The organism is Nocardia arthritidis NBRC 100137 (assembly GCF_001612765.1).
GTDB classification, from domain to species: domain Bacteria; phylum Actinomycetota; class Actinomycetes; order Mycobacteriales; family Mycobacteriaceae; genus Nocardia; species Nocardia arthritidis.
This window is the reverse complement of sequence record NZ_BDBB01000007.1, coordinates 112,468-168,185: the sequence shown is the minus strand read 5'-3', so window position 1 is coordinate 168,185 and position 55,718 is coordinate 112,468. Positions and strand designations below refer to the sequence as shown.

Genomic DNA, 55,718 nt, shown 5'->3' with positions numbered 1-55,718 from the left:
TCCGATGCAGACCTTGGTCGACGTGCGCCGGGTGACCGAGCTGGCGCACGCGGCGGGCGCGAAAGTGGTGCTGGACAACGTGTTCGCCACTCCGCTGCTGCAACGTGGCTTCGAACTCGGCGCCGACGTGGTGGTCTACTCGGGCACCAAGCACATCGATGGGCAGGGCCGGGTGCTCGGCGGCGCGATCCTCGGCGCCCAGGACTACATCGACGGCCCGGTGAAAACGCTGATGCGCCATACCGGTCCGGCGCTGAGCCCGTTCAACGCCTGGACGCTGCTCAAGGGCCTGGAGACGATGCCGCTTCGGGTACGTCACTCGGCGGAGTCCGCCCTGCGCATCGCCCGTTTCCTGGAGAGCAACCCGGCGGTGAGCTGGGTGCGCTACCCGTTCCTGGAATCTCATCCGCAGTACGCGCTGGCCACCAGTCAGATGAGCGCGGGCGGCACCGTGATCACCTTCGAGCTGAGCGCACCCGAGAACGAGGCGAAGAAGCGCGCTTTCGAAGTCCTCAACCGGTTGCGCATCGTCGACATCTCCAACAACCTCGGTGACGCGAAGACCCTGATCACGCACCCGGCCACCACGACCCACCGCGCCATGGGTCCCGAAGGCCGGGCCACCATCGGCCTGACCGACGGCGTCGTGCGTATCTCGGTGGGGCTGGAAGACGTCGAAGACCTCCTCGCCGACTTGGACACCGCCCTCTCCTGAGCCGCGAACCGTCGCGCGATCGGTCAGCCGATCGGCACGGTGACGCCGGGTGAGGACGGTGCGCCGTGCAGGACCAGATGACTCGGTGCCTCGTCCTTCTTGTCGTTCTTCTTGCCGTTCTTGTTCTTGCCGGGCAGGTCGAAGGCCAGCCGGACGGTGCTGACGCGGCCACCGGCGATCCGCGTGAAGTCCTCGCCGGGCGAATTGAGTTCCGCGGTGACCGCCGCGTCGGGTGCGACGGAGCGGCCGCCAGTGGTGACCAGCCGTTGATCGGCGACGGCGAGAACTTGTTCGTCGCCGGACACATTGGTGACCGTCAGCGTCACGACCGTGTGGGAATCGCCGGTGTTCGCCGGGTCGGTGGCGCGCACATCGATCACGGCGAAAGCGAGGTTACCGTCGCGCACCGCAGGCCCCGGCCCGGGTAGCCCGTCGCTCGGCGGCAGCGAAGTATCGGCCGGCGTGGCGGCCTCGGTGGTTGTCGGGCCCGCGACGGGTGCGGACCCGATGTCGATGCTGCGGCCGACAAGCCACAGCGCTGCCACCGCGACGAGCACCACCCCGGCGGCGACGGGCAGCCACCGGCGCTCGCGTCGGCGAGCGAGTTGCCCGGCCGGAGTGGGTGAACCGGCCTCGGGCGTCGGCCGCGCCGGGATGGCGGAAGTCATGATCCGGGTGGACGTGCGGCCTGCCGGTGCCGCAGCAGGTGCGACCGGCGGGGTCGGTCGCGCGGACGCGGACCGGATAAGGGCCGCCGACGCCGCCGCGGCGAATTGTCCAGCGCTGCGGTAGCGCGCGTCCGGCTCTTTGGCCATTCCCCGGGCGATGACGGCGTCGAGTGCGGGCGGGACGTCACGGGCGGCCAGCGAGGCGCGCGGCGGTTCGGTCATGAGGTGGGCCCGCATCTGCTGTGCCGGATCGCCCGCACCATAGGGCGGCTTTCCGGTCAGGGACTCGTAGAGCACGCAGGCCAGCGAATAGACATCGGACCGGGCATCGACGGCGGCGCCGGTGAATCGCTCCGGCGCCATGTAGCCGAGCGTGCCGACCACCAGCCCGGTGGCGGTGAGCGCGGTGCCGTCGACGGCGCGGGCGATACCGAAGTCGATCAGATACACGAAACCGCTGGTGTGCAGGAGGATATTGCCCGGCTTCACATCGCGGTGCACGAGTCCGGCCGCGTGGGCGGCATCGAGCGCCTCGGCGGCCTGGGCGATGACGTCCACGGCCCGATCCGGCCGCAGCGCGCCCGATCTCAGCCGCGTGCCGAGGTCGACGCCCTCGATGTAGGCCATCTCCAGGAACAGATGACCGTCGACCTCGCCGAACGCGTGGATGGGCACGATGTGCGGGTTGCGGGCACGGGTTCCCAGCCGCGCCTCCCGCTCGAAGCGCTGCCGATAGAGTGAATCGGCGGTATATGCCGCGGACAGCACTTTCAATGCGAGGGCATGCCCGGCGCTGTCGTGCGCCAGCCACACCTCACCCATGCCGCCACGACCCAGCAAGCGTTCGAGGGAATAGTTCCCGAACGTGCCACCGGCGCTCTGCACGGACATGCCTCGACCGTATCGCCGGGTTTCCTCGCCGTCGCGGGCGGGAGGCTGCGCACTCGCTCTCGACGCCGTGCGCCACGCGGAGCGCACGGAGGCTTCCTCAGGCGTCGGCGGCGCGTTCGATGTCGGCGAGATGGGTGATGTTCGCCTGGTCGTCCGGGGACGAACTCGGTTCGGTGGTGAACCAGGCGTCGAGGATCTCCCGGAGTTCGGCGCTGGAGGTCGAACGCAGGCTCAGGGCGAGGACGTTGGCGTCGTTCCAGGTGCGGGCGCCCGCCGCGGTCGAAGCGTCGGCGCAGAGCGCGGCGCGCACGCCGGGGACCTTATTGGCCGCGATCGAGGCGCCGGTGCCGGTCCAGCAGCAGACGATCGCCTGGTCCGCCTCGCCGGACGCGACGTCCCGGGCCGCCGCTTCGCTGGCCCATGCCCAGTCGTCGCGTTCGGTGTCGCACAGCGCGCCGTGCGGCACGATCTCGTGACCGCGCTTGCCCAGCTCGTCGATCAGTTCCTGGGCCACTCCGACCCGCTCGTCCGCCGCCACCGAGATCCGCATGCTCCCAGCGTAGTTGCCGATCCATCGAGAGAGTTCGCTCTCTATATTGACAGTATGCTGTCAAAAATGACAGCATACTGTCATGCTTATGAAGACAGTGCACATGGCCGTTTACGACACGCTCGCCGATTGGGAGGTGGGCGCGGCCACCGCGCACATCAACAAGCCGAGCTGGCACCGGGAGCCCGGAACGTGGCAGGTGAAAACGGTCGGCCCGAGCGCGGAGCCGATCACCACCATGGGCGGCATGCGCATCGTGCCGGACGTCGTGCTCGCCGATCTCACGCCCGCCGACAGCGCGATGCTGATCCTGCCGGGGGCGGAGACCTGGGAAGGGCCGGAGCTGGACCCGTTCACGCACAAGGCGCGCGAATTCCTCGACGGGGGCGTGCCGGTCGCCGCGATCTGCGGCGCGACGTTCGGCCTGGCCAAGGCCGGCCTGCTCGACAACCGCGAGCACACCAGCAATGTCGCGGAATTCCTGCGCTACAGCGGGTATTCGGGCGCGGACCACTATGTCGAGGCCCCGGCCGTCACCGACGGTGACGTGATCACCGCCAGTGCGAGCGCGCCGTTCGAATTCGCGCGCGAGGTGCTCGGCAGGCTCGGCGTGTACGAGCCGCATGTGCTGGACGGCTGGTACCGGTTGTTCGCACACGCCGATCCCGGCGGCTGGGCCGTGCTCGCGGAGTACGACGCGCAGCACGCGTAAGCGAGAATTGCCGGTGATCCGGCCGGATCGCCGACATCGGGAGGTGCCGTATGACCCCTGAACAGGAGTTGTTCGCCACGGCGGCGATCACGTCGTTCCGCCTGAACGGTCAGTTCCTCGCGGTGGCCGAGCAACTGGCCCGACCGGCGGGTCTGACCGCCGCTTGGTGGCAGGTGCTCGGTGCGGTGACGCGCGCGCCGCTGCCTGTCGCGGGCATCGCCCGCGAAATGGGCATCACCCGGCAGAGCGTCCAGCGCATCGCGGATCTGTTGGTGGACAAGGGACTGGCCGAATACCGTCCCAATCCCGCGCACCGTCGCGCGAAACTCGTCGCCATCACCGACGCGGGTCTGGCCGCGGTACGCCGCATCAACCCGCAGCACAAGATGATGGCCGAACGGCTCGTGGACGAGCTCGGCCACGAGCAGCTCGCCCGCACGGTCGAGGTGCTCACCGCGTTGTCCGCCGCCGTGGACGCGATCACCACGGATGGCGACCAGGACGCACCGCTCAATCCGTGAACGGGGACCCGGTCTTCCCGATCAGGTCGGCGACGGAGTCCACCACCATCGTGGGGCGGTAGGGGAAGGCCTCGAAGGACGCGCGGGTGGAGATGCCGGAAGTGACCAGGATGGTGCGCATGCCCGCCTCCAAGCCGGAGATGACGTCGGTGTCCATCCGGTCGCCGATCATCACCGTCGACTGGGAATGGGCGCCGATGCGACGCAGCGCGGAGCGCATCATCAGCGGGTTCGGCTTGCCGACGTAATACGGGTCGCGGCCGGTGGCGCGGGTGATCAGCGCGGCCACCGAGCCGGTCGCGGGCAGCGAGCCGTCCCTGGACGGGCCGGTCGGGTCCGGATTGGTCGCGATGAAGCGGGCGCCTCGCTCGACCAGCCGGATCGCGGTGGTGATCGCCTCGAAGGAGTACGTGCGGGTCTCACCGAGCACGACATAGTCCGGATCGCTGTCGGTCAGCACGTAGCCGATCTCGTGCAAGGCGGTGGTGAGCCCGGATTCGCCCACCACGTACGCGGTGCCGTTGGGCCGCTGTTCGTTGAGGAAGGTGGCGGTGGCCAGCGCGGAGGTCCAGATCGCTTCTTCCGGGATGTCGAGCCCGGTGTGCCGAAGCCGCGCCTGCAGATCGCGCGGCGTGCGGATCGAGTTGTTGGTCAGCACCAGGAACGGTGTGTCGTTGGCGCGCAGTTCGGCGAGGAACTTGTCGGCGCCGGGGATGAGATGGTCCTCGTGCACCAGCACGCCGTCCATATCGGTCAAGTAGGACAGGATCGGCTCGTCTGTGGTCACGCGGGCCATTATCCGCTATCGCCCCGCGACCGGAACGGCTATGAGCGGCAGGCTGTGCAGATCATCCGCGCCAGGCCGTCGGCGCGGAGGCGGCAGCGTTGACTACTGTCGAGAACGGATCGCGATGGCGGCGAAACGAAACGCGAGGAGCGTGGCAGATGAGCGGACTCAAGCTCGGATACAAGGCATCGGCGGAGCAGTTCGGCCCCCGTGAACTCGTCGAGATCGCGGTACTGGCCGAGCAACACGGCTTGGACAGCGCCACGGTGAGCGACCATTTCCAGCCCTGGCGGCACAAAGGCGGGCACGCGCCCTTCTCGCTGGCCTGGTTGGCCGCGGTCGGGGAGCGCACCCAGCGCATCCAGCTCGGCACCTCGGTGCTCACCCCTACCTTCCGCTACAACCCCGCGGTGATCGCGCAGTCCTTCGCCACTCTGGGCTGTCTGTACCCGGATCGCGTCATGCTCGGGGTCGGCACCGGCGAGGCGCTCAACGAGATCGCCACCGGATACACCGGCGAATGGCCCGAGTTCAAGGAGCGTTTCGCGCGGCTGCGCGAGGCCGTCGACCTGATGCGCGCACTGTGGACCGGCGACCGCGTCGATTACGACGGCGAGTACTACAAGACCGTCGGCGCCTCCATCTACGATGTGCCCAAGGGCGGCATCCCGATCTACATCGCCGCCGGCGGCCCGTTGGTCGCGCGGTACGCCGGACGCGCGGGCGACGGCTTCATCTGCACGTCGGGCAAGGGCATGGATCTCTACACCGAGAAGTTGATGCCCGCCGTCGCCGAGGGCGCCGCGAAGGCCGGGCGCAGCGTGGAGGTCATCGACCGGATGATCGAGATCAAGCTGTCCTACGACACCGATCCCGAACTGGCCAGGGAGAACACCCGGTTCTGGGCCCCGCTCTCGCTCACCGCGGAGCAGAAGCACAGCATCACCGACCCGATCGAGATGGAGGCCGCCGCCGACGCGCTGCCCATCGAACAGATCGCCAAGCGCTGGATCGTCGCGAGCGACCCCGACGAGGCGGTCGCCCAGATCAAGCCCTACCTCGACGCCGGCCTCAACCACTTGGTCTTCCACGCCCCCGGCCACGACCAGCGTCGTTTCCTGGACCTCTTCCAGCGCGACCTCGCCCCCCGCCTGCGCGCCCTCGCCTGACGTTCACGCGTGGCACACCACGCCGGAGGCCCCTCGGCCGATGCCGCAGTGGTGTGCCACTCGCGGCGTTATGCCCGGCGGAGGGCGAAGATGCGGAGGTCGCGGGTGGTGCGGGAGCGATAGGCGGCGTAGGCGCCGGTGATGTCGACGAAGCGTTGGAAGATGCGGGTTTTGTCGGGGTCTTCGAGGGGGGTGGCGGTCACGGGGATGCGTTCGCCGGCTATCGCTACCGTGGCGGCGGGGTTCGCCAGGAGGTTGGCGGTCCAGGCGGGGTGGTGTGCCTGGCCGAAGTTGCTGCCGATCACGTAGAGTGTGTCGCCGTCGTGCACGTAGAGCAGCGGCTGGGTGCGCGGCTGCCCGGATTTGCGTCCGATGGTGGTGAGCAGGATGACCGGCGCGCCGATCGGGCCCAGCACGGTGTACTTGGCGCCGGTGCGCTCCAGGACCGCCCGGTCCAGCGGGGTGAGAGCGCGGACCAGCCGCGAGCCGGGCTTGGTGGCCGCGAATCTGCCTGCCGCGCGGGCGAACAGGTTGGTGCGCGAACCCCACTGCCGATCCGGAAATTGCTCAGCCATGCCCGGACTATAGCGGGGCCGAAACCGGCCACGGCGGCTTGTGCCCCGACGCGTCGAACCTGGCCCGAGCAGGGCGACGCCACCGCTGCGGGACGCCGACACGGCGGGCCGCGCTCGCTTGCCCGGCGAGTGATCACCGTCGCGCGGCGCGGTCCGGTTGCCCTCGGTTCACTAAGCTCTCGGGCATGGCCGACAACGCTCTATCCGCCGTATACATCGCCTCTCCCGAGGGCGACACCGGCAAGTCGACGGTGGCCCTCGGGATGCTGCAGATGCTGTGTGCGACGACCGCGCGGGTCGGCGTGTTCCGGCCGATCACGCGCTCGACCGCCGAGCCCGACTACATCGTCGAACTGCTGCTCGAGCACAGCACGGCGGACATCGACTACGCGCAGGCGATCGGCACCACCTACGAGCAGGTGCACGCCGACCCGGACGCGGCGATCAGCGAGATCGTGCTGCGCTTCCACGAGGTCGCCAAGATGTGCGACGCGGTGGTCGTGGTCGGCAGCGACTACACCGACGTGGCCAGCCCGAGCGAACTGCGCTTCAACGCCAGGATCGCGGTCAATCTGGGCGCACCGGTGCTACTGGTGGTGCGCGGCGCCGGACGCACCCCGGATGAGGTGAAGCAGTTGGCCGACCTGTGCGCGGCCGAGCTGGCCCACGAGCACGCGCAGCTGGTCGCCGTCATCGCCAATCGCTGCGACCCGCAGCGGCTGGACGAGGTGGCCGCGGCGCTGCGCGGCTTCGGCGTCCCCTCCTGGACGCTGCCGGAGGTCCCGCTGTTGATCGCGCCCACCATGGCCGAGCTGTGCGCCGCCATCGGCGGCGAGATGTACAGCGGTGATCCGGAATTGCTGCACCGCGAGGCGCTGAAGATCATGGTCGGCGGCATGACGGCGGAGCACATCCTGGAACGGCTGGTCGAGGGCGTGGTGGTGATCGCGCCGGGCGATCGGTCGGACGTGCTGCTCAGCGTCGTGAACGCGCACGAGGCGGAGGGCTTTCCGTCGCTGTCGGGCATCATCATGAACGGTGGCCTGCTGCCGCATCCCGCGGTGGCGCGGTTGATGACCGGGCTCAAGCCCAAACTGCCGATACTCACCACCGAACTCGGCACCTACGACACGGCAGGGGCCGCCTACCGCACCCGCGGCCGGATGTCCGCGGGCAACCCGCGCAAGGTGGACACCGCGCTGGCGCTGATGGAGGAACGCGTGGACGCCGGGGAACTGTTGCGGCGCATCGATGTGCCGCCCAGTCCGGTGGTCACGCCGCAGATGTTCGAATACCAGCTCATCGAGCGCGCACGAGCCGATCGCAAGCGCATCGTGCTGCCCGAAGGCGACGACGACCGCATCCTGCGCGCGGCGGGGCGGGTGTTGCAGCGCAAGATCGCCGACCTGGTCATTCTGGGCGACGAGACGACGGTGCGCGCGCGTGCCGCCGAGCTCGGGGTGGACATCTCCGCCGCGCAGGTGCTCGACCCGCGCACCTCCGGTTACCTGGACGAGTTCGCCGCCGAGTACGCCGAACTGCGCAAGCACAAGGGGATGACGGTGGAGCGGGCCCGCGAGACCGTCGCCGACATCTCGTATTTCGGCACCATGATGGTGTACAAGGGGATCGCCGACGGCATGGTCTCCGGCGCGGCGCACACCACGGCGCACACCATCCGGCCCTCGCTGGAGATCATCAAGACGGTGGAAGGGGTCTCCACCGTCTCCAGCGTGTTCCTCATGTGCCTGGCCGACCGGGTGCTCGCCTACGGCGACTGCGCGGTCGTGCCGGACCCGACGGCACAACAGCTGGCCGATATCGCGATCTCCTCAGCGGCGACCGCCGAACGTTTCGGCATCGCACCCCGGGTCGCGATGCTGTCGTATTCGACCGGCGAATCCGGCAGCGGCGCGGACGTGGACAAGGTGCGCGTGGCGACCAAGCTGGCGCGTGAACGCGCGCCGGAGTTGCCGGTGGAGGGCCCGATCCAATACGACGCGGCGATCGAACCGACCGTCGCCGACGCGAAGCTGCCCGATTCCGAAGTGGCGGGCCGCGCGACGGTGTTCGTGTTTCCCGACCTCAATACCGGCAACAACACCTACAAGGCGGTGCAGCGCAGCGCGGGAGCGATCGCCATCGGACCGGTGCTGCAAGGTCTGCGCAAACCGGTCAACGACCTGTCGCGCGGCGCACTGGTGGCCGACATCGTCAACACCGTGGCGATCACCGCCATTCAGGCGCAGGAGAGTTGATGCGTGCGCGCACCGTCGCGCCGCGCGACGAGCGCGTCGTGATGGTGGTCGCCGAGTGTGCGCGGCGGGCGCGCGGGATGCGGGAGGTTCGATGAGCAAGACGCCCGAGGGCATGGTGCTGGTGATCAACTCCGGTTCCTCGTCCATCAAATATCAACTGCTGGATCCGGATTCGGGCGTGGTCGCGGCCTCCGGCATGGTCGAGCGGATCGGCGAGGACGAGGGCGGGCTCGAGCATCGCGCCGACGGCGCGATTACCGAGCGCCGCGAGCCCATCGCCGACCACGCCGCCGGGTTGCGGCTGGTCTTCGACACCTTCGCCGCGACGGGCCGTGACCTGGTACGCGAGGGCGTGCGAGCGGTCGGACACCGGGTAGTACACGGCGGCGAGGTGTTCTACCGGCCCACCCTGATCGACGACGACGTGGTGGCCTCGATCTCCGAACTCGCCGCCCTCGCGCCGCTGCACAATCCGGCCAACGTCGCCGGGATCGAGAGCGCGCGGGCGCTGTTGCCGGGAGTGCCGCAGGTCGCCGTGTTCGACACGGCGTTCTTCCACGGCTTGCCCGCCGCCGCCAGGACCTACGCCATCGACGCCAAGGTGGCCGCCGCGCACGGCATCCGGAAGTACGGCTTCCACGGTACCTCGCACGAGTACGTGTCCGGCCGCGCGGCCGAGCTGCTCGGCCGCGACCCCGCCGAGCTGAACCAGATCGTCTTCCATCTCGGCAACGGCGCGTCGGCCTCCGCCATCCGGGGCGGTCGGCCGGTCGACACCAGCATGGGCCTCACCCCGCTGGAAGGGCTGGTGATGGGCACCAGGTCCGGCGATCTCGATCCCGGTATCGTCGGGCATCTGGCGCGGTCGGCACACCTGGACATCGACCAGATCGACGCCCTGCTCAACCGGGATTCCGGGATCAAGGGTCTGTCCGGCGTGAACGATTTCCGCGAACTGCGGCGCCTCATCGCGAGCGGGGACGAGGCCGCGCGGCTGGCCTACGACGTGTACATCCATCGGCTGCGGCGCTACCTCGGGGCGTATCTGATCGAACTCGGCGGGGCCGATGCGATCACCTTCACCGCCGGAGTCGGGGAGAACAGTCCGCAGGTGCGTGCCGACGCCCTGGCCGGGCTCAGCCGGTTCGGCATCGAAGTCGATCCGGTGGCCAACACCGCGGAAAGCCGTGCCGCGAGACTTATCTCACCGTCCGGCGCGCCGATCGCGGTGCTCGTGGTGCCGACCAACGAGGAACTGGCCATCGCCCGTGCCGCACGGCAAGTGGTCGAGCGGCTCGGCTAGATCCAGGTCTTCGCGCGAATAGCGTTCGCCAGGTCGACGAGCGCGTAACGATGCTTGCGATCGGGCGCTCCGCGGGCCAGCGAGCGCAGCCCCGCCTCGGTGCCGGTCCGCAGCTCCCGTTCGGTGAACGGCGCGCCGAACAGCATGGCATCGGGACGTTTCGGCGTGTTGCCCGCTTGCAGCCAGGCCAAGGCCGCGCCGAGCACCAGCACCCGCATCTGCACCGCCCGACTCTCGCCCGTGGGCAGGCTCAGCACCCGGGTCGCCGAGATGTGCAGGGTCGCCTCGTCGAGATCGGCTACCGGCGCGGCCGTGAGCAGGAACAGTACGGCGGTCATCCGCGCGGTGGTGAAATGCCGCGACGCGGCGGGCACGGCGTCCAGCGCCCGCACGGCCTCGTCCACCCGGCCGGCCGCGGCCAGCTGCCTGGCCAGCCCGAAGGCAGCGCTCACCACGGTGCGGTCGGTGCGCCACACGGTCTCGTATGCCTTTTCGGCGTACGCGCGCCATTGCTCGGGATCCGGCGAATCCCAGTGCTGGAGAATGAGTTCGGCCGTGGCGGCGAGGGCGAGCTGAGGGGCCAGCTCGCCGGGGAGCACGCGGAGGACCTCGTCGAAATCCGAGAAGGCGCGCTCGTACTCCCGATCGAGCAACTCGGCCATACCGCGATACCAGCTCACCCGCCACTCCCGCTCGGGCAACCGCGCGAGCAGGTCCAGGACGGCGGCCGACTCCCGCAGATCGAGCCGCACGCGCGCCTCGGCGAGGGTGAGTTCCAGATCGAGCGTCTCCGGGGCGTTGCCGGGATCGGCCTCGGCTCGTTCGCGGACGGTGCGCAGCGCCTCCAGCGCGTGGTCCGGCTCGGGATGCACCGCGGCCGAGAGCAGGGATGCGGATGGATCGGCCGGATCGAGCAGTGGGATCGGCAACCCGGCCACTACGTCGCGGGAATCGAGCATGCTGCTGCGCGGTCGGCCGTCGGCGTAGGCGTCGGTCTGGCTGATCAGCTCCTCGGTGCCGAAACTGGTCCGCGGCGGTGCGAAGACGGTGGACAACTGCGGGTGCTCGGTATCGGTCTCCAGCGCGAGGATCTCCCGCAGCACGCCCGACAGCTGCGCGGACATCGCACGGGCGGAAGGGAAGCGCCGCCGCGGGTCCGGGTCGGTGGCGCACAGCAGCAGGCGATGGAAGAACTCGTAGCGCGCCAGCACCGGCTCGTTGGCGGGATCGGGGAGCCCGTCGAGGTAGCGTCCGTGCTCCGAAGGCATGCGCAGGGTCAGCACGGCCAGCGTGCGTCCCACGGTGTAGATGTCGGAGGCGACGGTGGGGCCGGTACGCGCGATCTCCGGCGCCTGGAAACCCCTGGTGCCATAGAGGTTTCCGTACGCCTCGACGGTGGCGACAGCGCCGAGGTCGATCAGCTTGACCTGGTCCTCGGTGACCATGACGTTGTCGGGCTTGAGATCGTTGTAGGTCAGGCCGGTCGAGTGCAGATACTCCAGCGCGGGCAGGATCTCCAGCAGATAGGCGATCGCTTCGGCGACCGGCATCCGCTTCGGGCGTTCGTAGGAGTCGAGGATGTCGCGCAGCGACCGGCCGCCCACGTACTCCATGACGATGTAGCCGACCGGTGTTCCGTCGGTGCCGGTGTGCTCGACGAAGTTGTAGATCTTGACGATGCTCGGGTGCGCCACCTCGGCCAGGAATTGGCGTTCGGCCATGGCCACCGCCTGCGCTTCGCCGTCACCGCTGTGCAGCAGGCCCTTCAGCACGACCCAGCGATCGCTGACATTGCGGTCGATCGCCAGGTAGATCCAGCCGAGTCCGCCATGGGCGATGCAGCCCTGCACCTCGTACTGCCCCGCCACCATGTCGCCCGCGTGCAGCGTGGGGCGGAAGTCGAAAGGCGCCTCGCAGGTCGTGCACGTGCCCGCCGTGGTCGCGGGCCGGGTCGCCGTCGCCCGGCCGACCGGTTTGCCGCAGCGCCAGCAGAATCGCCTGCCCTCGGAGACCACCGCGTCGGTGAGGACGGCGTCACGGGGATCGGCGGGCGTCACCGTCGGGATCGGCACCAGCCCCGCGCCGAGCCGCCGCACTGCCGGACGGGTGCGCGCGCTGCGCACGCTGCGTCCGGAGGTGCGCAGCGGCGACGACGTGGGTTCGGATGCGGTGCGGCGCGTTTCGTCGTGTCCCGCCGCCGCGGTCACCGGCTGGTCGCCCGCTTTTTCCGTGCCGGGGATCTCGTCCGCCGCGAACGCCGGTGGCTTCTCCGGTCCGGAGTCGCGCATCCACGCGATAGTTCCCGACGGCGTGTCCGGACGGTCGACCTGTATGCGGGTCGCGTCCGAGTCTTGCTCCGCCGCTGGCTGTGCCGATTTCGCGGACGATGCCTCTTGTGCGGCGCCCGCGGTCGGTATCGGTGTGGCGTGCTGGACTTCACCCGTGTCGGCCGGTGCTGCGCCGGAGGTGGCTCGCGCGGTGTCCGGTGCGACCGAAGGATCCTGCGCCGCACCCGCCGCGTCCGTTTCCTCGGCACGGTTCCAGGCGACCGTGCCCGGCGAGACGGCCGTACCGTCGACCGGCGTGTGGGCCGCGTGCTGAAGCGCTTCGGCCACAAGAGATTCCGGATCGTTCGAGCCCATCCGCCCGCCGGCTGCCTGCGAGTGAGCGTCCAGGTGTCGGGTGCCCGTGTGGTCTACTCGCGACGGTTTCGCCGCCGCGCCCGGATGACGCCCGGCCGCTCCGGTGCACCCGTCCTCGAACACCTCGGCCGGGCCCGGCCGCCCCGGGGCGGTTTCGTCCGGGTCGGGCTCGGGGTCGGGCCGTGTGCTCATCGGCCGGTCAGTCCTGATAGGTAGGGGCGGGCGGGGCGGGTACGGGACCGAGGACGGTGAGATATTTCTGGTATAGCCCGACCCACGTGCCGTCGTTACGGATGCGTTCCAGCGTGCCGTTGACGAATCGCACGAGATCGTCGTTGCCTTTGGTGATGCCGATGCCGTACGGCTCTTCGCTGATGCTGCCGCCGACCAGCTCGGTGTACGGGTCCTGCGCGGCCAGGCCTGCGAGGACGGCGTCGTCGGTGCTCACCGCGTCCACCTGGCGCTGTTGCAGGACGACCAGGCAATCGGCCCAGCTCGGTACGGTGAGGATGGTCGCGGCGGGCTGGTCGCGGCGCATGTGCTCCAGCGACGTGGTGCCGGAGACGATGCACACCCGTCGGCCCGCCAGATCGGCCAGACTCCGGATGCCGGAGTTCTTCACCGCGAGCACCCGCTGGTTGGCATGCAGGTAGACGGTGGAGAACGCGACCTTCTCGCGCCGCTCACAGTTGATCGTCATGGTTTTGGCGACCAGGTCCACGGTGCGGTTCTGCAAGGCGGTCTCGCGCTCGGCGGAGCCGAGGCTGCGGAATTCGATCAGATCCGGGCTGCCGAGCAGGTCGCGGGCCACCTCCCTGGCGATGTCGGCGTCGAAACCGACGATGGCGCCGGAGATCGGGTCACGGTAGCTGAACAGATTGCTGCCGGTGTCCAGGCCGACGAGCAGTCTGCCGCGCGCCCGGATCGCATCGATCGTCGGTCCGCGCGCGCCCGACCCCGCGCCGCTCGGGCGCAGGCTGGCGGTCGGGTCTCCGCATCGCGGTGTGCCCGGCGGCGGCGGGACCGGCGAATCGGTCAGCACCGGAACGGCTTTGGCGGGAAAAGGGGAATCGGTGTACTTCGGCGTCTTGGTCGACACCGGCGCGCCGGAATCGCTCGCACAGCCGCCCGTCAGCGCGACCACGAGGACGGCGGCCACCAGAATGCCGCGGGCGGATCTCATCGGTACTCCCGAAGCCGGGGCCATATGCCCAGTCCGACATAGCCTGCCGCCAGGACGCCGAGCACCATCGCTCCCGCGCCCAGAAAGTCCAGGACGCGTGCGGCCTGGGAGATCTCGTCGCGCAGCGTGTTCCTGGTCGCGGCGATACCTTGCTCGAGCGAACGGTCCAGCGCCTCCACCTGCACGGTGGCGTCGGCCGAGCCGGGACCGGTCGCCACCGCGGCCGCGCTGTTGAAATCGCCCTTGGCCAGCGCGTCGTTCATTCGCTGATGCGCCACCCGCCAGCGCGCCAGCGCCGGAACGGCGTTGCGCACCTCGCCCGCCGCGGGCGCGGAGCCGGGGTAGTTGCCGATCAGGTCGGCCAGCCGTTCGATGTTCGCGTCGTAGGTGCGGTCGTAGTCGCCGGTCGCGTCCCGGCGCACCAGCTTCAACGTCTCCGCGGCGCGCGCCTGCTGCGCCAGGATCCGGCTCTCGGTCAGACGCGAGGAAGGCACCGCGCCGTCGTCGCGGGCGCTGATCATCGACGCCGCCGACACCGAGCCCGCGATCACCGTCCACGCCAGCAGGATAAGCATGGCCACCGACGCGAGCAGCAGGCCGGGATTGAGCACCCGCCGCCAGCGTCGCGCCAGATCCCGCTGCACCCAGACCAGCACACCGAGGGTGAGGATCAGCAGTCCGATGGCGGCCCACGGCGGGCGCACGTGGTTGCGCTGCGCGTCGGTCACCGCCGCCGAGCGATGGTTGTGCAACTCCTCGGCCATCGGTAGCAGCGTCGTCTGCATCTGGTTGGACGCCTCGCTCAAATACGCGGCGCCGACCGGATATCCGCTGCGATTGTTCGTCCGTGCGGTTTCCACCAGACCTGAGTACACCGGCAGGCCGGTGACTATGCCGGTCCGCAGCCGGGCATCCGGATCGATCGCCGCGCCCGGCCCGGCACGATCGGATTGGGTCACCAATTCCGCTGCCGCTTCGCCCAGTGCCTGCGTGTAGCGATCCCGCACCGCCTGCGGCTCCAGCCCGCCCGCGATGAAGGCGGTGCTGGCCGCGGCGTCGGCGATCGACAGCGAGGTGTAGAGCCGATGCGCGGAATCGGCGTCCGGTTCGGTGTCGTAGAGCAGCACGTCCAGGCTCTGCTGCCGGTCACCGACCGTCGCGGCGGTCATCGAGCCGGCGGCCAGGCACAATCCGATCAGCAGCAGCCCGAGCGCGATCAGCCGTCCGGGTGAGGAATTGGCGAACGAGCGCAGGTTGGCCAGGTCGAGACGCTCGCGCACCACCGCGACGCTCAGCCCGCCCGGATCGTCCCGACCGGCGGGCTCGGGCACGGACGATGGCCGGAGTTCGGCCGTCGTCGGCTCGGAGCTAGCCATGTCCACCTCCCCAGTTTGGGCCGCGTACGCGGATTTCTCGACGGTTGGACCGAAGATCCGATCGACCCGTGCGTGTTGGTGCGGAGTTTATTGTGGTCGTACGGGAGCCGCGGCGTGTGAAACACCCTCGGTTGGGAGGAAACGACGGTGGGCGCTGCCGCAGCTGGACGAGGATGGGTACGAGATGCGTGGTGACGGTGACGGTTGGTCGCTGGGTCCGGACGGGCTGCGGCACTGGGGTCGCTTCGGCGCCGCCGGACTCCTCCTGCGCGCTCCGCTGACCGAGGGCGGTTCCGCGGTGCTGCTGCAGCACCGCGCTCCGTGGAGTCATCAAGGCGGCACATGGGCGTTGCCCGGCGGGGCGCGCGACAGCCACGAGACGCCCGTGCACGCGGCGGTTCGCGAGGCTTGGGAGGAGACCGGCATCGATCCCTCCGACGTCCGGGTGCGCGGCGAGCGGGTGACGGCGTCGGCCCTGAGCGGCTGGACCTACACGACGGTCGTCGCCGACGCGGTGATGACGCTCCCGACCACCGGGAATCGCGAAAGCACCGAGTTGGCCTGGGTCCCCGAGGACGAGGTCGACGCTCGCCCGCTGCATCCGGGCTTCGCGGCGTCCTGGCCCACCCTGCGCGCCGCGCCCGCGCGGGTGCTGCTCGACGAGATCGCGGGTGACCGAGCCGTCGCCGCCGCGCTGCCGCGCACGCTCGACCTCGCCGACCTCGGTTTCATCTGGCTGCATTCGGATCCGGCCGGGCCGGGCGATTACGCCAGGATCGTCGACGAGCCGGGCGCGCAGCCCGCGCTGAGCGGCAACACGGCGGTGGACACCGCCCTGTCGTTCACCCGCGGGCAGTTGCTGTCCTGACCCCGGCGCTCACGCGTTCGCCAGCAGCGCCGTTTTCAGCTCGCGCGCCGCGCCTTCCGGATCGCGCGCCTCGGTGATCGCGCGCACCACCACCACCCGCTTCGCCCCGGCTTCCAGCACCTGCGTGAGGTTCTCGGCGTTGATCCCGCCGATCGCGAACCAAGGCCGGGTGGGATGGGCTTCCGCGGTGGAGCGGATCAGTTCCGGGCCCGCCGCCTGCCTGCCCGGTTTGGTCGGGGTCGCCCAGATCGGTCCGGTGCAGAAGTAGTCGATGTGCTCGTCGATCGCGGCGAGCCCGGCTTGCGCGCGATTGTGCGTGGATCGTCCGATCACCACGTCGGGCCCGAGAATCCGGCGCGCGTACCAGGGCGGCAGGTCGCCCTGCCCGAGGTGCAGCACGTCGGCGCTGGAGGCGAGGGCGATGTCGGCGCGATCGTTCACCGCGACCAGCCCGCCGTGCCTGCGCGCGGCGGCCTTCAATTCGGCCAGCGCGCCGAGTTCGGCCCTGGCCTCGAGCGGACCGAACTTCGCTTCGCCCGGTGATCCCTTGTCTCTGAGCTGGATGATGTCGACTCCGCCTGCGAAAGCGGCCTCGGCGAACTTCGCCAGATCGCCCTTCTCCCGGCGTGCGTCGGTGCAGAGATACAGCCGCGCGTTCGCCAGACGCTCCCGCGGCGAGGCGGGTCGATTCGGGTGGGAGGGTTGCACGCCTTCGACCGTAGCCGCGCTACCGTGGGGATGCGAAACAGGAGGCAGGTGGATCGGGATGCGGACTCTGGCCGTCGTCGGTGGCGGCGCCATCGGGCTCGCCGTGGCCTGGCGGGCCGCCGAGGCCGGTTGGTCGGTCACGCTGCTCGATCCGGCGGTCGCGACCGGGGCCTCCTGGGTGGCCGGGGGAATGCTCGCACCGCTGTCGGAAGGTTGGCCCGGCGAGGACCGGGTGCTCGAATTCGGCGCGGCATCGCTGGCCCGCTGGCCCGGCTTCGCCGCCCGGCTCGAAGCCGCGACCGGCGTGTCGGTCTTCGTGGCGGACGAGACCATGACCGTCGCGCTGGACGCGGCCGACGTGGCCGACCTGCGCACCGTGGCCGACTGGGTCGGCAGCCGCGGGCACGAGCTGCGGATGCTGGACCGCGCGGGAGTTCGCGAGCGGGAACCCGGTCTGGCCCGGACGGTGCGCGCCGCGCTGCTCGCGCCCGCCGAACCCGCGATCGACAACCGCAAGCTGCTCGCCGCATTGCGGCAGGCGGCCGAGGCGGCGGGCGTCGTGGTGCGCGCCGAGTCCGTAGACTCGCTGACGGAACTTCCCCACGATCAAGTCGTGCTCGCCGCGGGAGCCGCGTCGGCGGCGTTGTGGCCGGAACTGCCGGTCCGCCCGGTCAAGGGCGAGATCCTGCGCCTGCGGCAACGGCCGGGCGTCGCTCCCGCGCCGCGCCGGGTGATCAGGGCCCGGGTGCACGGGCGGGCGGTATACCTGGTGCCGCGCGCCGAGGGTCTCGTCGTCGGCGCCACGCAGTACGAAGCGGGTTTCGACACCGCGGTCACCGTCGCGGGGGTTCGCGACCTGATCGCCGACGCGGAGGCGGTGTTCCCCGGCATCGGCGAATACGAACTCGCCGAGGCCGCCGCCGGTTCCCGGCCGGGCAGCCCGGACAACCTGCCGCTGATCGGCCGGCTCACCGACCGGATCGTGGTGGCCACCGGGCACGGCCGCAACGGCATGCTGACCGTGCCGCTCACCGTGGACGCGGTGACCGGCCTGCTCGGCGGGGCGGTGCTGCCCGAAGCGGAAGTTGCCGACCCGCAACGCTTTTCGATGACTGTAGGAGGAAGCAGATGACGCTGTCATCCGTCCCCATCGGTGTCACGGTGAACGGCGACGAGCACGAGTTCGCCGAGCCGCTGACCGTGCGCGAGCTGCTGGAACGCCTCGACCTGCCGTGCCGGGGCGTGGCGCTGGCGGTGGACGGCGCGGTGTTCCCCAAGTCGCGCTGGGACGAACCGGTCGGGCGCGGCTGGCAGATCGAGGTGCTGACGGCGGTCCAAGGTGGCTGAGGCTGCGGCGGAATCCGGGCAGGCCGACGCCCCGCTGCGGATCGCGGGCCGCGAGTTCGGTTCCCGCCTGATCATGGGCACCGGCGGCGCGGAGAACCTCGCCGTCCTGGAGGAGGCGCTGATCGCCTCCGGCACCGAGTTGACCACCGTGGCCATGCGGCGCATCGACGCCGCAGGCGGCACCGGCGTGCTCGACCTGCTGAAACGACTCGACATCGCGCCGCTGCCGAATACGGCCGGCTGCCGCACCGCGGCCGAAGCGGTGCTCACCGCGCAGCTGGCGCGCGAGGCGCTGGACACCGACTGGGTGAAGCTCGAGGTGGTCGCCGACGAGCGCACCCTGCTGCCCGATCCGATCGAACTGCTCACCGCCGCCGAACAACTCGTCGACGACGGGTTCGTCGTGCTGCCCTACACCAATGACGACCCGGTGCTGGCCCGCCGCCTACAGGACGCAGGCTGCGCGGCCGTGATGCCGCTGGGCGCGCCCATCGGCACCGGCCTCGGCATCGGCAACCCGCACAACATCGAGATGATCGTCGCGGATGCCGAGGTCCCGGTCATCCTGGACGCCGGCATCGGCACCGCCAGCGACGCCGCCCTCGCCATGGAACTCGGGTGCTCAGCGGTGCTGCTCGCCACTGCCGTGACCAGGGCTCGCCGCCCCGGACTGATGGCCGCGGCGATGGCGGATGCCGTCCGCGCCGGGTACGCGGCCCGGCTGGCCGGGCGCATTCCGAAGCGGTTCTGGGCACAGGCGTCGTCCCCGGCACTGTGACGGGAACGCTCGCTTCCCGGCTTTCTCCGCTCGGTTCCCGGAGGCTGTGGACGCGGGCTCAGCCGTTGACGAAGGTGAGGTTCGTCGCGTCGTAGCGCGTCCCCGCGACCTGCTCGGGCGGCGCGGCGGCCTCGATGGCGGCGAGATCCTCGGGAGACAGCTCGATGGCCAGGGCCGCGAGGTTCTCCTCCAGATAACGCTGCCGCCGGGTGCCGGGGATCGGCACGACGTCCTCGCCGCGGTGCTGCACCCAGGCCAGTGCGAGCTGGCCCGCCGTGACCCCCTTCGCCGCGGCCAGCTCGGTCAGCTTCGCGACGATCGCGAGGTTCCGTTCGAGGTTGCCCTCGGCGAAACGCGGCTGGCTGCGCCGTACATCGGTCTCCGCCAAGCCCTCGACCGAGTTGTAGCGGCCGGTCAGGAAACCGCGCCCGAGCGGGGAGAACGGGACAAGACCGATGCCGAGTTCCCGGCAGACCGGCGCGATCTCCGCCTCCAGGTCCCGGGTCCACAGCGACCACTCGCTCTGCAACGCGGTGATCGGATGCACGGCGTGCGCGCGCCGGATGGTCTGCGCGCCCGCCTCCGACAGCCCGAGGTGGCGCACCTTTCCCGCCTGTACCAGCTCGGCCATCGCTCCGACCGTCTCCTCGATCGGCACCTTCGGGTCCACCCGGTGCAGGTAGTACAGGTCGATGTGGTCGACTCCGAGCCTGCGCAGCGACGCCTCGCACGCCTGTCGCACATAGGGGGCGTCGCCGCGGATGTGGGTGGGCTCGCCCAAGCGGTTGGCGAAGCCGAATTTCGTCGCCAGCACGACCTCGTCGCGCCGCTTCGCGATGGCCCGCCCGACCAATTCCTCGTTGTGCCCGGCGCCGTAGAAGTCGGCGGTGTCCAACAAGGTCACGCCGAGGTCGAGGGCGTGGTGCAGCGTGGCGATCGACTGCGCGTCGTCCGCCTCGCCGTAAGCGTGACTCATGCCCATGCACCCCAGACCCTGCGCGGATACGGCGAGTTCGCCGAGCCGCCGAGTGGAAACGTCGATCATGCTTGCAACCTCCTGGGTTCGAATCGGTCGCTCCCGACGCTAGGTGTTGGAGCGCACTCCATGTCAACCGCGCGGGGGCGTAACCCGCGAGTGGCACACGGTGGAGATCCTTCTCGCACTTCGCCGCGACCAAGTGCCACTCGCGGGAGTGGTCAGTCGGGGGTTGGGGTGGCGCGTCGGTTGTGGCGGGAGCGGGCGAGGTCGTATGCGGTGCACAGGAGTTCGCGGGTTGGTTCGGCGGTTTGCGTGCCGGGGTTGATGACCGCGAGCCAAGCGGCGGAGCCGTAGACGGGGTGGGGGATTATCGTGTCCGTCGTGCTCGGATCGTGCGGGGACGGTTCGCGGGGGGTATGGCCAGTCCACTGGCTGAAGGCCTCTTTGCCTGCGGCGATGTTGACGCGGAAGGTATCCGGGCGGTCCAAGCGGGATCCCTCGTCGCCGGGATAGTTCTTCGTGACGATTGTCGCGAAGGGCTGGGTCTTCGTCGGCACGACGCCGTCCGGTGCGTAGTAGAAGAACGTATCGCCCCAGCTGATCTCCGGTGATCCGTCGCCGGGGCCTGGACGCAGAACCAGTACTCCCTCGAGGGCGGAGACGAAGTCGATGATCTCGTCGATGGTCATGTGCTCCAGCGTTTCATTAATGTGCTTGTAGCGACTTCGACCCGGATATCGAGGACCAATAGCGTGGAAACTCTCAACTCGCGATTGCGAACGGTCGATGTGGCGCGGCGTGCCGGGTACTCGGTGCAGCAGATTCGCAACCTCGAGCGAGACGGTGTGCTGCCGCCTGCGCTGCGCACGGCAGCGGGCTATCGCGAGTACGGGGAGGTGCACGTGCAATCCGCGCTGGCATACCGCGCGCTGGCGGCGGGCGTCGGTCCCGTCGAGGCCAAGCGGATCATCCGCACCGCGCACGACCGCCCGATCCCCGAGGCGCTCGCGCTTGTCGACGCGGCGCACGCGCGGCTGCACCGTGAGCGAACGGACCTCGCGCTGGCGAAGCGGGCGGCAGCGGCGATCTCGGCCGAGCCGATCGACGACGTCCGGCCATCGGATTCGATGAGCGTCGCCGAACTCGCCGCCGCGCTGGGCGTACGCCCCTCGACACTGCGGCATTGGGACGCCGAGGGACTCGTGGTCCCCGACCGTGCCGCCACACACCGGACGCGGCGGTACTCACCCGCTCAGGTTCGCGACGCCCGGATCATCCACCAGCTTCGCAGCGCCGGATACCGCGTCGACACCCTTCGGACCTTGATGCCCGACCTGCCGCGCGGCCACCGATCCGCGGACGTCGACGCCGCCCTCGCGGCCAGGGACGCGAGCATCACGGCTCGCTCGTACGCCCTGCTCGACGCGGCTGCCGCGCTCACCGCCGTCATCGCGCTCGCGGCCTCCTGATCTCGGCAGTCGGGCTCGCTCGAGGCCGCATCGCAACGATCTCTTAAGCGTCTCGGAAGGCTGATTGCCAAGGATATGGAGGGTCCGGCACCGAGCAGCGGCAGTTCGGCGGCCGGTGGGTGGCCGTGGCGGAGTACTCGTATCAGACGACCTCTTCGAGCGATTTCTCGAAGACCCGCGCAAGGACAACCACCACCAGCACTACCACGACGCATCGCTTCGTCGTAGTGCTGGTGCGACTGGATCGGGTGTATCCGCCGGTCGCGGTGGTTCCCCGGGCGTGATCCGAGCACGATCCCCGGTTACGTCGCGCCGCTCCTGCAAGTCGCCGAACTGCTGGGCAGCTGAGGCAGCGGTGCGCCGGTCGTCACGACGTAACCGGAAGGACTGAGTTACCCGTCCCCGGCTGTGTTGTCCGGTTCGCTGCTCGTGCCGCACTCACGGAGCCACCGCTGAGCGGACAGCTTGCGCGGGCATGCCGGGATGCATGTGGCATGGAGCTTCAGCAAGCCTTGCGCGTGCTGCTCATCGGCGGGCCAATTGCCGTCCTCGCAATAGTCCTGGATCCAGCTGCGCCGCGGCGTCATCGCTGTTCCTCGCGGGCGATGCGGTCCATGACCTGACGGAACGGGACGCGCTCCTCCGGATCGTCACCCAATTCGAGTAGCCAGGGAAGCACCCAGAACAGCAGGATCAGAAGACCGCCGACAGCGGCGATGACGATGAGGACGGCTGCAAGTTCTTCGGTCATTCGATAGACCCCCTGGCGCGTTGCGGTGCGGTTGGTGACACCCGGCGTCGAGGAGTTCGGGGCTCGACCCGGCGACGGGTGCTGATCTCAGTCTCAGGCGATTCACCTAGTTGTGACCCCGTTGCCGTGTTGACACCTGTTTCCCGTCGCTACCGTGGGGAAATGGACCAGGGGGCATTACTCCGCACGGCACGCGAAGCGGCACGGGTGTCGCTGCGCTCGATGGCGCGGATGACGAATTACAGTCCCGCGTATCTGATCCTCATCGAGTCCGGGAAACGGCCTGCTTCACATGAGGTTGTCTGTGCCTACGAACGGACGCTGGGCGCGGATCTGGAACGGCTGTCGGCAGTTTCGGACTCGCCCGCGAAAGTCGATTCGAGCAGCCTCGATGACGTGGCAGTCATGCTCTCGGCAACACGACGCATCGAGGACGCGGCCGGTCCGGCTTCGGTTCTTACTGTCGTGCAAGGCATGTCGACGATGACGGAGCGGTTCGCTGACCAGGCTCGATCACGGCACGCTTCCCGGGCTGCGGCGCTGGCAAGCGAAGTCACCCAGTACCGCGGTTGGCTCGAGCACGCGACCGGCGCTGGGAAAGCCTCCCTGCGCAGCCTGGACCGGTCCATAGCGCTCGCGGAACATGCCTGCGGTAGCGACCAGCTCGCGCACGGGCTCAGCTTCAGCGCGTACGTGCGTCTCGAGCGTGGGCGGCTCGACGAAGCGACGCAGATGGTCGACGCCGTGCTGTCCGTGCCTCGTTTGCACCCACTGATTCGGGTGTACGAGCGCTATCAGCACGCTCGTGTGCTCGCAGCGGCGGGCGATCGGCACGGCGCCGAGCGTGCGCTCCTACTCGCCGACTCGGAAGCTGACGCAGCCGCCGACGAACCGCCACCAGACGCAGGATATTGGTACACCCCTGGATTCTTCGGTCTGCAACGCGCTCGCGTCCTGCGCACCCTGGGGGAAACCGGACGCAGCCGAGAAGTCGTGGCGCAGTCGCTCGAGTCGATGCCGGAGGATCACAGCACCGCAGAGTGGGCGGCGAAGTGGCGACGAGCGGCGGCCGGAGACGACGACGTACCGCACTGACGCGGGCTATCACAACAGCAGTTCAGCATAAGGTCCGCAACCAGGTCGGTCTGTTGCCGGCCTTCTGCGTCTGGTCAGCGTGTCACAAGTTGTCACAACAAGTCTGTTCGTACGGGGGGAGTCCGGGCTGGTTCGCTGAAGTACAAACCCCTTGTCGCTGAACCTGCCCGTACGGGCTTGCACCCACCCGGACGCCTCTTCCTCATCCTCGAGGATGATCCAACTCGGCACTATTTACCGACGCGCGCGCCCGCGATTTGCGGAATGCTGGGCGCATGATCGAACTGAGAGGCCTGACCAAGCACTACGGGCAGACCGTAGCGGTGCAGGATCTGTCCTTCACCGTTCGACCCGGCCAAGTGACGGGGTTCCTCGGGCCCAACGGTGCGGGCAAGTCGACCACCATGCGGATGATCCTCGGGTTGGACAAGCCCACCGCGGGCACCGCGCTGATCAAGGGCAAGCCATACCACGAACTGGACCATCCGCTGCGCACCGTCGGCGCGCTGCTGGATGCCAAGTGGGTGCACCCGAATCGGTCGGCGCGCGCCCATCTGGAGTGGATGGCCGCGTCCAACGACATCGCCAAGTCCCGGGTGGAGGAGGTGCTGCGGCTGGTCGGCCTTTCGGAGGTGGCGGGCAAGACCGCGGGGGGCTTCTCGCTGGGCATGTCGCAGCGGCTCGGCCTGGCCGGCGCGCTGCTCGGCGACCCGGAGGTGCTGCTGTTCGACGAGCCGGTGAACGGCCTGGACCCGGAGGGCATCCTGTGGATCCGCCGGTTCATGCAGCGGCTGGCCGCCGAGGGCCGCACGGTGCTGGTCTCCAGCCATCTGCTGTCGGAGATGGCGCAGACCGCCGAGCACCTGGTGGTCATCGGGCGCGGCAAGCTCATCTCGGACTCGACCACCCAGGAGTTCATCGAACGCGCCTCGGAGCAATCGGTGCGGGTACGCAGCCCGCAGCTCGACCAGCTGCGCAGCGTGCTCACCTCGAACGGCATGACCGTCCGTGAGGACGGGGCGGGAGCCGACGGCCCCGCGCTCATGGTGGCGGGCGTGGCCAGTGACGCGGTCGGCAAGCTGGCCGGCGAGCACAACATCACGCTGTTCGAGCTGGCCCCGCAGCGCGCGTCGCTGGAAGAGGCGTTCATGCGGATGACCGGTGGCGCCGTGCAGTACCACGGCGAAGGCTTCGACCCGACGGGCCCGGAGGCGGCCGCTCTCATAACCACGGAGGGCCCCGCGGGCGGCGGTCCCTACACAGCGATGGGAGGTGCGCTCTGATGGGCGTGCTGGCAGCGGAACGAATCAAGCTCACCTCCACCAGGTCGCCCTGGTGGTGTTCGGCGATCGTCGTCGCCCTCGCGCTCGGGATGGCCGCGCTGCTCGCCTCGGTGGCGCGCGCGTCCTACGGCAAGGAGGGCGCGATCGACCTGACCGTCTCCACCGCGGTGGCCGGGATCAGCGGCTTCGGCGTGATGGTCCTGATGATCATGGCGACCTTGACCGTGACCAGCGAATATCGCTTCGGCCTCATCCGGACGACGTTCCAGGCGACGCCGCATCGGGCCAAGGTCGTCGCGACCAAGGCCGGGTTGGTCGGCGGGTACGGCGCGGTGCTGACCCTGGTCCTGGTGTTCCTCGCCTACCTGGTGGCCAAGGCGCTGAGCGGACCGGACGCGGGCGCGGCCCTCACGCTGTCCAGCCCGGAGGACTGGCGCGAGGTCTACGGCATCCCGATCTACGCGTTCCTGTGCGTCCTGCTCGCCATCGGCATCGGCGTGCTGGTGCGGCAGTCCGCCGCCGCGATCTCGCTGATCGTGCTGTGGCCGCTGCTCATCGAGGGGCTGCTCGGAGCGTTCGGCAGCTTCGGCCGCAACGTGACCCCGTTCCTGCCGTTCGCGAACGCCAACCACTTCTTCAGCGCCTCCGCGTCCACGGCCAACTGGCACTGGGGACCATGGGGCAGCCTGCTGTACTTCACCGTCTTCGTCGCGATCGTCTTCGGCGCGGCCTTGGTTGTGGTGAACCAGCGCGACGCGTGACGCACGCGGGCGAGGCCGCTCGACTACCCGAGTCGCCATCCCTCGCCACTCGGGTAGGGGCGCCTACCTTGTCGGGAGGTCCGGCGCTCCGTCCACCGCCCGCCACTGCCCGGCGGACGGTGCGTCGATCGGCCCGGCGCGAATGCTCGCGCCGGGCCGATCGTGCGTGTGAACATCGCGGAAACTATGCCGCATGCCGCTTCCGAGACCCCTTCTCGCCCGAGTAGCCTCGGTTCAGCAACCAGCTCGTTATCCAACGCGGAGCCCACCGACGTGCTCGCTGTGTTCGTCGCGGAGGTGAGAGATGGCGATGATCGGTAACCTGCCGACGTCAGATCGGCTGAGATACTCTCGGGGCGTGAATGAAACACCTTCCGGCGGCGCCGAGTCGGGGCCGGGGCCGGAGGCCGATGGAGGCGTGCCGCCCGAGGTGGTCATTCCGTTGGAGCCGTCCGATGGGATCGATCCTTCCCGCCATTCCGGCAGATTCCGTCGCGGGCAGCTGTCCGCACTGGTGAACGCCGCGAATCAGCGGGCTGATCTGATCGGTGCGCTGCGTAAGGCGCGCCGGCAATTGCCGGGGGACCCGGCTTTCGGCGATCCGCTGTCGGTTTCCGGGCCCGGTGGCGCGCGGGCGGTCGCGCGCGCGGCGGACAAGCTGGTCGGGGACACCCCGAGCGCCGCGCGCGAAATCGGTTTCGGGGCCTTGCAGGTCTGGCAGGCCGCGCTGGAGCGGATGGGGCGCGGTAGAGGTAGCCAAGAAATAACTGTCATGTTCACCGACCTGGTTGCCTTCTCGCGCTGGTCGCTGTCGGCCGGGGACGAGGCCACCCTCGAACTGCTGCGCAAGGTGGCCAAGGCCATCGAGCCTCCGATCGCCGAACGCGGCGGTCAGGTGGTCAAGCGCATGGGCGACGGCGTGATGGCGGTGTTCCCCTCGGCGGACCGGGCGATACGCGCCGCCGTGACCGCCAAGCGCAACCTGGCCGACGTGCAGGTGCGCGGCTACACCCCGAACATGCGGATCGGTTTGCACACCGGATCCCCGCGCGAGATCGGGGGTGACTGGCTCGGGGTGGACGTCACGATCGCGGCCCGGGTGATGGAGGCCGGTGGCAACGGCAACACCATGCTGTCGGAGGCCACGCTGCTGGGATTGCGGCCGGAGACGCTGGCGGAGCTGGGTTTGACGGTCAAGCAGTATCGCCGCGGCCTGTTCGCGCCGCCGCTCAGCGGCGTACCCGATGACCTGCGGATCTTCCGGCTGTCGAAGGGTTAACCGAGCCACCGGGCCAGCGCGCCGCCCGCCGCGAGAACGGCGCAGACGGCCAGCGCCATCGACAGCGGCCGGGCCGTCTTCCAGGTGGTGTAGGCGCCGCCGAGCAGGAACCCCGCCAGGGCGAACAGAACGATCACGGTGACGTCGCTGGACACCGTGCCCATCTTGCTCCGGCCTGCTCGACCCCCGCCGTGCGGGTGGGCGAGTCCCTCGAGTGCAATTAACAAGCACGCATGCTTGCTTTTTTCTGGCCCGGGTGTGATGCTGGTCGCGGAACGCGGACTTCACGGGTGCGGCATGCGGCCCATCCTGACGGTTCGCCGTACAGGAGGCATTCCCGCTGATGAGTATGCTGGCCGCCGACCCGGACGTGCTCCGAATCGGCAACTGTTCCGGCTTCTACGGTGATCGGCTCGGCGCCATGCGCGAGATGCTGGACGGTGGCCCGCTCGACGTGCTCACCGGCGACTATCTCGCCGAGCTGACCATGCTGATCCTCGGCCGGGACCGTATGAAGGACCCGGACCTCGGCTACGCCAAGACCTTCGTCAAGCAGATCGAGGACTGCCTCGGGCTCGCGCTGGAGCGCAATGTGCGCATCGTGACCAACGCGGGCGGCCTGAACCCGGCCGGCCTGGCGGCGAAACTACGCAAGGTGGCCGCCGACCTCGGACTGGACGCGAAGATCGCGCACGTGGAGGGCGACGACCTTCTCGCCCGCGCCGGTGCCCTCGGTTTCGGCGCGCCGCTGACCGCCAACGCCTACCTCGGCGCCTGGGGCATCGCCGAATGCCTGAACGCGGGCGCGGACATCGTGGTCACCGGCCGGGTCACCGACGCGTCGTTGATCGTCGGCCCGGCCGCCGCGCACTTCGGCTGGGGCCGAACGGATTACGACCGGCTGGCCGGCGCGGTGGTGGCCGGGCACGTGATCGAGTGCGGCACCCAGGCCACCGGCGGCAACTACGCCTTCTTCACCGAACTCGCCGATCTGGGCAGGCCGGGCTTCCCGATCGCGGAGATCCGCGCCGACGGCAGCAGCGTCATCACCAAGCACGCGGGCACCGGCGGGGCGGTCACGGTCGACACCGTCGAGGCCCAGCTGATGTACGAGATCCAGGGTCCGCGCTACGCCGGACCCGACGTGACCTCCCGCCTGGACACCATCCGGCTCGACCAGGACGGTCCGGACCGGGTGCGGATCAGCGGCGTCACCGGCGAGGCCCCGCCGCCCCGGCTCAAGGTCTCCCTGAACACGCTCGGCGGCTTCCGCAACGAGATGGAGTTCGTGCTCACCGGTCTGGACATCGAGGCGAAAGCCGAACTGGCGCAACGACAGCTGGAGTCCTGGCTGCCTACCCGGCCCGCCGAGCTGACCTGGACGCTGGCCCGCCTGGACCGGCCGGACGCGCAGACCGAGGAGCAGGCCAGCGCGCTGCTGCGCTGCGTGGTCCGCGACCCGGACCCGAACAAGGTGGGGCGCGCGTTCTCCAATGTCGCGGTGGAACTGGCGCTGGCCAGCTATCCAGGGTGCAGCTTCACGACCCTGCCCGGCAACGGATCGCCCTACGGCGTATTCACGCCCGGGTTCGTCGACGCCGCGGAGGTCCCGCACACGGCGGTGCTGCCCGACGGCACCCGCGTCGGCGTACCGCCGTCCGCGGAAACGGCCGAACTCACCGCGGTCGCCGAGCCGCCCGCTCCGGAAGCGCTGCCCGCCGGGGAAACCCGCCGCGCGCCGTTGGGGACGATCGCGCTGGCCCGCAGCGGCGACAAAGGCGGTGACGCGAATATCGGGGTGTGGGTACGCACCGACGAACAATGGCGCTGGCTGGTGCACACCCTCACCGTGGCGCGCGTCAAAGAACTTCTGCCGGAGACGGCTTCGCTGACCGTCACCCGGCATGTGCTGCCCAATCTGCGGGCGCTGAACTTCATCATCGAAGGTCTGCTCGGTCAGGGTGTGGCCTATCAGGCCCGCTTCGACCCGCAGGCCAAGGGACTCGGCGAATGGCTGCGGTCTCGTCACCTCGACATTCCAGTGGAGCTGCTGTCATGACGAAACTCTGGGAAACGCCGGAACGACGTGAACTACGAGCCACGGTCCGTGGCTTCGTGGAACGCGAGATCCTGCCCTACCTGGACGGCTGGGAGCGCGCCGGGGAGATCCCGCGCGAGCTGCACAAGAAGGCGGGCGCGCTCGGCCTGCTCGGCGTGCAGTTCCCGGAATCCGCGGGCGGTTCCGGCGGCGACGGCGTGGACGCGATGATCGTCTGCGAGGAGATGCATCAGGCCGGTGCCTCCGGCGGACTGTTCGCCTCGCTGTTCACCTGCGGCATCTCCGTTCCGCACATCATCGCCTCGGGCAACGCCGAGCAGATCGAGCGCTGGGTGCGGCCGACGCTGGCGGGCGAGAAGATCGGTTCGCTCGCGATCACCGAACCGGGCGGCGGATCGGATGTCGGGCACCTCACCACCACCGCGCGCCGCGACGGCGATCACTACATCGTCAACGGCGCCAAGACCTACATCACCTCCGGCGTCCGCGCCGACTTCGTGGTCACCGCGGTGCGCACCGGCGGGCCGGGCTCGGGCGGCATCTCGTTGCTCATCGTCGACAAGAACACGCCGGGCTTCACGGTCAGCCGCAAGCTGGACAAGATGGGCTGGCTGGCCTCCGACACCGCCGAGTTGTCCTACGTCGACGTCCGGGTGCCGGTGGAGAACCTGGTCGGCCCGGAGAACTCCGGCTTCTTCCAGATCGCGGGCGCGTTCGTCAGCGAGCGCGTCGGCCTCGCGGTGCAGGCGTACTCCAGCGCGCAGCGGTGCCTGGACCTGACCCTGGAGTGGGTGCGCAACCGGGAGACCTTCGGGCGTCCGCTGATCAGCAGGCAGGCGGTGCAGAACACGGTCACCGAGATGGCGCGGCGCATCGACGTCGCCCGCGTCTACACCCGTGATGTGGTGCGGCGCAGCGCCGAAGGCGAGACCGACCTGATCGCCGAGGTGTGCTTCGCGAAGAACACCGCCGTCGAGGCGGGCGAGTGGGTGGCCAACCAGGCCGTCCAGCTGTTCGGCGGTCTCGGCTACATGCGCGAATCCGAGATCGAACGCCAGTACCGGGATATGCGCATCCTCGGCATCGGCGGCGGCACGACCGAAATCCTGACCGGACTGGCGGCGAAGCGATTGGGGTATCAGTCATGACCATTCTGCGCAGCGCCCTGGACACCGCGACGCCCGAGTACGAAGCCGCGGCCGACGCGATGACGGCCAAGCTCGCGGAGGTGGAGGCCGAGTTCGCCAAGGCCATCGCGGGCGGCGGACCGGACAAGCTGGCCCGGCACCGCAAGCGCGGCAAGCTCACCGCGCGCGAGCGCATCGAACTGCTCGTCGACGAGGACTCGCCGTTCCTGGAACTGTGCCCGCTGGCGGGCTGGGGCAGTGAATTCCACGTCGGCGGCAGCACCATCGCCGGGATCGGCATCGTGGAGGGCGTCGAGTGCATGATCGTCGCGCCCGACCCGACCGTGCGCGGCGGCACCTCCAACCCGTGGACGCTGCGCAAGACGTTGCGCATCAACGACATCGTGCGGGAGAACCGGCTGCCGGTGATCTCGCTGGTGGAATCCGGCGGCGCCGACCTGCCCACGCAGAAGGAAGTGTTCGTCCCCGGCGGCCGGATGTTCCGCGATCTCACCCAGGCGTCGGCGGCGGGCATCCCGACCATCGCGCTGGTGTTCGGCAACTCCACCGCGGGCGGCGCCTACATTCCCGGCATGTCCGACCATGTGGTGATGATCAAGGAGCGCTCCAAGGTGTTCCTCGGGGGTCCGCCGCTGGTCAAGATGGCCACCGGCGAGGAGTCCGACGACGAATCCCTCGGCGGCGCCGACATGCACGCGCGGGTCTCCGGTCTCGCGGATTACTACGCGCTGGACGAGCAGGACGCGATCCGCATCGGCCGCTCCATCGTCAAGCGGCTGAACTGGCGCAAGCAGGGCCCGGCTCCGCGCGCCGAGGTGATCGAGCCGCTGCACGACCCGGAGGATCTGCTCGGCATCGTGCCCTCGGACCTGAAGATCCCGTTCGACCCGCGCGAGGTGATCGCCCGCATCGTGGACGGTTCGGACTTCGACGAGTTCAAGCCGCTCTACGGCAGCAGCTTGGTCACCGGGTGGGCCGAACTGCACGGCTATCCGGTGGGCATCCTGGCCAACGCGCGCGGCGTGCTGTTCTCCGAGGAGTCGCAGAAGGCCACCCAGTTCATCCAGCTGGCCAACAAGACGAACACGCCACTGCTGTTCCTGCACAACACCACCGGCTACATGGTGGGCAAGGAGTACGAGCAGAAGGGCATCATCAAGCACGGCGCGATGATGATCAACGCGGTCTCCAATTCGAAGGTGCCGCACATCTCGGTGCTGATGGGCTCGTCCTACGGTGCGGGCCACTACGGCATGTGCGGCCGGGCCTACGACCCGCGCTTCGTCTTCGCCTGGCCCAGCGCGAAATCCGCCGTGATGGGCGGCGCGCAGCTGGCGGGCGTCATCTCGATCGTCGGCCGGGCCGCCGCCGAGGCGAAGGGCCTGCCGTTCGACGAGGAGGCCGACGCCGGGATGCGCGCCATGGTGGAGGCGCAGATCGAGGCCGAATCGCTGGCGATGTTCATGTCCGGGCGGCTCTACGACGACGGCGTCATCGACCCGCGCGACACCCGCACCGTGTTGGGAATGTCCCTGTCGGCCATTCACAATGCCCCGATCAAAGGCGCCGACGGCTTCGGCGTCTTCCGAATGTGAGGCCGGATATGACTGCATCGCACGGCGATTCGAACGCGGGTGGGCAGATCACGAACGTTCTCGTCGCCAACCGCGGCGAGATCGCCCGCCGGGTCTTCGCCACCTGCCGCCGGATGGGTCTGGGCAGCGTCGCGGTGTACTCCGACGCGGATGCCGCCGCGCCGCACGTCACCGAGGCGGACGCAGCGGTGCGGCTGCCCGGTAACACGCCCGCAGAAACCTATCTGCGCGGCGAACTGATCATCGAGGCCGCGCTGGCCGCGGGCGCCGACGCCATCCACCCTGGCTACGGGTTCCTCTCCGAGAACGCCGATTTCGCCAAGGCCGTGCTCGACGCCGGGCTGGTCTGGATCGGGCCGCCGGTCGAGGCGATCGAGCAGATGGGCTCGAAGGTCGCCTCGAAGAAGATGATGGACGCCGCCGGAGTGCCGGTGCTCGCCGAGCTGGACTCGGCCGAGGTCACCGAGGCCCACCTCCCGGTGCTGATCAAGGCGTCCGCGGGCGGCGGTGGGCGCGGCATGCGCGTGGTGCGCGAGCTGGCCGATCTGACCCCCCAGATCGAGGCCGCGCGGCGCGAGGCGGAATCCGCCTTCGGCGATCCGACGGTCTTCTGCGAGCGTTACCTGGAGACCGGCAGGCACATCGAGGTTCAGGTGATGGCCGATACGCACGGCGCTATCTGGGCGGTCGGCGAACGCGAGTGCTCCATCCAGCGCCGCCACCAGAAGGTGATCGAGGAGGCGCCGTCGCCGCTGGTGGAACGCACCGAAGGCATGCGGGAGCGGCTGTTCGAGGCGGCGCGCCTGGCGGCGGGCGCGATCGGCTACACCGGCGCGGGCACCGTGGAGTTCCTCGCCGACGAGCAGGGCGAGTTCTTCTTCCTGGAGATGAACACCCGCCTGCAAGTGGAGCATCCGGTCACCGAGTGCACCACCGGCCTGGATCTGGTCCGGCTACAGCTGGACGTCGCCGTGGGCGGCGCGCTGCCCGCCGAACCGCCCGCGATGCGCGGACACTCGATCGAGGTGCGGCTCTACGCCGAGGATCCCGCGCAGGACTGGCAGCCGCAGAGCGGAACCGTGCACCGGATCGACATCCCCTCGGTGCGCACCGAGTTCGACCTCTTGGACCGGCCGGGCGTGCGCCTGGACACGGGTGTCGTCGACGGCTCGGTGGTCGGCGTCCACTACGACCCGATGCTGGCCAAGGTCATCTCCTACGCCGAGACGCGCGGCGAAGCGGCCCGCTTGCTGGCCGCGGCGCTGCACCGCGCCAAAATCCACGGCCTGGTCACCAACCGCGACCTGCTGGTGCGCGTGCTGCGTCATCCGGCGTTCCTGGCCGGTGACACCGACACCGCGTTCTTCGCCACGCACGGGCTCGACGTCCTCGCCGCGCCGCTGGTGTCGGCGTCCGACGAGGCGCTGTCCATCGTGGCGGCGGCACTGGCCGAGGCCGCCGCCAACCGCGGGGGCGCGCGGGTGGGCGGCGGGCTGCCCAGCGGGTGGCGGAACCTGCCGTCGCAGTCGCAGCGTAAGTCCTACGAGAGCCGCGCGACCGGGACGCACGAGGTGGGCTACCGCTTCGGCCGGAGCGGCGTCACCGTGGACGGTCACGACGGCCTGGAACTCGTCGAGTCGGCTCCCGATCGTGTCGTGCTGTCGGTTCCGGGCGAACGCGGCCCGGTGCGCAGGCAATTCGAGGTCGCCCGCTACGGCGACCAGGTCTACGTCGACTCGCCGCTCGGCCCGGTGGCGCTGCGCCGGGTGCCGCGCTTCAGCGACCCGGCCGACCAGGTGGCCACCGGCTCGCTGCTGGCGCCCATGCCCGGCAGCGTGATCCGGCTCGGCGCCGAGGTCGGCAGCCAGGTCGAACAGGGTCAGCCGATTCTGTGGCTGGAGGCGATGAAGATGGAACACACCATCGCCGCGCCCGCCGCGGGCGTGCTCAGCGCCGTCAACGTCACCGTCGGCCAGCAGGTCGACGTCGGCGCCGTGCTCGCGGTCGTCGAACCCGTAGAAACTCAGGAGAACCGATGAGCCACAATCGCGCAGCGCTCATCGAGCCGACGGGGTGCGGGAGCCCCCGCAAGATACAGGAGAACTGATGAGCTTCATCGAAACCGACGAGCAGAAGGCGCTGCGGGCCGCCGTCGCCGCGCTGGCCGCGAAGTACAACTACCGCGACTACGTGCTGCCGAAGGCGCGCAAGAACGAGCCGCTGGACGAATTGTGGCAGGAGGCCGGCAAACTCGGCTTCCTCGGAGTGAACCTGCCCGAGGAGTACGGTGGCGGCGGCGCGGGCATGTACGAGCTGTCGCTGGTGATGGAGGAGCTGTCGGCGCAGGGCGCGGGCCTGCTGCTCATGGTGGTCTCCCCGGCCATCTGCGGCACCATCATCACCAAGTACGGCACCGACGAGCAGAAGCAGAAGTGGCTGCCCAAACTCGCCGACGGCTCCGGCAAGATGGTCTTCGGCATCACCGAGCCGGACGCCGGCTCCAACTCCCACCAGATCACCACCACCGCGCGCCGCGACGGCGACGACTGGATCCTCAACGGCCGCAAGATCTTCATCTCCGGCGTGGACCAGGCCGAGGCCGTGCTGATCGTGTCCCGCACCGAAGACCACAAGACCGGCAAACTCAAGCCCGCCCTGTTCATCGTGCCGACCGACGCCGAAGGCTTCACCAAGACGGCGCAGGAGATGGACATCATCGAACCCGACCACCAGTACAGCCTGTTCCTCGACGACGTCCGGCTGCCCTCCACCGCGCTGGTCGGCAAGGAGGACGCGGCGCTGATGCAGCTGTTCGCGGGCCTCAACCCGGAACGCATCATGGGTGCGGCCATGGCGATCGGCCTGGCCCGCTACGCCATCGATCGCGCCGTGGAATATGCCAAGGAGCGCACGGTGTGGAAGACGCCGATCGGTGCCCATCAGGGCATCTCGCATCCGCTCGCCCAGGTGAAGGTCGAACTGGAGCTGGCGAAGCTGATGATGCAGAAGGCCGCGACCCTGTACGACACGGGCGACGAAATGGGCGCCGCCGAGGCCGCCAACATGGCGAAATACGCGGCGGCGGAGGCCAGCATCAAGGCGCTCGACCAGGCCATTCAGACCCACGGCGGCTCCGGCCTGACCAGGGACGTCGGGCTGGCCGCGATGCTCGCCGCCGCGCGCATCGGCCGCATCGCGCCGGTCAGCCGGGAAATGGTCCTGAACTTCGTCGCCCAGTACTCGCTGGGCCTGCCGAAGTCCTACTGAGAGGACGCGCATGACCGAGACGGCTCCGTTCGTCCGCTACGAGGTGAGCGACGGCGTCGCGACGCTCACCTTCGATTCGCCGCACAACCGCAACGCGCTGTCGTCCAAGCTGGTCGCCGAGCTGCTGCGCGGGCTCGACGACGCGGCCGCCGACGACGAGGTGCGCGTCATCGTGCTCGCGCACACCGGCAACACCTTCTGCGCGGGCGCCGATCTGAGCGAGGCCAGTGACGCCGATCCGGCCGTGGCCGCCGACGGGCGCACCCGGGTCATGATCGGCGTACTGCGCAGGCTGGTGGAGATTCCGAAGCCGGTGATCGCGCGGATCGACGGCAACGTGCGGGCGGGCGGCATGGGCATCGTGGCGGCCTGCGACCTCGTCGTGGCCGGACCGGCCAGCAGTTTCGCGCTCACCGAGGTGCGCATCGGGCTGGCGCCGTTCATGATCTCGCTGACCCTGCTGCCCAGGCTCAGCCCGCGCGCGGCCGGCCGGTACTACCTGACCGGCGAGAAGTTCGATGCCGCCGTGGCCGAGGAGATCGGCCTGGTCACCGTCACCGCCGACGACCCGGCGGCCGAGGTGGCGCGACTGTGCGCGGAGGTGCGCAAAGGCTCCCCGCAAGGGCTGGCGGAGGCCAAGCGACTGGTCAACGCGGGCATCCTCGCCGAGTTCGACGCCTCCGCCGAGGAACTCGCGCGGCGTTCGGCGAGCTTCTTCGGCACCCCGGAGGTGCACGAGGGCATGCTGGCCTTTTTGCAGCGCCGCCCGCCGAGCTGGGCAGAATAACGACCATGGCGACACCCCACGAACCCAAGCAGGATCGCAGCCGCGCCACCCGGCAACGCCTGCTCGAGGCGACCATCGACTGCCTGGCCGAGATGGGCTGGGCGGCCGCGACGGTCGCCGTGGTCGCCGAGCGGGCCGGGGTGTCGCGCGGCGCGGCGCAGCATCACTTTCCCACCAGGGAGGATCTGATCACCGCCGCGCTGGAGTACATGTTCGACACCCGCAGCGGGCAGGCGGTGCATGAGGCCGCGACGCTGACGGAGCTGGGTGACGGCCTCGCCCGTACCGAGGCGGTGGTGGCGGGGCTGGTCGAGTCCTACACCAGCCCGTTGTTCAAGGCGGCCCTGCAAGTCTGGACGCACGCCGCCGCCGATCCGGTGTTGCGGGAGCGGATCGTCCCGCTGGAGGCCCGCTTCGGGCGCGCCTCGCACCGCCGCGCGGTCGAAGCCCTGGGTGTGGACGACTCGGACCCGGTCACCCACCACTTGGTGCAGGCGACCCTGGACATGGCGCGCGGTCTCGGCCTCGCCGACGTTCTCACCGACGATTCGGCCCGCCGTAAGCGGATTGTCGAACAGTGGGCGGCCACGCTTCACGCCGCCTTGCACGCCTCCCGCTGAACCGGCGCCCGCGACCGGGCCGGACGCGGTGGCTCGAGCGCCGGTCGGGCGGGATCGGAGCCGGAGATGGTGACCGGGCCGATCCTGCGGGCAACGCTGAAACCGTAAGCGGGGCTAACGATACTTCTGTAGTGCCAGGAGGGGTAACTGTAACCTGTATCACTACCTACGTAGTATTCGAAGGGTGTCCACCAAACGCGACCTCGTCTTGGACGCGGCGATCGACCTGCTGGGATCCCGCGGTACCCGCGCGCTCACGCACCGTGCGGTCGACGAGGCCGCGGGCATGCCCGCCGGATCGGCGTCCAATTACTTCCGCACCCGGGAAGCGCTGCTGATCGGCATCACCGATCGCCTCGAGGCGCGCGACTACGCGGATTGGGAGACGCTCACCCGGCAGCCCGCGCCCGGCACGATCGACGAACTCGTCGAGGGGATGGCCGCGTTCGTCGTGCACGCCGTGCGCGGCGACCGGGTGCGCACCCTGGCCCGCTATGCCCTGTTCTTGGAGGCGCAGTGCGTTCCCGCGCTACGCGAGACCATCCGCCGAGGACATCTGCGGCTGACCGAATGGACCGCGACGCTGCTGGCGGATGTCGGCGCGGATCGGGCGGAGGCGCGGATCCTGGTCGACCAACTCGACGGGATCATCCTGCATCAGTTGGTGAACCCGGCGGCGGACTTCGATCCACGCCCCGCGTTGGACCGGCTGGTGCGCGCGCTGGCCGCCGGGAGCGATTGACCTGCGGCGCTCGCGGAGCGGCCCGCGCATCGCGGCGTGGCGAACGCCGCGCCGGTCAGCACAGACCTTGCTGCTCGAGCCGTCCCGAATCGATGGCGTAGGAGGAGGCTCCGATGGCGGCGCCGATCAGGCCGACGATGATCGCGCCGGGGATCGCGCCGACGAAGAAGACGGGCAGGCCGACGAGCGCGCCGATGGCGGCGCCGATCGCCGCGCCGATTCCTGTGCGCAGTTCGATGGTGTCGCCGGGCGGCAGGCATGCCTTGATATAGGTCACCTGCGGGGGTTCGCCGGTCGCCGCGGCGATCGGCTCGGCCCGGTCGGCGGGGGCCGCCGACGCGGTGGCGGCGAATCCGACGGTGAGCGCGGTTGCGACCAGTGCGCTGATCACCGTCACGGCCAGCTTCATGAAAGCGTTCAACTGTATCCCTGAAAGTTCGTGGTGGACACGTGAGCTGATGGTCCGGCTACCGGCCCGGAGCCGTCACGCGTCCGATCATCATCGCTGGAGTTTTGCGGGATGCCAAGAGCGGGCGCGCGAATCATCGGGGCCGGTCACATGTTCGACGTTCCACCGCTGTGCCCCGCGCGCATTCGCGGGGTCGTGACCAGGAAAGGTGATTATCGCGCAACGCGATCCGCACCGGCGCCGAGGTATATGACGCCGGTGCGGATGCGGTGTTCAGCGGGTGCAGGGGACGCGCTGAACACCGGGAGGCGATGCGGCCCCGGGGAATGCAGGGCGACAGGATCGCATCGCGCGGTTCAGTGGGCGGCGGTCAGGTCGTACAAAGTGACCCCGTCCACCTGGGTGGCGGTGAAGTTCTCCTGAACCCACTGCGTGATCTGGGCGCTGGGGGAGGAGTCGGACGAACCCGGCCCGCCCCGCCCGCCGCCGACGAAGTAATGGATCTTCCCCTCGGCGACATACTGCTTGAACTGCTCCAGCGTCGGGGAGGGATCGCTGCCGTTGAAACCGCCGATGGGCATCACGGGCAGTTCGGTGGCCAGCTGCAACCCCGCGGCGCTGTTCGAGCCGATGGCCGCGGCCACCCAGGTGTAGTCGCCGCCGTTCTGCTCGAGCAGGGACACGACCTGGGCGCTGGGTTCGCTCGCCCCGAGCAGGCCGCCGATTCCGCCGCCGTTGGGGCCGGGACCGCCGTCTCCGGGCGCGCCAGGCATACCCTGCATCGGCGGGATTCCCTGCCCATCGGGCATCATTCCGGGCGGGATCATCGTGCCGTCGCCCTGTGGCGCGGTACCAGGCGGTGTGCCCGTGCCGTCCGGAATCTGTCCGCCGGGTGCACTGCCCGGTTGAGGAATCCGGCCGTCCGATGTCGTGCCCTGCGGGCCCGTTCCCGGCGATCGCCCATCCGGCGGTATACCGCCCGGCACCTGTCCGGCTCCATCGCGGCCAGTGGTCCCGGTTCCGTCCGGCATGCGGCGATTCATCCCCGGCATTCCCTCGCCCCACGGTGGCCGGCCTCGCATCGCGACGTTCGGCCCGGCCGAAGGAATCGAACCCGCGTGCGGCGTCGCGATGGTGTCGACGGCGTAGGCGACCGGTCCGGCCAGGAAGGTGAACGCCACGGCCAGCGCCGACGCCACGGCGAGCTTGCGCGGCGCGGGCAAGAGCACGGCGAGCGTCGCGATCACGCCGACGACCAGCACCGTCCAGCGCAGCCACGACTGCCATTCCGGACTGCGGGACAACAGCATCCAGGCGGTCGCCGTGGTGAGGCCCACCGCGAGCGCCGACGCCAACCGCACCCACAGCCGGTGCCGTCCCCGCCACGACAGCACCGAGCCCGCGCCGACGAGCGCGGCGATGGCCGGAGCCAGGGCCACGGTGTAGTACTGGTGGAAGATGCCGGCCATGAAGCTGAAGACCAGACCGGTCCCCAGCAGCCATCCGCCCCAGAGGACGAGCGCGGCGCGCTGCGGATCGGTGCGAGCCGCTTTGCCGCGCAGCAGGATTCCCACGACGAGCGCGACCAGCGCGGCGGGGATCAGCCACGCGATCTGACCGCCTTGCGCCGGTTCGAACATCCGTGTGATGCCGGTGCTTCCCCACATGCCGTTGCCGCCCGGCGGAAGGTCGCCGCCCGGTCCGACGCTGCCGCGCTCGTTGCCGTTGAGCCGGCCCAGCCCGTTGTAGCCGAAGGTGAGTTCCAGGATCGAGTTGTCCTGCGAGCCGCCGATCCACGGACGTGACGAGGCGGGCCACAGTTCGACCGCCAGCAACCACCAGCCCGCGGCCACCACCATCGCGGCCGCGGCGGCGAAGAGTTGCAGGATGCGCGTACCGAGTTTCGGCGGGCCCGCGATCGAGTAGGTCAGCGCGAGCGCCGGAACCACCAGCAGTACCTGCAATTGCTTGGTGAGGAAACCGAAGCCGATCAGCGCGCCGGTCAGGACCAGCCAGCGCCAGCGGCCGTCCTCCACCGCCCGCGTCATCGCCCAGGCGGCCGCGACCATCAGGAACACCAGCAGCGCCTCGGGATTGTTGAACCGGAACATCAGCGCCGCGACGGGCGTCACCGCCAGCGCCAACCCGGCGAGCAATCCGGCCGCGGGCCCGAACGGCCTGCGCACCGTCGCCCACAGCAGGGCCACACCGGCCACCCCGAGCAGCACCTCCGGCACCAGGATGCTCCAGCTGTCCAGCCCGAAGGCCCGCACCGACAGCTCCATCAGCCACAGTGAGGCGGGCGGTTTGTCCACGGTGATCGAGTTCGCCGCGTCGGAGGATCCGAAGAAGAACGCCTTCCACGAGACCGAACCCGCCTGCACCGCAGCCGAGTAGAACGAATTCGCCCAGCCGTTGGCGCTCAGGTTGCACAGATACGCCACCGCCGTGCCGATCAGTAGTGCCGCCAGCGCCGGATACTCCCAGTTCCGGCGGGTCCTCGGCTGCGGTTCGGTCGCGGCGGGTTGCGCGGTGAGCGTCGCCGTCATCAACGGTCTCCCTCGGCGGAGCTCCCGGCACCGACGAGAGCCGGTGCGCTCGGCGCGCCGTCACCTCCGCTGTCGCGGAACACCCAGCGCAACCCGACGAACCGCAACAGCGTCGCCACCAGATTGGCCACCACCAGGACGAACAGCTCCAGGTGCACCGAGGCGTCCGGCGCCCACCGATGCAGCGCGAACAACGATCCGCTGGTGAGCGCCAACCCGATGCCGAAGATCACCAGCCCTTGGAACTGATGCGACACGGCTCCGTTCGAGCCGCGCACGCCGAAGGTGAAGGCCCGGTTGGCGGCGGTATTGCCCACCGCCGTGATCAGCAGCGCCGCGAAATTCGCCACCTGCGCGCCGGCGAGCGGCTGCAACAGCACGTACAGCAGCAGATAGGCCAGCGTGCTGAGCACGCCGACGATGGCGAACCGCACGAGTTGCCCGACCATGCCCAGCGGCACCCCCGGCACCAGCGGTTCCCGGCCCACCGACCGGCGTAGTTCCTCGAGCGGCAGCGTGCCGGTGGCCAGCGCCCGGCCGAGCCGCCAGATGCCGAGCATGTCTTTGCGCGCGGTGTCGATGATGTCGACGCGGCTGTCCGGATCATCGATCCAGTCCACCGGAACCTCGTGAATGCGCAGTCCCGCCCGCTCGGCGAGCACCAGCAATTCGGTGTCGAAGAACCACTCGCCGTCGTGCACCAGCGGCAGCAGGCGGCGCGCGACATCGGTGCGCATGGCCTTGAAGCCGCACTGGGCGTCGGAGAAGTGCGCGCGCAGTGAGGCTTTCAGCAGCAAGTTGTAGCAGCGCGAGATGATCTCGCGTTTGGGCCCGCGCACCACGCGGGACGCGGCGTCGAGCCGGGTGCCGATGGCCAGGTCGGAATGCCCGGTGATCAGCGGTGCGACCAGGGGCAGCAGCGCGTTCAAGTCGGTGGACAGGTCGACGTCCATATAGGCGACCACCTGCGCGTCGGAGCGTTCCCACACCGCTCGCAGCGCCCGCCCGCGTCCTTTGGCGGACAGGTGCACCACCCGCACGTCGTCCAATTCTTCGGCGAGCAATTGGGCGACCTGTAGCGTGTCGTCGGTGCTCGCGTTGTCGGCGACCGTGATGCGCGCCGGGAAGGGGAACCCGTCGCGCAGGTAGGCGTGCAGTCTGCGGACGCACACGCCGAGGTCGGTCTCTTCGTTGTAGACGGGTATCACCACGTCCAGCACGGGCGCACCCGTGGTCTCGGTCCGTTCCGCCGCCGCGACGGTCAAGGTCTCGGTCATGCGAACTACATTCGACGGCTACGCTGCCACGGTGCTGGGCCTCAGCTGTGAGGTTCCTGGGGGTCCGCCCGAGCCGGATCACGCCGCGGACAGGCCCCGTAGCGTACGGTCTATGACAGCGGGACCATTCAGGTTCTCCGAGCAAAGGACCACGTTTGTCCGACAAATCTCCGCGCAGTTCGATGTCCAAGAAATCCGGGAAGTCCCTGAAGGAAAAGCGAGCGGAGAAGAAGGCCAAGACCGCGGGCGACAGCGGCGCTGGTTCCAGCAAGCACTGACCGGTGGGACGGGACCCGGCCGACGGGCGGGTCTCGATACCCGGGTCGACAGGTAGCATCCGGATTCGTGATGCTCAGCGGCCGGACGGAAGACGACCCGCCGCGCAAACGTGTGGACGCGCGCACCGAGCGCTGGCGCGAGCATCGCCGGAAGGTGCGCGAGGAATTCGTGGACGCGGCTTTCCGCGCGCTCGACAAGTTCGGCCCCGCGGTCAGCATGGGCGATATCGCCAAGGAGGCGGGCGCGGCCAAACCGAAGCTGTATCGCCATTTCGAAGACAAGACCGACCTCTACAACGCGATCGTCGACCGGGTGCGCGACATGCTCTGGGAACAGATCATGACCAGTTTCGATCTGACCGGCGACTCGGCCGCTGACCTGGTGCGCCGCGCCGCGTCCGAATACGCGCAGGTGGTGTCGCGGCAGCCGAATGTCTTCCGGTTCATGCTGCACAGCCATTTCACGCAACGCTCCGACGACGCCGACCGAGCGCTGCAATCGGCCCGGCAGTCCGCCCGCCGCGCCGCCGATTTGTTCGCCGGTGCCGTGGACGAGGAGTCGATGCAGGTCGCGAGCGCGGAACTGGTGATCTACTCGATCTTCGGTACGGTGGCCTCGGCCACCGATTGGTGGCTGGGGGTGCACCGGGTGGAGCCGCCCGCCATGCCGGTCGAGCAGTTCGCCGCCTATCTGAGCGAGATCATCTTCGCGCTCGTGGCGGCCAGCGCTCGGCTGCACGGCATCGCGATCGCAGCCGAGCTTCCGCTGCACCGCGCCTTTTCCGCTATGTGACCGCCAGCGCCCCCCGGGCCGGGCGCCGAGGTCTTCGCCGCATCCACGCCGAACGTCGTTGTTCCGATCGCCTCGCCGTTGAAGCCATCCGTGTCGGCGACGTCCTCAGTATCGCAGCGCCCACCGACAAGAAATGGCGTGCGCCGCGCGGTTGCCAGGCTCAGTTTTCATGCAACCGCCACAGCGGGGACACCGGTCCGTGGCCCGCGCCCAGATCGTAGGACGCGGCCAGGCAGCGGTAGGTCCACTCCTTGGCGAACTCGACCGCTTCGGGTACCGAATAGCCGTGGGCCAGCGCGCAGGCGGTCGCGGCGGCCAGCGTGTCACCGCCGCCGTGGTCGTTGCCGGTCGCGATGCGCGGGGCGGTGAACTCGAGGAATCGCTCGCCGTCGAACAGCAGGTCGGTGCTGTACTCGGAGGAGCGCAGGTGCCCGCCCTTGACGATCGCCCACCGCGGCCCGAGCTTGTGCAGCGCCTCGGCCGCGCGCCGCGCCGAATCCTCGTCGTCGACGTCGATACCCGTGAGCAGGCGGACCTCGTCGAGGTTCGGTGTCACCACGGTGGCGAGTGGGATCAGGGTGCTGCGCAGCGCGTCGAGCGCCTCGGCGTGCAGCAGCGGATCGCCGTGCATCGAGGCTGCGACAGGATCGACGACCAGCGGAATGTCGCCGTCGCGACCGATGCCGACCTCCTGGCACACCGCCGCGACCGCTTCGATGATCGCGGTGGAGGCGAGCATGCCGGTCTTCGCGGCGCCGACGCCGATGTCCGTGGTCACCGAGCGCACTTGATCGGCCACGACCTGCGGCGGAATCTCGTGAAAGCCGCTGACGCCCACCGTGTTCTGCACCGTCACCGCCGCGACGGCCACCAGTGCGTGCACACCACACAGCGTCATGGTGCGGGTATCGGCTTGGATTCCGGCGCCTCCGCCGGAATCGGTACCGGCGATGGTGAGCGCCCGGACGGGGGTCTGCCCCTCGGCGGGCAATGGCAGCAGTTTCACGACACAAACCCTACGGCGAGCCGGTCCGGCGGCCACCGGCAACCGCAACCCGCCCGCGGACAGCAAATGAAAATCGTTATCATTAATGTCATGGACTCCGACTTGCTTCCCGTCACCGTGCTGTCCGGCTTTCTCGGTGCGGGCAAGACGACGCTGCTCAACCACATCCTGGCCAACCGAGAGGGCCGCCGGGTGGCGGTCATCGTCAACGACATGAGCGAGGTCAACATCGACGCCGCGCTGGTCGCCGGCCAGGGCCACCTGGACCGCACCGAGGAGAAGCTGGTCGAGCTGACCAACGGCTGCATCTGCTGCACCCTGCGCGAGGACCTGATCGAAGCCGTGGCCCGGCTCGCTCGCGAAGGCCGCTTCGATCAATTGGTGATCGAATCGACCGGCATCTCCGAGCCGATGCCGGTGGCCGCGACTTTCGACTGGGAATTCGAGGACGGCTTCCGGCTCGGTGACGTCGCTCGGCTGGACACCATGGTGACCGTGATCGACGCTTCGACCTTCCTGGCGGAGGTGGCGCGCGGGCAAGCGCTGGTGGAGCGGAATCTGCAAGCGGGCGACGGCGACGCGCGCACCATCGCCGACCTGCTGGTGGATCAGGTCGAGTTCGCCGACGTCCTGCTGGTCAACAAGACCGACCTGGTCGGCGCGGCCGCGGCGGGGGCGGTGGAGGCGACGGTGCGCCGCTTGAACCCGCGCGCCCACGTGCTGCGCACCAGCAACGGCGTGGTCGATCTGGCCGAGGTCCTGGACACCGGCCGCTACGACCCGGTGGTCGCCGCGGAGGCCGAGGGCTGGGCGGAGGAGCTCGCCGGTGGGCACACGCCGGAGACCGAGGAGTACGGCATTCGCAGCCTCACCTACACCGCGGATCGGCCGTTCCATCCGCTGCGTCTGTCGGGCGCGCTGGAGCAGTTGCGAGGTCTGTTGCGCAGCAAAGGATTCTGCTGGATCGCGAGCAGGCCGACGCTGGCCGCGGTGTGGTCGCAAGCGGGGCCGAACCTGGTTTTCGAACCCGCCGCCTGGTGGTCGTCGCTGGAAGTGCCGCCGGGACAGGAGATCGTCTTCATCGGGATAAAACTGGATTGCGACAAGGTGCGCTCGCTACTGAATGGCGCCCTGCTCACCGACGCGGAGTTCGCCGAGGGGCCGGGCGCGTGGGCCGAGTATCCCGATCCCTTTCCCGCGTGGGGGGAATTGCACGAGCACGCCTGAAGATCGCGGCCCATGCTCTCGGCTCCGGGGCATGGGCCGCTGCCGCGCCACCGCATGGTGCGCTCAGTTCGAGATGCCGGGCGCCTGACGGAGGTAAGTCGTGTCGGTCAGTTGCTCGATCATGAACTCGGCGATGTCGGCACGGGCGATCTTCAGGCTCAGACCGCGCTCGCCCGCCGGGAATCCGCGCCGGTAGCTGCCGGTGGCCGGTCCGTCGGTGAACGCGCTCGGCCGCACTATCGTCCAGTCCAGGTCGCTGGCCAGGACGTATTCCTCCTGCCGGACGTGGTCGGCGTAGGCGGGGCGCAGTAGCAACCCGAACATCACGTACTTCCACAGGAAGTTCAGGTTGCCGCGGCTGTCGCCGACGCCGAGCGTCGTCTGACAGATCAGCCGCTTGACGCCCGTGCGATTCATCGCGTCGATGATCGCTTCGGTGCCGCCCGCCCGGACCACGCCCTTGCGCCCGTTGCCGAGCGAGATCAGCACCGCGTCCTGCCCCTGCACCGCTCGCTGCACCGAATGCGTGTCCAGCACATCGCCTTCCACCACGCGCAGCCGCTCGTGCCGCTGCGTGACGCTCGCGGCGCTGCGGGTGAAGGCCGTCACCTCATGGCCCTCCCGCAGCGCCCGCTCGACGACGAGACGGCCGACGGTCCCGGTAGCTCCGAAGACTGCGATTTTCATGGTTTTCTCTCCTGTTTCGAGGCTGCTGTGCCGTTGATGAATCCAGTACATCAGCGGGAAACGAGACGAACCATGGCCGCAAGTCTCGATGCCATAAGAGACAGTCTCAGCGCAGCTTCGCGAAGAACTCCGTGATCTCCTCCGCCATCAACGCGGGCGCCACGTGGTGCAGGTAGTGGGTGAACACGTCGTGCGTGCGCCAGGACACGATGTTGTGGTCGCGCTCGGCGAAGCGGCGGATGCCGTGGAAATCCCCGTTGGAGCCGCACAGCGCGAGCGGAACCGTGGTCGGCGCCGTGGGACGCTCGGCCTTGTCCTTCTCGAAGTAGTGCCGGATCGCCGAACCCGCGGTGCCGGTGAGCCAGTGGATCGCGATGTTGGTCAGCACGAAGTCGTCGTCGAGGTCCGGACCGAGCAACTGGCCGTTCCAGCCGACCAGCCCGGCGGGCGAGTCCGTGATCGCGTGCGCCAGCGTCTGCGGTTGCTGCGATTGCAGCACGTTGAAGCCCATCTTGTTCTTCACGAACCAGTCCAGGGTGGCCAGCGATCGCTGCTCGTCCTCAGTGAGATCGGCCAGCTCCGCCGGATCTCCGGACGGGAACGAGTACACCTGGGTCACGTGCACGCCGGCCACCTGGTCCGGCGCCACCCGCCCGAGTTCCGGCGAGATCTGCGAACCGCCGTCGTTGCCCACCGCGCCGTAGCGGGTGTAGCCGAGCCGCCGCATCAGCTCCGCCCAGGCGCGCGCGATCCGGGCGTCGTTCCAACCCGCCTCTGTGGTGGGGCCGGAGAATCCGTACCCGGGGACGGAGGGAATCACCAGATCGAACCCGGCGGCGGTGAGCGGCTCGATGACGCCGATGAATTCGACGAAGGTACCGGGCCAGCCGTGCGTGAGGATCAGCGGAAACGCGTCGGCGCGGGTGGATCTCACATGCACGAAATGGATGTTCTGGCCGTCGATCTCGGTGGTGAACTGCGGATAGGCGTTCAACGAGTTCTCCACCCCGCGCCAGTCGAACTCGTCACGCCAGTAGTCGACGAGGTGGCGCACGCGCTCGACACTCACCCCGTAGGTATCGCCCGAGCCGGGGATCTGCTCGGCCCAGCGGGTGCGGGCGAGGCGGCCGCGCAGGTCGTCCAGGTCGGCCTGGTCGACGTCGATGCGGAAGGGGGTGATCGCGGTCATGTCCTGCTCCTTTGAAACGGAATGATCTGTTCTGATTGAACCGTAACAGAACGGATCATTCCGTTCAAGTGCTATCCTGGTGACATGCCGAAGACATCCGATGCCCCAGCTCAAAAGGGTCTACCCGGCCGTAAGGCACAGGCCGCCCGCAACGACGGCTTGATCCTGGAGGCCGCCCGAGCCGTGTTCCTCGCCGACGCCACGGCCCCGATCTCCGCCGTCGCGGAACGCGCGGGCGTCGGAATCAGTGCGCTGTACCGCCGCTATCCGAGCAAGGAGGTGCTGCTGCGCACGCTCTGTCACGACGGTCTGCGCCGCTACAACGCGGAAGCCGATGTAGCGCTGCAAGACCCGGACGGCTGGCACGGCCTGGTCGGCTTTCTCGAACGAGTGGTGGACGCCGACGTGCACTCCCTCGCCGTGCATCTCGCGGGCACCTTCACCCCCGACGAATCGATGCTGCCCGATGTGCAGCACTCCGCGAAGGTCACCGAGGATCTCGTGCGCCGCGCCCATGCCACCGGCGAACTGCGTCCGGACGTCACCCCGCAGGATCTCGGCCTGATCCTGGAGTCCTGCGCGGCCGTCGCGGTGCCCGATCCGCGGCGCACCGTCCAGCTGCGCCGCCGTGTGCTCGCGATGCTCCTGGCCGGGCTGAGCGCGGACGGCGAACTTCCCGGCCCCCCGCCCGCGCCGGACGAGTTCAACTGGCGCTGGGCTCGGCGATGATTTCTCCCGCGCCGACCGGTCCGCACTGGTAGGAATACCGCTGCCCGCCCCGAAAGGATGCTCCGTGAACTGGACACTCGAGGTCGTTATCGTGCCCGTGTCGGATATCGACCGAGCCAAACAGTTCTACGCCGAACAACTCGGCTTCACCGTCGACCACGATACGAAGATCGATGACAACGTCCGCATCGTGCAATTCACCCCGCCCGGCTCCGGCTGTTCGATCGTGATCGGCAAGGGCGCGGTGCCCGACATGACACCCGGCTCCCAACAAGGTCTGCAACTCGTGGTCAACGACCTGCGCAAAGCCCATGAGGAACTCACCTCCCGAGGCGTCGAGCTCACCGAAATCCAAGTCCTCGGCGAAAACCCCACCCCCATGCCCGACCCACTCGACAACGTGGGCTTCTTTTTCTTCACCGACCCGGACGGGAACGGCTGGGGCGTCCAGCAGATCTCGACCCGTCCGTGAGACATACCTGTGCGGGACAATTGTTCGGTCAGTGATCGGCTTGTCGTTGCCGAACGCCCCTTGGCCGGCGGCCGCGTGGTACTCCAGACCCAGGAATGGTGCGTTGACAACCCCGATTACCGGTTCGCCGTCCTGAACCAGAGCCAGCGAGACCGCGCAGAGCGGCAATCCATGGATGAAGTTGGATGTCCCGTCGATCGGGTCGAGAACCCACATGGACCGGGCGGTGCTATCGAGCGACATGTCATCGGGTTCCGCCCCCAGGAAGCCGAACTCGGGTGACGCATCTGCCGGATGCCGCCTGATGTGGCCTTGAATCCGATGGTCCAAATCGGTCGCGTAGTCACGGTCGCTCTTGGTGTGGATGCTTCCCTCCCTGAGCGCTGGACCACATCGCTTCGAAGATGGTGGAGAAGGTGCCGAAAAGACGGCCGTCTTCGATTTTCGAGCGACGAAGGTCGGCGATTCGACTTCTCGGGTTCTCGGCAGGTAGGGCTGGACAACACCCCCCGGGGCATGGCCCATTGCCTCGACGTCGGCCATGTCGTGAGTGGACGGTCGGGTTGGACGCGATGGAAGGACTGACCAGCGATGTCGGGTTTTGCATCGCTCCCACCCGAAAGGTTGGGCGGTTCAGCAGGTGCCGACCCGTCCGCCAGCGTCTCGGCGACGAACGCCGAGTGGGTCTGCCTCGGCTATCGGTTGCCGAGGAAGAGGGTTTGCGTGCTGCGGCCCAAGGGGCCCTTTTCGTCGTAGAGCGCGGATTCCGCCATACCTATGCCATGGGGTTGGGGGTAGGTGACGGCGTCGAGGCAGACCCATTCGCCTGCGGGCTGGCGGTGCAGGGTGACCGTCAGGTCGGTGTTGATGAACAGGTACTTCGACCAGTCCATGACCGCGCTGATGCCGTTTCCCGAATCCGCGGCCGCGAGGGTGCGTTCCAGTGGGCTCGGATCGGTGCCCGCGACGATCGGGTATTTGAGCCTGATCCAGCACAACGCCGGGCCGGGCTCGGTGAAGGAGCCGCTGACGAAGCGGTATTCGATGGCGGTGTGGAAGCCCACCGGCTGGGTGGAGGGGAACGGCGCGGACACGCCCGCGTGGCCGGGACCGGGACGTGTGCCGGAGGGCAGGAAACGTTCCGGCAGCGGCAATTCCGGTTCGGACAGCTTGAACCGCCAGGCGTTCGCCCGCATCACCGGCCCGCGCTCGGTGGACAGCGTCGCCTCGATGAGTTCGACGCTGCGGCCGGGGCGGACGACCCGCGCCACCGCGGTCAGCGGTTCCAGCGGCACCGGGCCGAGGATCTCGACCGCGACCCGGCCGACCTGGAACCCCGGACGGGGTTCGCACCGCTCGATCACGTGCCCGAGCAGCGCCGAGGGCGGACCCGCGTGCTGGGCGTCCGGCGACCAGGGGCCGCGGGTCAGCTCGGTGGACAGAAAGCGATCCGCCTGGTCGGGGTCGGGGAGATAGAAGGCGTCGCTCACAGCGCCCCGCCTGCGCCCGATTCCGTCGTGCGCGCCCGCGCGCACGGTCCTCGGTTCCTTCGCCGGTGCTCGCTCACGTCGCTGTCCGTCCTCCGGGCCGATCGGTCGGTTTACAACGACGGTAGCCCGCTCCGGAACGGAACTCGAGGTCAGACCCGGCCGAACGTCAGCGCGACGTTGTGCCCCCCGAAGCCGAACGAATTGTTCAGCGCGAAATCGATGCGCTGGGGGCGCGGCGCGCCCGCGACGATGTCCAGGTCGATCGCCGGGTCGAGATTGTCGAGGTTCAAGGTGGGTGGGACGACCTGGTCCCGCAGGGTGAGCATGGTGACCAGCGACTCCAACGCGCCGACCGCCCCGATGGAATGCCCGAGCGCGGATTTCGGCGCGTAGACCGAGGCATCGGGCACGACGGAGGCGATCGCGTTGGCCTCCGAGGCGTCGCCGATGGAAGTCGACGTGGCGTGCGCGTTCACATGCTGGATGTCCGAAGCTCGCAGTCCCGCGGTCTCGATGGCCTTGCGCATCGCGCGAGCCGCTCCGATGCCCTCCGGCTCGGACGCGACGATGTGATAGGCGTCGGAGGTGATGCCGGCGCCGAGCACCCGCCCGTGCACGGCGGCCCCCCGCGCGCGAGCGTGCCGCTCGGACTCGAGCACCAGCAGCGCGCCCGCCTCGCCGAAGACGAATCCGTCGCGGTCCCGGTCGAACGGGCGCGACGCGCGTTCCGGGTCGTCGTTGCGGGTGCTCATGGCACGCATCATGGCGAAACTCGCGATGGGCACGGCGTCGATATGGCCTTCGACGCCGCCCGCCACCACCACGTCCGCCTCACCGGTGGTGATCAGCCGCCACGCGTGCGCGATCGCCTCCGAACCCGAGGAGCAGGCCGATACCGGAGCGAAAACGCCGGCCCTGGCGCCGATCTCGAGCCCGACGGTGGCGGCGGGACCGTTCGGCATCACCATCGGCACCGACATCGGCGACACCTTGCGATAGCCGCCCGCGCGCATCGCGTCGACCGCCGAGATCAGCGCGTCGCCGCCCCCGAGCCCGGTGCCGATGGCCACCGCCAATCGGTCGCCGTCCACCTCGGGCGCGCCTGCCGAACGCCAAACCCGGCGGCCGAGCACCAGCGCCATCTGCTCGACGTAGGAATGCCTGCGCTGTTCGACCCGGGTGAGTTCGGCGCCGGGCTGTGACTTCAGCTTGCCGCCGATGCGGACCGGCAGGTCGTACTCGGCGACGAAATCGTCGTCCAGCGCGCCGATCCCGCTGTGCCCCGCCAGCAGTCCGGACCAGGTGGTGTCCATGTCGTCGGCCAGCGACGTGGTCGCCGCGTACCCGGTGACCACCACCGAATCCCGAGTTTCTGAAGCGATTGTTACAGTCACGATGTCATGAATACCTGTACCAATCGCTACAGTCAACCCATGGCCCGCCCCTTAGACCACGCCAAACGCGCCGAACTGCTCGCCGCTGTGGTGCGCTACATCGCCGACCACGGTCTCGCGGACCTGTCGCTGCGCCCGCTGGCCGCCGAACTCGGCACCAGCTCGCGCATGCTGATCTACTACTTCACGACCAAGGAAGAGCTGCTGGTCCAAGCGCTGGCGACGCAGCGGCCCGACATCGCGGCCTTTTTCGCCGACATCGGTGACGCGTCCGAACTTCGCGACCGGTTGTGGGACTTCTGGACCGCGAACACCTCGGGTGAGGGCCGGACGAGCGTCCGGGTGATGCTCCAGGTTCTCGGGGCGGCGTGCGCTCCACAGAGTCCGTATGCCGATTACGCCATCTCGGCCATCGCCGTGTTCGTATCGGCGCTGGCGGATGGGCTGCGCAACGTTCCGTCCATTGAGGACCCTGAAGTCGCTGCGACTCTGCTTGTGTCGGGCCTGCGCGGGATTTTGCAGGACCGGATGATCACCGGCGAGGTCGAGCGCACCGATCGCGCGGCCCGCCGCCTGATCGAGCAGACGGTGCGTATCGACGCGGCCAATGCCCGTGCCGCTGGATGGTGGCGCTGACCAGGGGTTCGCCCCGCGTTGTGACAAGACGGGGCGAACCGGTCAGGAGTCCTGTGTTCCCTGGAGGATCCGCCGACAGGTGATTCTGCCTCAGTGCGACGGAGTCAATCCGTGGTGGGTTGATCCTGATACTGGTCGACGAGGTGCTGGTAGAAGCGGTTCTCTGGCGACTCCAGCGAGATGGCCCGAAGGCCGAGGGTGACCTTACGGCCAATCACCGTCGAGTATCCGTCCTCGTCGATGCCGAGATCCTCTGCGACCGCTGGTACCAGTTCATCCAGCTCGTCATCGGTCACATAGACGGCGAGACGGCATTCGACTGGGATGCGCGCGGGGTCGTAGGCGTCCCCCCACGCGCGCTGCGCGAACTCATCGACCGCGGTGACCGGTCCGAAGCTGGTAAAGCACGGGATACGGTTCACCCCGCGGATCCGATGAACGCTCTCTTCGAGCGCCAGCGCGACGGGGTGGATTCCTTCACCGCCGAGGGCGCCGGGCCCGGTCGCGTCGGGCAGCCCGAGTCCTACCGCGAACTCCCACACTTGGTGTTCGTCGTCGTCCACGTACAACCTTCCTGTTATTTCTTCGATGAGTTCTCGACGCGGCAGTGCTTGACCTTCCGCCCCTTGGGTGCAGCCGCTTGTGCCTTGTTCCAGGCGTCTTTCTCGGCCGCGTCCTTCGTCTTTCCCGTCCCGGTGTACTTCTCCGGGCCGGTGGCGTCTGTCCGGTCCAGATTCTCGAAGTAGCAGGACAACGTCACGGTCCATTTGGCGGTGAACTCGAACTGCCAGTGCGGGTGTGCCGGGTTGACGGGCTCGGCCGCAATGGTCGGTGTCTCCGCCTGTGCGATGGCGACCCCAGCTGTTGATGCGCCTCCGATGCACGCGGCAGTCAGCGCGATTGTAGTGACAAGTCGCCGCCCGACCGAAATGGTTCGCATGTCGTCCCCTCCGTCTGTTGAAGGTATCTCCTTCACTGGTCTTAGACGACACTGCGGCACAACAGGTTCCATCTACAGTGGTGGCTAGTGTCACTGGGACACCGCAGGCTGGTGACGAAGCGGATACGATGCCGCGCTGGCCCGCCCCGATGCCGCCGGAGATCCGCGCGCAGCGGGTCGTCGCGGAGTCACTCGATAGTGGACTCCGGATGCGCATGCGCGAAGACGCGTTCCAGCATCGCATGTAGTCGATCGCGCTCGACCGGGTCCAACGGGGCGAGGATTTCGTCGCCGACCCGACCGGCCTCGCGATCGAGGGAACGAAATGCCGCGCGGCCGGTGCGGGTGATGCGCACTGTGATTCGGCGACGGTCGCGCTCGTCGCGCGCGCGTTCGACCTGACCGGCGGCTTCCAGTTCGTCGACGATCTTGGCGACGTCGCTGGGGTGGATGGCCAGGCGCTCGGCGAGATCCCGTTGGGCGTGCGGGCCGAAATCGGCCAGCGCCGCGAGGATCGCCATGTGCCACAGCCGCAGGCCGCGGACGGCCAGCCGGTCGGCGAATCGGCTGCGCGCGGTCTTGCCCACCCGGGACAGGAGGTAGACGTCGAGGCCGAGCAGGCTCGGCGGCAGTGCGCGTCCGGAGTCCATCGATCTATTGTAGGTCTGGACCTACAATAGGTCCGCACCAACTAGTTGGAGACGCCGTGGACGCACTTCATCCGAGACTTCTGGTCACCCGATTCGCCGAAAGCTTCGAGTTCTACGCGGCCGTGCTGCCCGAGCTGATCGGGGCGACGCTGATCAAGGGAACCGCTGCGGGTCCCTATGCGAACTGGGACGTCGGGGACCAAGGTGCGCTTGTGCTCTTCGATCGCTCCGCGATGGCGGAGGTCGTCGCGACGTCGGCGCTGCCGGAGCGAGCCGCGCCGTCGCAGGACGCGGTCATGTTCGTCTGCCGGGTCCGCGATGTCGACGCGGGTGCGAAACTGTGCGCCGAGCACGGCGCGACGGTTGTCGCAGGTCCGGCCGATCGGCCGCAGTGGGGCCCCGGGCTGCGCACCGCCCACCTGCGTGACCCGGAGGGCACATTGATCGAACTCCAGTCCTACTGATCGCCGAGCGGTTCTGATCGGAAAAGCGCCGGCCATGTGTGGACGGACGCTTTCGATCCGCGCCTCTTCCCGGTTCAGCCCCACCCGATGGAGGGGTGGACGTATCCGTGGTCAGCGACCGCTGTCAGCGCTCCGGCTTCACAGCCTGTCAACCGTGAAGCCGGGCAACTGCGTTCGATCTCCCAGTGCTCCTAGGACATCGGGGGCTCGTCTCGGCAGCTACTCGGCGTATGGCTGATCCTCGCCCTGGGCGCTGTAGCCGATGCTCCAGATGTAGCCGTCCGGGTCCGCGAAGGTGCCGCCGTACCCACCCCACTGCGTGGCGGCGGCCGGCTTGAGAATCGCGGCACCGGCCTTCTCGGCTTCGTCGAGAATCTCATCGACCCGCGCCTCACTGCGGACCACGTAGGTCAGGGCCAGCCCGCCGAAACCGCTCCCTTCCGGACTCGTACCCATCTCGGCGGCCAGACCCTCGCGACCGTAGAAGCCGATGAGCGGCCCGTCCTCGGCCGAGAAGAACACCGACACGCCGTAGTCCCGATCGACCTTCCAACCGAGCCCGTCCACGTAGAAACGCTTGGACCGATCCATGTCCTGGACGCCGAGCAGGATCGAGCTGATAGTCGCTTTCATTCCGTTTCTCCTTAGGTCATAGAGGCCGGGCACGCACACGACGCTCACGCTATTGGCGGCCCGCTGGGCAACGCTTCTCGAATCCTGATCGGTTCGGCCGGCGGGTCGGACTGCTCATCGCGCCCTCGGGAGGCCTCGAAGTTTGGGCCGATGCGCGCGGCTGACGAGAACCAACAGGTCCCGTAACCTCGGGCCATGGGCACAGATCTCGGGGAACGCCTGCGATCGGTTCGCAAGCGTAGCGGTCTGACACAACGTGAACTCGCAGACAGTTCGGGGGTATCGCTGTCCCTGATTCGCAAGATCGAGCAGGGCGAACGCGACGACACCCGGATGCAGACGCTTCGACGGCTGGCGGTGGCGATGAGCTGCCCGCTCTCCGCGCTACTCGGCCCCGACCCTCGCCTCCCTGAGAACGGGAACGGGGAACTCTGGCACCCGACTCGGCAAGCACTCATCACCACCCCAGCACCGCAAGCGATCGATCCGCCGCCCGAGCGCAGCATGTACGAGTCTCTTGCCGCAGCGGTGAAGCTCTACCACGACAACGAGTACGAGCAGTTGGCCCGCGTGCTTCCACAGCTGATAGCCGACGGCCGCGAGGCCCCGCCGCTGATCCGCTCGCGCATCCTTCAGCTGGTTGGCTCTGTGATGGTCCAGACGCGGCAGCTCCAGCCCGCAAGAACGGCACTCGAGCAGTCGCTTCGGGATGCCGAGGCAACAGGGAGCGTGCTCGATGCCGCCTCGGCGGTGATCACTCTGTGTTGGTTGCTGCTTGTCGAGCGACGGTTCGAGCAGGTCCGCACCCTGGCGGTGTCATGGGCAGACCGGATCGAGCCCCGCTTGTCGGTGGCCACGACGCGGGAACTTTCGACATGGGGATGGTTGCTGCTGCGCGGCTCGGCCGCAGCGATCCGCGACAACCGCCCGGATGAAGCAGACGACATGATCCGCCTCGCGAACGCGGCAGCGGTGGCGGTCAAGCGGGACACGGGTAGCTATCACCAATACTGGACGACGTTCGGGCCTGCCACGGTCGCTATGAAGCGTGTCGAAAATGCCATCGTCGACGACCGTCCCGACCTGGCATTGCGACTGGCAGGGGACGTGCCGCCAGGGCTCAGCCCGACGTCGGACAACCGCAACAGGCATCTGCTCGATGTCGCGGCAGCGCACATCGAACTTCGTGGCTATGACACCGCGTTCGATGTTCTGACTCAGCTGTCGCGTGAGGCTCGGCCTTGGCTGATCGAACAGCGATCCGCCAAAGACCTGCTCGGCCGGATCGTCGTCAAGCGCCGCACCCTGACCCCCGAAATGCGAGAACTCGCAGACCTTATACGGCTGGAATATTAGCTCCCTCAACGCATTACACATCCCACCGATGGCACTTTCAACCGGATGTCGCCGAGAGTGCCATTGTTGGACAACTCCTCAGCCTGTGACGCTGACTGCGGCCCCGACGCCGGGGTGAGCGGGCGGATTCCTCATCTCAGCCGCGCCAGCGCAGCTAAGGCCGCTGGCTGGTGTTGATGCCCTCGGCGTCGGGTGCTTTCCAATCGGATCGCAGGGAGGCGCAGGGATATGGATGCGAGCAGCGAGCAGGGGTTGTATTCGGCGGGTGTGGCCGAGTTGGAACGGATGGCGGCGTATCTGAGAGACGAGTCCATGCCGCTGCGGGGTTTGCCGACGGTTGCGCCGGGTGTGTCGGCGATCGGGTTGCGGTGCCTATCGGTCGCGGGTGCGGAGGCGGCTAGCGATCAGGCCACCATTGACGCGCTGGCGCGTCGGCACGGATATACGTTGTCGCACACGTATGTGGTTGCCCCGCAGACCGTCTCGTTGGTCATTGTGACGGCTGTGCTGGAAATGGTGCACGTGGCGCGGGCGGGGGCGGTGATCGTTCCGGGGATGGCGCATCTGGGCGGGTCGGTCCCGGCCGAGTTCGCGCGGGTGTGCAGCGTGGTCATGCCGGGGCATGTGATGCTGGGCCGCGCGCTGTATCCCAC

General features: G+C 68.9%; 56 protein-coding genes and 1 pseudogene (2 of these 57 only partly in view). 32 read left to right on the top strand and 25 right to left on the bottom strand.

Annotated features, from left to right (window positions below):
* Positions 1-715, top strand: partial view of an O-succinylhomoserine sulfhydrylase gene (locus tag NA8_RS07480; protein ID WP_063049613.1) — the 3' portion only. It extends 500 nt beyond the left edge of the window; the window shows 715 of its 1,215 coding nt (coding positions 501-1,215); its start codon lies beyond the left edge, outside the window; it ends in the stop codon at positions 713-715.
* A 23-nt stretch (positions 716-738) separates the two neighbouring features.
* Here the strand turns inward: NA8_RS07480 and NA8_RS07475 are convergent, their stop codons facing one another.
* Positions 739-2,274: a serine/threonine-protein kinase gene (locus NA8_RS07475; protein ID WP_063049612.1), complete on the bottom strand. Its 1,536-nt coding sequence runs from the start codon at positions 2,272-2,274 to the stop codon at positions 739-741.
* A gap of 97 nt (positions 2,275-2,371) precedes the next feature.
* Positions 2,372-2,824 (bottom strand): RpiB/LacA/LacB family sugar-phosphate isomerase, encoded by a 453-nt coding sequence (locus tag NA8_RS07470; RefSeq protein ID WP_063049611.1) that lies wholly within the window; start codon positions 2,822-2,824, stop codon positions 2,372-2,374.
* Positions 2,825-2,912: 88 nt separating this feature from the next.
* Between NA8_RS07470 and NA8_RS07465 the strand changes: the two genes are divergently transcribed.
* Together NA8_RS07465 and NA8_RS07460 are read left to right on the top strand one after the other, a co-directional pair.
* Positions 2,913-3,536 carry a type 1 glutamine amidotransferase family protein gene (locus tag NA8_RS07465; RefSeq protein WP_063049610.1) on the top strand — a complete coding sequence of 208 codons (624 nt, stop codon included), beginning with the start codon at positions 2,913-2,915 and terminating at the stop codon, positions 3,534-3,536.
* A 50-nt stretch (positions 3,537-3,586) separates the two neighbouring features.
* Positions 3,587-4,057, top strand: a complete 471-nt coding sequence (locus NA8_RS07460) for a MarR family winged helix-turn-helix transcriptional regulator (protein WP_063049609.1) — start codon at positions 3,587-3,589, stop codon at positions 4,055-4,057.
* Here the strand turns inward: NA8_RS07460 and NA8_RS07455 are convergent.
* Positions 4,047-4,805 (bottom strand): HAD-IIA family hydrolase, encoded by a 759-nt coding sequence (locus NA8_RS07455; RefSeq protein ID WP_245663709.1) that lies wholly within the window; start codon positions 4,803-4,805, stop codon positions 4,047-4,049. The genes NA8_RS07460 and NA8_RS07455 overlap by 11 nt on opposite strands.
* Positions 4,806-5,002: 197 nt before the next feature.
* Between NA8_RS07455 and fgd the strand changes: the two genes are divergently transcribed.
* The gene (fgd, locus tag NA8_RS07450; protein WP_040870708.1) at positions 5,003-6,013 is read left to right on the top strand and encodes a glucose-6-phosphate dehydrogenase (coenzyme-F420); all 1,011 of its coding nucleotides are present in this window, start codon (positions 5,003-5,005) and stop codon (positions 6,011-6,013) included.
* Positions 6,014-6,081: 68 nt separating this feature from the next.
* Here fgd and NA8_RS07445 read toward each other — a convergent pair whose 3' ends face one another.
* A complete protein-coding gene (locus tag NA8_RS07445; RefSeq protein WP_063049607.1) occupies positions 6,082-6,588 on the bottom strand; it encodes a nitroreductase/quinone reductase family protein in 507 nt (168 codons plus the stop codon).
* 185 nt (positions 6,589-6,773) lie between these two features.
* Between NA8_RS07445 and pta the strand changes: the two genes are divergently transcribed.
* Both pta and NA8_RS07435 read left to right on the top strand, forming a co-directional pair.
* A complete protein-coding gene (gene pta, locus NA8_RS07440) occupies positions 6,774-8,846 on the top strand; it encodes a phosphate acetyltransferase (RefSeq protein WP_063049606.1) in 2,073 nt (690 codons plus the stop codon).
* A 91-nt stretch (positions 8,847-8,937) separates the two neighbouring features.
* A complete protein-coding gene (locus NA8_RS07435; RefSeq protein WP_063049605.1) occupies positions 8,938-10,149 on the top strand; it encodes an acetate kinase in 1,212 nt (403 codons plus the stop codon).
* Here NA8_RS07435 and NA8_RS07430 read toward each other — a convergent pair.
* The 3 genes from NA8_RS07430 to NA8_RS07420 all read right to left on the bottom strand — a co-directional run bounded on the left by NA8_RS07430 (position 10,146) and on the right by NA8_RS07420 (position 15,350).
* The gene (locus tag NA8_RS07430; protein WP_084466595.1) at positions 10,146-12,437 is read right to left on the bottom strand and encodes a serine/threonine-protein kinase; all 2,292 of its coding nucleotides are present in this window, start codon (positions 12,435-12,437) and stop codon (positions 10,146-10,148) included. The genes NA8_RS07435 and NA8_RS07430 overlap by 4 nt on opposite strands.
* A 553-nt stretch (positions 12,438-12,990) precedes the next feature.
* Complete coding sequence (locus NA8_RS07425; protein ID WP_063049604.1) at positions 12,991-13,974, bottom strand: glutamate ABC transporter substrate-binding protein; 984 nt, start codon at positions 13,972-13,974, stop codon at positions 12,991-12,993.
* The gene (locus tag NA8_RS07420) at positions 13,971-15,350 is read right to left on the bottom strand and encodes a GlnX family signal transduction membrane protein (RefSeq protein ID WP_063049680.1); all 1,380 of its coding nucleotides are present in this window, start codon (positions 15,348-15,350) and stop codon (positions 13,971-13,973) included. The genes NA8_RS07425 and NA8_RS07420 overlap by 4 nt, the downstream gene beginning before the upstream one ends.
* A 184-nt stretch (positions 15,351-15,534) precedes the next feature.
* Between NA8_RS07420 and NA8_RS07415 the strand changes: the two genes are divergently transcribed.
* Complete coding sequence (locus tag NA8_RS07415; RefSeq protein ID WP_063049603.1) at positions 15,535-16,218, top strand: NUDIX hydrolase; 684 nt, start codon at positions 15,535-15,537, stop codon at positions 16,216-16,218.
* Positions 16,219-16,227: 9 nt separating this feature from the next.
* Here the strand turns inward: NA8_RS07415 and thiE are convergent, their stop codons facing one another.
* Positions 16,228-16,926, bottom strand: coding sequence for a thiamine phosphate synthase (thiE, locus tag NA8_RS07410; RefSeq protein ID WP_063049602.1), 699 nt, complete (start codon positions 16,924-16,926; stop codon positions 16,228-16,230).
* A 58-nt stretch (positions 16,927-16,984) separates the two neighbouring features.
* Between thiE and thiO the strand changes: the two genes are divergently transcribed.
* From thiO to NA8_RS07395, 3 genes are read left to right on the top strand one after another with little or no spacing between them, the layout of a single operon-like run.
* Complete coding sequence (gene thiO, locus NA8_RS07405) at positions 16,985-18,058, top strand: glycine oxidase ThiO (protein ID WP_063049601.1); 1,074 nt, start codon at positions 16,985-16,987, stop codon at positions 18,056-18,058.
* Positions 18,055-18,273: a sulfur carrier protein ThiS gene (thiS, locus tag NA8_RS07400; RefSeq protein WP_040870696.1), complete on the top strand. Its 219-nt coding sequence runs from the start codon at positions 18,055-18,057 to the stop codon at positions 18,271-18,273. Before thiO ends, thiS begins: the two co-directional genes overlap by 4 nt.
* Positions 18,266-19,051, top strand: coding sequence for a thiazole synthase (locus tag NA8_RS07395; RefSeq protein WP_063049600.1), 786 nt, complete (start codon positions 18,266-18,268; stop codon positions 19,049-19,051). The genes thiS and NA8_RS07395 overlap by 8 nt, the downstream gene beginning before the upstream one ends.
* A 58-nt stretch (positions 19,052-19,109) precedes the next feature.
* On the opposite strand, the gene NA8_RS07390 is transcribed toward NA8_RS07395, so the two are convergent.
* Both NA8_RS07390 and NA8_RS07385 read right to left on the bottom strand, forming a co-directional pair.
* Positions 19,110-20,096, bottom strand: a complete 987-nt coding sequence (locus tag NA8_RS07390; RefSeq protein ID WP_063049599.1) for an aldo/keto reductase — start codon at positions 20,094-20,096, stop codon at positions 19,110-19,112.
* Between the two features lie 152 nt (positions 20,097-20,248).
* The gene (locus tag NA8_RS07385; protein ID WP_063049598.1) at positions 20,249-20,719 is read right to left on the bottom strand and encodes a DUF6194 family protein; all 471 of its coding nucleotides are present in this window, start codon (positions 20,717-20,719) and stop codon (positions 20,249-20,251) included.
* 63 nt (positions 20,720-20,782) lie between these two features.
* On the opposite strand from NA8_RS07385, the gene NA8_RS07380 reads away from it, so the two are divergent.
* Positions 20,783-21,499 carry a MerR family transcriptional regulator gene (locus tag NA8_RS07380; RefSeq protein ID WP_063049597.1) on the top strand — a complete coding sequence of 239 codons (717 nt, stop codon included), beginning with the start codon at positions 20,783-20,785 and terminating at the stop codon, positions 21,497-21,499.
* A 583-nt stretch (positions 21,500-22,082) separates the two neighbouring features.
* Here NA8_RS07380 and NA8_RS33535 read toward each other — a convergent pair.
* The gene (locus NA8_RS33535) at positions 22,083-22,250 is read right to left on the bottom strand and encodes a hypothetical protein (RefSeq protein WP_157106566.1); all 168 of its coding nucleotides are present in this window, start codon (positions 22,248-22,250) and stop codon (positions 22,083-22,085) included.
* A gap of 162 nt (positions 22,251-22,412) precedes the next feature.
* Between NA8_RS33535 and NA8_RS07370 the strand changes: the two genes are divergently transcribed.
* From NA8_RS07370 to NA8_RS07355, 4 genes are all read left to right on the top strand, one after another.
* Positions 22,413-23,345, top strand: coding sequence for a helix-turn-helix domain-containing protein (locus NA8_RS07370; RefSeq protein ID WP_084466587.1), 933 nt, complete (start codon positions 22,413-22,415; stop codon positions 23,343-23,345).
* A gap of 275 nt (positions 23,346-23,620) precedes the next feature.
* Positions 23,621-24,628, top strand: coding sequence for an ABC transporter ATP-binding protein (locus NA8_RS07365; protein ID WP_063049594.1), 1,008 nt, complete (start codon positions 23,621-23,623; stop codon positions 24,626-24,628).
* Positions 24,628-25,389 carry an ABC transporter permease gene (locus tag NA8_RS07360; RefSeq protein WP_063049593.1) on the top strand — a complete coding sequence of 254 codons (762 nt, stop codon included), beginning with the start codon at positions 24,628-24,630 and terminating at the stop codon, positions 25,387-25,389. Before NA8_RS07365 ends, NA8_RS07360 begins: the two co-directional genes overlap by 1 nt.
* Before the next feature lie 358 nt (positions 25,390-25,747).
* Positions 25,748-26,668, top strand: a complete 921-nt coding sequence (locus NA8_RS07355; protein ID WP_157106565.1) for an adenylate/guanylate cyclase domain-containing protein — start codon at positions 25,748-25,750, stop codon at positions 26,666-26,668.
* Here the strand turns inward: NA8_RS07355 and NA8_RS33530 are convergent.
* Positions 26,665-26,895, bottom strand: a complete 231-nt coding sequence (locus tag NA8_RS33530; RefSeq protein WP_169810466.1) for a CG2302 family histidine operon protein — start codon at positions 26,893-26,895, stop codon at positions 26,665-26,667. The genes NA8_RS07355 and NA8_RS33530 overlap by 4 nt on opposite strands.
* Positions 26,896-27,011: 116 nt before the next feature.
* Here NA8_RS33530 and NA8_RS07350 point away from each other — a divergent pair, with 116 nt between their 5' ends.
* The 8 genes from NA8_RS07350 to NA8_RS07315 all read left to right on the top strand — a co-directional run bounded on the left by NA8_RS07350 (position 27,012) and on the right by NA8_RS07315 (position 36,886).
* Positions 27,012-28,727 carry an acyclic terpene utilization AtuA family protein gene (locus NA8_RS07350; protein ID WP_063049592.1) on the top strand — a complete coding sequence of 572 codons (1,716 nt, stop codon included), beginning with the start codon at positions 27,012-27,014 and terminating at the stop codon, positions 28,725-28,727.
* Positions 28,724-29,875, top strand: coding sequence for an acyl-CoA dehydrogenase family protein (locus NA8_RS07345; protein ID WP_063049591.1), 1,152 nt, complete (start codon positions 28,724-28,726; stop codon positions 29,873-29,875). The genes NA8_RS07350 and NA8_RS07345 overlap by 4 nt, the downstream gene beginning before the upstream one ends.
* Positions 29,872-31,470 carry an acyl-CoA carboxylase subunit beta gene (locus tag NA8_RS07340; protein ID WP_063049590.1) on the top strand — a complete coding sequence of 533 codons (1,599 nt, stop codon included), beginning with the start codon at positions 29,872-29,874 and terminating at the stop codon, positions 31,468-31,470. Before NA8_RS07345 ends, NA8_RS07340 begins: the two co-directional genes overlap by 4 nt.
* A gap of 8 nt (positions 31,471-31,478) precedes the next feature.
* Complete coding sequence (locus NA8_RS07335; protein WP_063049589.1) at positions 31,479-33,509, top strand: acetyl/propionyl/methylcrotonyl-CoA carboxylase subunit alpha; 2,031 nt, start codon at positions 31,479-31,481, stop codon at positions 33,507-33,509.
* A 67-nt stretch (positions 33,510-33,576) separates the two neighbouring features.
* Entirely contained in the window at positions 33,577-34,737 is a 1,161-nt protein-coding gene (locus tag NA8_RS07330) for an acyl-CoA dehydrogenase family protein (protein ID WP_063049588.1), read from the top strand.
* 10 nt (positions 34,738-34,747) lie between these two features.
* On the top strand, positions 34,748-35,524 hold the full coding sequence (locus NA8_RS07325) for an enoyl-CoA hydratase family protein (protein WP_063049587.1): 777 nt from the start codon (positions 34,748-34,750) through the stop codon (positions 35,522-35,524).
* A gap of 5 nt (positions 35,525-35,529) precedes the next feature.
* Positions 35,530-36,144 carry a TetR/AcrR family transcriptional regulator gene (locus tag NA8_RS07320; RefSeq protein WP_063049586.1) on the top strand — a complete coding sequence of 205 codons (615 nt, stop codon included), beginning with the start codon at positions 35,530-35,532 and terminating at the stop codon, positions 36,142-36,144.
* A gap of 184 nt (positions 36,145-36,328) precedes the next feature.
* Complete coding sequence (locus NA8_RS07315; RefSeq protein WP_063049585.1) at positions 36,329-36,886, top strand: TetR/AcrR family transcriptional regulator; 558 nt, start codon at positions 36,329-36,331, stop codon at positions 36,884-36,886.
* A 55-nt stretch (positions 36,887-36,941) separates the two neighbouring features.
* On the opposite strand, the gene NA8_RS33525 is transcribed toward NA8_RS07315, so the two are convergent.
* From NA8_RS33525 to NA8_RS07300, 3 genes are all read right to left on the bottom strand, one after another.
* Entirely contained in the window at positions 36,942-37,307 is a 366-nt protein-coding gene (locus NA8_RS33525) for a hypothetical protein (protein ID WP_063049584.1), read from the bottom strand.
* Positions 37,308-37,651: 344 nt separating this feature from the next.
* Positions 37,652-39,844 carry a glycosyltransferase family 39 protein gene (locus NA8_RS07305; protein WP_063049583.1) on the bottom strand — a complete coding sequence of 731 codons (2,193 nt, stop codon included), beginning with the start codon at positions 39,842-39,844 and terminating at the stop codon, positions 37,652-37,654.
* Positions 39,844-41,121: a bifunctional glycosyltransferase family 2/GtrA family protein gene (locus NA8_RS07300; RefSeq protein WP_063049582.1), complete on the bottom strand. Its 1,278-nt coding sequence runs from the start codon at positions 41,119-41,121 to the stop codon at positions 39,844-39,846. The genes NA8_RS07305 and NA8_RS07300 overlap by 1 nt, the downstream gene beginning before the upstream one ends.
* A 155-nt stretch (positions 41,122-41,276) precedes the next feature.
* On the opposite strand from NA8_RS07300, the gene NA8_RS35485 reads away from it, so the two are divergent.
* Complete coding sequence (locus NA8_RS35485; protein WP_281032571.1) at positions 41,277-41,399, top strand: hypothetical protein; 123 nt, start codon at positions 41,277-41,279, stop codon at positions 41,397-41,399.
* 70 nt (positions 41,400-41,469) lie between these two features.
* On the top strand, positions 41,470-42,192 hold the full coding sequence (locus NA8_RS07295) for a TetR/AcrR family transcriptional regulator (RefSeq protein WP_063049581.1): 723 nt from the start codon (positions 41,470-41,472) through the stop codon (positions 42,190-42,192).
* A 160-nt stretch (positions 42,193-42,352) separates the two neighbouring features.
* On the opposite strand, the gene thiD is transcribed toward NA8_RS07295, so the two are convergent.
* Positions 42,353-43,198 carry a bifunctional hydroxymethylpyrimidine kinase/phosphomethylpyrimidine kinase gene (gene thiD / locus NA8_RS07290; RefSeq protein WP_063049580.1) on the bottom strand — a complete coding sequence of 282 codons (846 nt, stop codon included), beginning with the start codon at positions 43,196-43,198 and terminating at the stop codon, positions 42,353-42,355.
* Positions 43,199-43,288: 90 nt separating this feature from the next.
* On the opposite strand from thiD, the gene NA8_RS07285 reads away from it, so the two are divergent.
* Positions 43,289-44,425: a GTP-binding protein gene (locus NA8_RS07285; protein ID WP_063049579.1), complete on the top strand. Its 1,137-nt coding sequence runs from the start codon at positions 43,289-43,291 to the stop codon at positions 44,423-44,425.
* A 63-nt stretch (positions 44,426-44,488) separates the two neighbouring features.
* Here NA8_RS07285 and NA8_RS07280 read toward each other — a convergent pair whose 3' ends face one another.
* Positions 44,489-45,112, bottom strand: coding sequence for an NAD(P)-dependent oxidoreductase (locus tag NA8_RS07280; protein ID WP_063049678.1), 624 nt, complete (start codon positions 45,110-45,112; stop codon positions 44,489-44,491).
* A 106-nt stretch (positions 45,113-45,218) separates the two neighbouring features.
* Complete coding sequence (locus NA8_RS07275) at positions 45,219-46,301, bottom strand: epoxide hydrolase family protein (protein ID WP_063049578.1); 1,083 nt, start codon at positions 46,299-46,301, stop codon at positions 45,219-45,221.
* An 84-nt stretch (positions 46,302-46,385) separates the two neighbouring features.
* On the opposite strand from NA8_RS07275, the gene NA8_RS07270 reads away from it, so the two are divergent.
* Both NA8_RS07270 and NA8_RS07265 read left to right on the top strand, forming a co-directional pair.
* On the top strand, positions 46,386-47,030 hold the full coding sequence (locus NA8_RS07270) for a TetR/AcrR family transcriptional regulator (RefSeq protein WP_063049577.1): 645 nt from the start codon (positions 46,386-46,388) through the stop codon (positions 47,028-47,030).
* A gap of 64 nt (positions 47,031-47,094) precedes the next feature.
* Complete coding sequence (locus NA8_RS07265) at positions 47,095-47,502, top strand: glyoxalase superfamily protein (protein WP_063049576.1); 408 nt, start codon at positions 47,095-47,097, stop codon at positions 47,500-47,502.
* 45 nt (positions 47,503-47,547) lie between these two features.
* Here NA8_RS07265 and NA8_RS35680 read toward each other — a convergent pair.
* From NA8_RS35680 to NA8_RS07255, 3 genes and pseudogenes are all read right to left on the bottom strand, one after another.
* Positions 47,548-48,027, bottom strand: a pseudogene (locus NA8_RS35680) (inositol monophosphatase family protein); the annotation flags it as partial.
* 170 nt (positions 48,028-48,197) lie between these two features.
* Complete coding sequence (locus NA8_RS07260; RefSeq protein WP_063049575.1) at positions 48,198-48,992, bottom strand: thioesterase family protein; 795 nt, start codon at positions 48,990-48,992, stop codon at positions 48,198-48,200.
* Between the two features lie 149 nt (positions 48,993-49,141).
* Positions 49,142-50,386 carry a KasA/KasB family beta-ketoacyl-ACP synthase gene (locus NA8_RS07255; protein WP_063049574.1) on the bottom strand — a complete coding sequence of 415 codons (1,245 nt, stop codon included), beginning with the start codon at positions 50,384-50,386 and terminating at the stop codon, positions 49,142-49,144.
* 39 nt (positions 50,387-50,425) lie between these two features.
* Here NA8_RS07255 and NA8_RS07250 point away from each other — a divergent pair, with 39 nt between their 5' ends.
* Positions 50,426-51,022: a TetR/AcrR family transcriptional regulator gene (locus NA8_RS07250; protein WP_063049573.1), complete on the top strand. Its 597-nt coding sequence runs from the start codon at positions 50,426-50,428 to the stop codon at positions 51,020-51,022.
* A gap of 104 nt (positions 51,023-51,126) precedes the next feature.
* Here the strand turns inward: NA8_RS07250 and NA8_RS07245 are convergent, their stop codons facing one another.
* From NA8_RS07245 to NA8_RS07235, 3 genes are all read right to left on the bottom strand, one after another.
* On the bottom strand, positions 51,127-51,585 hold the full coding sequence (locus NA8_RS07245; protein WP_063049572.1) for a hypothetical protein: 459 nt from the start codon (positions 51,583-51,585) through the stop codon (positions 51,127-51,129).
* Positions 51,586-51,599: 14 nt separating this feature from the next.
* Positions 51,600-51,962, bottom strand: coding sequence for a hypothetical protein (locus tag NA8_RS07240; protein WP_063049571.1), 363 nt, complete (start codon positions 51,960-51,962; stop codon positions 51,600-51,602).
* A 188-nt stretch (positions 51,963-52,150) separates the two neighbouring features.
* Positions 52,151-52,612, bottom strand: coding sequence for a MarR family winged helix-turn-helix transcriptional regulator (locus NA8_RS07235; RefSeq protein WP_063049570.1), 462 nt, complete (start codon positions 52,610-52,612; stop codon positions 52,151-52,153).
* 56 nt (positions 52,613-52,668) lie between these two features.
* Here NA8_RS07235 and NA8_RS07230 point away from each other — a divergent pair, with 56 nt between their 5' ends.
* A complete protein-coding gene (locus NA8_RS07230) occupies positions 52,669-53,076 on the top strand; it encodes a VOC family protein (protein WP_063049569.1) in 408 nt (135 codons plus the stop codon).
* 219 nt (positions 53,077-53,295) lie between these two features.
* On the opposite strand, the gene NA8_RS07225 is transcribed toward NA8_RS07230, so the two are convergent.
* Entirely contained in the window at positions 53,296-53,709 is a 414-nt protein-coding gene (locus NA8_RS07225; RefSeq protein ID WP_063049568.1) for a VOC family protein, read from the bottom strand.
* 195 nt (positions 53,710-53,904) lie between these two features.
* Here NA8_RS07225 and NA8_RS07220 point away from each other — a divergent pair, with 195 nt between their 5' ends.
* Together NA8_RS07220 and NA8_RS07215 are read left to right on the top strand one after the other, a co-directional pair.
* Entirely contained in the window at positions 53,905-55,065 is a 1,161-nt protein-coding gene (locus NA8_RS07220; RefSeq protein WP_063049567.1) for a helix-turn-helix domain-containing protein, read from the top strand.
* A gap of 228 nt (positions 55,066-55,293) precedes the next feature.
* Positions 55,294-55,718, top strand: partial view of a hypothetical protein gene (locus tag NA8_RS07215; protein ID WP_063049566.1) — the 5' portion only. It continues 52 nt past the right edge of the window; only the first 425 of its 477 coding nucleotides appear in the window; the start codon lies at positions 55,294-55,296; its stop codon lies off the right edge, out of view.

Bases quoted from the DNA above. Each gene is read 5' to 3' on its own strand.
- NA8_RS07475 (WP_063049612.1), bottom strand. From the start codon at position 2,274: ATGTCCGTGCAGAGCGCCGGTGGCACGTTCGGGAACTATTCCCTCGAA.
- NA8_RS07470 (WP_063049611.1), bottom strand. From the start codon at position 2,824: ATGCGGATCTCGGTGGCGGCGGACGAGCGGGTCGGAGTGGCCCAGGAA.
- NA8_RS07465 (WP_063049610.1), top strand. From the start codon at position 2,913: ATGAAGACAGTGCACATGGCCGTTTACGACACGCTCGCCGATTGGGAG.
- NA8_RS07460 (WP_063049609.1), top strand. From the start codon at position 3,587: ATGACCCCTGAACAGGAGTTGTTCGCCACGGCGGCGATCACGTCGTTC.
- NA8_RS07455 (WP_245663709.1), bottom strand. From the start codon at position 4,805: ATGGACGGCGTGCTGGTGCACGAGGACCATCTCATCCCCGGCGCCGAC.
- fgd (WP_040870708.1), top strand. From the start codon at position 5,003: ATGAGCGGACTCAAGCTCGGATACAAGGCATCGGCGGAGCAGTTCGGC.
- NA8_RS07445 (WP_063049607.1), bottom strand. From the start codon at position 6,588: ATGGCTGAGCAATTTCCGGATCGGCAGTGGGGTTCGCGCACCAACCTG.
- pta (WP_063049606.1), top strand. From the start codon at position 6,774: ATGGCCGACAACGCTCTATCCGCCGTATACATCGCCTCTCCCGAGGGC.
- NA8_RS07435 (WP_063049605.1), top strand. From the start codon at position 8,938: ATGAGCAAGACGCCCGAGGGCATGGTGCTGGTGATCAACTCCGGTTCC.
- NA8_RS07430 (WP_084466595.1), bottom strand. From the start codon at position 12,437: ATGCGCGACTCCGGACCGGAGAAGCCACCGGCGTTCGCGGCGGACGAG.
- NA8_RS07425 (WP_063049604.1), bottom strand. From the start codon at position 13,974: ATGAGATCCGCCCGCGGCATTCTGGTGGCCGCCGTCCTCGTGGTCGCG.
- NA8_RS07420 (WP_063049680.1), bottom strand. From the start codon at position 15,350: ATGGCTAGCTCCGAGCCGACGACGGCCGAACTCCGGCCATCGTCCGTG.
- NA8_RS07415 (WP_063049603.1), top strand. From the start codon at position 15,535: ATGCGTGGTGACGGTGACGGTTGGTCGCTGGGTCCGGACGGGCTGCGG.
- thiO (WP_063049601.1), top strand. From the start codon at position 16,985: ATGCGGACTCTGGCCGTCGTCGGTGGCGGCGCCATCGGGCTCGCCGTG.
- thiS (WP_040870696.1), top strand. From the start codon at position 18,055: ATGACGCTGTCATCCGTCCCCATCGGTGTCACGGTGAACGGCGACGAG.
- NA8_RS07390 (WP_063049599.1), bottom strand. From the start codon at position 20,096: ATGATCGACGTTTCCACTCGGCGGCTCGGCGAACTCGCCGTATCCGCG.
- NA8_RS07385 (WP_063049598.1), bottom strand. From the start codon at position 20,719: ATGACCATCGACGAGATCATCGACTTCGTCTCCGCCCTCGAGGGAGTA.
- NA8_RS33535 (WP_157106566.1), bottom strand. From the start codon at position 22,250: ATGACCGAAGAACTTGCAGCCGTCCTCATCGTCATCGCCGCTGTCGGC.
- NA8_RS07370 (WP_084466587.1), top strand. From the start codon at position 22,413: ATGGACCAGGGGGCATTACTCCGCACGGCACGCGAAGCGGCACGGGTG.
- NA8_RS07365 (WP_063049594.1), top strand. From the start codon at position 23,621: ATGATCGAACTGAGAGGCCTGACCAAGCACTACGGGCAGACCGTAGCG.
- NA8_RS07360 (WP_063049593.1), top strand. From the start codon at position 24,628: ATGGGCGTGCTGGCAGCGGAACGAATCAAGCTCACCTCCACCAGGTCG.
- NA8_RS07350 (WP_063049592.1), top strand. From the start codon at position 27,012: ATGAGTATGCTGGCCGCCGACCCGGACGTGCTCCGAATCGGCAACTGT.
- NA8_RS07345 (WP_063049591.1), top strand. From the start codon at position 28,724: ATGACGAAACTCTGGGAAACGCCGGAACGACGTGAACTACGAGCCACG.
- NA8_RS07340 (WP_063049590.1), top strand. From the start codon at position 29,872: ATGACCATTCTGCGCAGCGCCCTGGACACCGCGACGCCCGAGTACGAA.
- NA8_RS07335 (WP_063049589.1), top strand. From the start codon at position 31,479: ATGACTGCATCGCACGGCGATTCGAACGCGGGTGGGCAGATCACGAAC.
- NA8_RS07330 (WP_063049588.1), top strand. From the start codon at position 33,577: ATGAGCTTCATCGAAACCGACGAGCAGAAGGCGCTGCGGGCCGCCGTC.
- NA8_RS07325 (WP_063049587.1), top strand. From the start codon at position 34,748: ATGACCGAGACGGCTCCGTTCGTCCGCTACGAGGTGAGCGACGGCGTC.
- NA8_RS07320 (WP_063049586.1), top strand. From the start codon at position 35,530: ATGGCGACACCCCACGAACCCAAGCAGGATCGCAGCCGCGCCACCCGG.
- NA8_RS07305 (WP_063049583.1), bottom strand. From the start codon at position 39,844: ATGACGGCGACGCTCACCGCGCAACCCGCCGCGACCGAACCGCAGCCG.
- NA8_RS07300 (WP_063049582.1), bottom strand. From the start codon at position 41,121: ATGACCGAGACCTTGACCGTCGCGGCGGCGGAACGGACCGAGACCACG.
- NA8_RS07295 (WP_063049581.1), top strand. From the start codon at position 41,470: ATGCTCAGCGGCCGGACGGAAGACGACCCGCCGCGCAAACGTGTGGAC.
- NA8_RS07285 (WP_063049579.1), top strand. From the start codon at position 43,289: ATGGACTCCGACTTGCTTCCCGTCACCGTGCTGTCCGGCTTTCTCGGT.
- NA8_RS07280 (WP_063049678.1), bottom strand. From the start codon at position 45,112: ATGAAAATCGCAGTCTTCGGAGCTACCGGGACCGTCGGCCGTCTCGTC.
- NA8_RS07275 (WP_063049578.1), bottom strand. From the start codon at position 46,301: ATGACCGCGATCACCCCCTTCCGCATCGACGTCGACCAGGCCGACCTG.
- NA8_RS07270 (WP_063049577.1), top strand. From the start codon at position 46,386: ATGCCGAAGACATCCGATGCCCCAGCTCAAAAGGGTCTACCCGGCCGT.
- NA8_RS07250 (WP_063049573.1), top strand. From the start codon at position 50,426: ATGGCCCGCCCCTTAGACCACGCCAAACGCGCCGAACTGCTCGCCGCT.
- NA8_RS07240 (WP_063049571.1), bottom strand. From the start codon at position 51,962: ATGCGAACCATTTCGGTCGGGCGGCGACTTGTCACTACAATCGCGCTG.
- NA8_RS07235 (WP_063049570.1), bottom strand. From the start codon at position 52,612: ATGGACTCCGGACGCGCACTGCCGCCGAGCCTGCTCGGCCTCGACGTC.
- NA8_RS07225 (WP_063049568.1), bottom strand. From the start codon at position 53,709: ATGAAAGCGACTATCAGCTCGATCCTGCTCGGCGTCCAGGACATGGAT.
- NA8_RS07220 (WP_063049567.1), top strand. From the start codon at position 53,905: ATGGGCACAGATCTCGGGGAACGCCTGCGATCGGTTCGCAAGCGTAGC.